This window comes from Actinophytocola sp. (assembly GCF_035634895.1).
Lineage (GTDB): Bacteria > Actinomycetota > Actinomycetes > Mycobacteriales > Pseudonocardiaceae > Actinophytocola.
On the sequence record NZ_DASQCC010000018.1, the window covers coordinates 1 to 41,639 of the forward strand.

Consider the following 41,639-nt stretch of genomic DNA (forward strand, 5'->3'; position numbering starts at 1 on the left):
GGCCCAGCTTCCTGCTGGCGGCGTTGCCGGTTCGCCCAAGTACGACCCAGTACGACCCAGTACGAGGGCGAACCGGCGCCTTGCCAGCAGAAACCCGGATCCACCGACTTAATCACCGCATTCCCGGCGCGGGACACTAGCTCCACAGGGTCACGTACACCGGCGGCCGGAACTTGGACGGCGGGACCCCCGCGCCGGGCTCACGCATCACCCGCAACGCGGCGGCCGTCGACAGGTAGTGGCGGAAGGTCTCCGCGGCGATCGACCGGCGCTCGGGTGCCAGCGTCGTGAGATACCAGGTCACGTCGGCAGGCGTGCAGGCCGTGTTGACCACCCGCAGCTCGCCGCGGCGCAGGCGGGCCGTCACCAGGTGGGCCGGCGCGATCGCCACCCCGTCGCCGTCGGCCGCGGCCGCCCACGACGCCGTCTGGCTCCCGAACACCCGGATCCGCGACTCCGGCACCCGCAGCCGCGCCAGCAGGCGTCCACTGTCGCTCGCCGGGTCCGTCCCCGTCTGGTCCACCAGCCATGACCAGCCACGCGGGCTGCCTGGCAACCGTGCCGATCCCGCCACGACGACCAGGTGCGTCCGGAACACCGGCTCGCTGACCAGCTCGTCGTCGGGCCGGGGGGTGAGGTTCGGGCCGAGGGCGACGTCGGCGAAGCGGTTGGCCAGCAGCACGGGCATCTCGTCGGCCGCGGCCATGCCCACGGTCGTGTCGATGCGTTCCCCCTTGGCCTCGGCGAACGACGCGACCAGCGGCGTCGCCACGAACTCCATGACGGTGCCGGACGCGACGAGGCGCAGCTGGCTGGGCGCGCCCATGCCGGCGCGGACCGCGGCCTCGGCGTCCGCCCCCAGCGCCACCATCTGCGACGCGATCGGCAGCAGCCGCGTGCCGGCCGCGGTGAGCCGCATGCTCGCGCCGGTTCTGGTCACGAGCTGGTCGCCAAGCTGCTGGCGCAACGAGGCGAGCGCCTGCGAGACCGCGGGCTCGCTGACCCCGAGCGCGGTCGCCGCCGCCTTGACCGAGCCCAGCCGGGCTACCAGCACGAACGTGCTCAGCTGCGTGAGCGTCATGCAGCGGATTATTGTGGTCCCGGTCACGCTTAAGGGAATACTTATCCCCTGATTGCCCCCAAATGGTCTACGCCGCAGCATGGCGAAAGGGAGGGCTGATGCAGGTACCCGCCGCGTTCCAGTACCGCAGGGCGACGAGTGTCGAGCATGCGTTGTCGCTGCTCGCCGAGTACGGACCCGAGTCCAGGATCGTCGCGGGCGGGCACAGCCTGCTGCCCATGATGAAGCTCCGGCTCGCCCATCCCGAGGCGCTCGTCGACATCAACGACCTGACCGAGCTGGCCGGCGTGTACGTCGAGGACGGTGCACTCGTGATCGGCGCCATGGCCCGCCACGCCGACCTGCTGGCGTCGCGGGAGGCGGCGTGCTTCGCCATCCTGCACGACGCCGAGCGGGTCATCGCGGACCCGATCGTCCGCAACCGTGGCACGGTCGGCGGTTCGCTGTGCCAGGCCGACCCGTCCGAGGACCTGTCCGCGGTGTTCGCGGCGTTGCGGGCCGCGATGGTGATCCACGGGCCGGACGGGATCAGAACCGTTGCCGCGCGGGACTTCTTCGTCGGACCGTACGAGACGGTCGTGGCGCAGGACGAGCTGCTGGCGTCGATCCGGGTGCCGCTGCGGCCGTCGGCCAGTGCCTACGTGAAGGTCGACCGCCGGGCCGGGGACTGGGCGGTCGGGGCGGCGGGCGCGGTCCTCTCGGTCGAGGGGGACGTGATCACCGAGGCCGGGATCGGGTTGACCGCGCTGGGTGCGTCGCGGTTCGTCGCGGCGGAGGCGGAGGACTTTCTCACCGGCGGCCCGCCGACCGAGGAGCGGTTCGCCGATGCCGGGCGGATCGCCGCCCGGCACTGCCGGCCGGTCGCCGACCAACGCGGGCCCGTCGACTACAAACGCCACCTCGCCGGCGAGCTGGTGACCCGCGCGCTGCGCAGGGCCCTGGGGCGGTGCTCATGCGGATCATGTTGACGGTCAACGGAAAGGAGTACGTACGCGATGTCGAGCCACGTGTGTTGCTGGTGCACTTCCTCCGCGACGAGCTGGGGCTGACCGGCACGCACTGGGGGTGCGACACCTCCAACTGCGGGGTGTGCGTCGTGCGCCTGGACGGCGTGCCGGTCAAGTCCTGCACCGTGCTCGCGGTCATGGCCGACGGGCACGACGTCCACACGGTCGAGGGCCTGGCGAACGGTGCCGAGCTCGATCCCGTACAGGAGGGTTTCGTCGCGTGCCACGGGTTGCAGTGCGGCTTCTGCACGCCGGGCATGATGATGACCGCGCGCTGGCTGCTCGACGAGCACCCCGATCCGTCCGAAGAGGACATTCGAACCGCGCTGTCGGGCCAGCTGTGCCGGTGCACCGGCTACGAGAACATCGTCCGCGCCATCCAGTGGGCCGCCGCCAAGGAGTCGTCGTGACCGGGTTCGGCCGCATGCCCCGGAAGGAGGACGCTCGCTTCGTGCGTGGACGCGGGACCTTCGTGGACGATGTGCGTCTGCCGGGGATGCTGCACTCGGCCGTGCTGCGCAGTCCGTTCGCGCACGCCCGGATCCTCTCGGTCGACGTGTCTGCCGCCCAGGCGCATCCGAAGGTGCGGGCCGTGCTGACCTGCGCGGACCTGGCGGCACGCGGCCTCGCGTGGATGCCGACGCTGTCGCAGGACCGGCAGGCCGTGCTGGCCACCGACAAGGTTCGCTTCCAGGGCCAGGAGATCGCGTTCGTCATCGCCGAGGACCGGTACGCGGCCCGGGACGCGCTGGCGCTGATCGACGTCGAGTACGAGCCACTCGACCCGGTGGTGGACGCGCGGACCGCGCTGGACGACGGTGTGCCGGTGATCCGCGATGACCTGGCAGGCAAGCGGGACAACCACATCTTCGACTGGGAGGCCGGTGACGCCGCCGCGACCGATGCGGTCTTCGTGGCCGCCGACGTGGTGGTCGCTCAGGACATGCTGTACCCGAGGGTGCACCCGGCGCCGCTGGAGACGTGCGGGATCGTGGCCGACCACGAGCCCGTGGCCGGCAGGCTGACCGTGTGGGTGACGAGTCAGGCGCCGCACGCGCACCGAACGCTGCTCGCTCTGGTCACCGGTGTGGCGGAGCACAGGATCCGGGTCATCTCCCCGGATGTGGGCGGCGGGTTCGGCAACAAGGTGCCGATCTACCCGGCGTACGTGTGCGCGGTGGTCGGCTCGATGGTGACGGGCGCGCCGGTGAAGTGGACCGAGGACCGCTCCGAGAACCTGATGACGTCCGCGTTCGCGCGGGACTACCACATGCGTGGCGAGCTGGCGTCCACTTCGGACGGTCGACTGCTGGCACTGCGGGTTCGCGTCCTCGCCGACCACGGCGCGTTCAACTCGACCGCGCAGCCGTCGAAGTACCCGGCCGGGTTCTTCCACATCGTCACGGGTTCCTACGACCTGCGGGCGGCGCACTGCGCGGTGACCGGCGTGTACACGAACAAGGCGCCGGGCGGGGTGGCGTACGCGTGCTCGTTCCGCATCGCCGAGGCGTCGTTCCTGGTCGAGCGTCTCGTGGACCTGCTGGCACTGGAGCTGTCCGCCGACCCGGCCGAGCTGCGGATGCGGAACCTGTTGCGGCCGGAGCAGTTCCCGTACGTGTGCGCCACGGGTTGGGAGTACGACTCGGGGAACTACCCGAAGGCACTCCAGCTGGCGCTGGACACGTTGGGGTACCAGGACTTCCGGGCCGAGCAGTCCCGTCGCCGGGAGCTGGGCGAGTACCTGGGCGTCGGGATCAGCTTCTTCACCGAGGCGGTCGGCGCCGGGCCTCGCAAGCACATGGACATCGCGGGCTTCGGCATGGCCGACGGCGCGGAGCTGCGGGTGCACCCGACGGGCAAGGCGGTGCTGCGGATCTCCGTGCAGACGCAGGGACAGGGCCACGAGACGACGTTCGCGCAGATCATCGCGCACGAGCTGGGTATCGCGCCGGACGACGTGGAGGTCGTGCACGGCGACACGGACCAGACGCCCTTCGGCCTCGGCACCTACGGCTCCCGGTCGACGCCGGTGTCCGGAGCGGCCGCTTCCGTTGCCGCGCAACGTGTCCGGGACAAGGCGAGGCTGATCGCGTCGGCGATGCTGGAGGTCGACCCCGGTGACCTGGAGTGGACGCCCGGCCGGTGGGCGGTCCGGGGCGCCGCCGGGGCGGGGGTGTCGCTGGGGGAGATCGCGCTGGCCGCGCACGGGAGCGTCGACCTGCCGGACGGGCTGGACGGCCAGCTGGACGGGTCCTGTGTGTACAACCCGCCGAATCTGACCTTTCCCTACGGCGCCTACATCTGCGTGGTTGAGGTGGACCCGGGCACCGGTCAGGTGTTCGTCCGGCGGTTCGTCGCGGTGGACGACTGCGGGGTGCGGATCAACCCGACCATCGTGGAGGGGCAGATCCACGGCGGGCTGGCCGACGGCGTCGGCATGGCGCTGATGGAGCTGGTGGCGTTCGACACCGACGGGAACTGTCTCGGCGGGTCGTTCATGGACTACCTGGTGCCGACGGCGGTGGACTGCCCGTCGTGGGAGCTGGCGGAGCTGGTGACCCCGTCACCGCATCATCCGTTGGGGGCCAAGGGAGTTGGCGAGTGCGCGACGGTCGGCTCGCCGGCGGCGGTGGTCAACGCGGTGATGGACGCGTTGCGGCCCTTCGGGGTGCGGCACGCGGACATGCCGCTGACCCCCGCGGCGGTATGGCGGGCGATCCAGGGCCGGCCCCTGCGCGCCGACCTGGCAATCGAGTAGGAGGCTGGGCCCATGTCTGTCCTTACCCGGGTGGATACGCTGCGATCAGGGCGGACGCCGTTCGTGCTGGCCACGGTCGTGCGTGCGGAACGGCCGACCAGCGCCAAGCCGGGCGACCGCGCGCTGGTGCTCCCGGACGGCACGATGGAGGGTTTCGTCGGCGGCGAGTGCGCGGAGTCCACGGTCCGGTCGCACGGGTTGCGGCTGCTGGCATCCGGCGAGTCCACGCTCCTGCGGATCACGCCGGCCGAGCCGTCGGAGACGGTGACCGAGGGCCTGGTGACGGTGGGCAACCCGTGCCTGTCCGGCGGCACGCTGGAGATCTTCCTGGAGGCCATGGTCCCGCCGAAGCTCGTCCACGTGCACGGCGACGGCCCGATCGCCCACGCGCTGGTGGAGGTCGGCCAGGCAAGCGGCCACGACGTACGCGCGGCGTCGGACCCGTTCCCGGACGACCTCGTGGCCCTGGTAATCGCGTCACACGGCCACGACGAGGAACCGTTGCTGGAGAAGGCATTGCGCGCCGGCGTCCCCTACGTGGGCCTCGTCGCGAGCCGACGCCGCGGCACGGCGGTCCTGGCGTCACTGGACCTGACGGAAGAACAGCGCGCCCGAGTACACACACCGGCCGGCATGAACATCGGCGCCCGAACCCCCGCCGAGATCGCCCTGTCGATCTACGCGGAACTGGTAGCCGAACACCCCACCCCACCCCTCCCCCCACCAGACCCCCCCGACCACTGCCACTAACCCGCGAGTCCCGCGTTCAGACATAGCGAGTCCCGCGTTCGCACACACTGAGTCCCGCGTTCGCACACATCGCGAGTCCCGCGTCTGGACATAGCGAGTCCCGCGTTCGCACACACCGAACTGCGGTCTCGTGCGGGTGTGTGCACCAAACGCAGTTCGGTATGTCTGAACGCGGGACTCGCGGTGTTTGAACGCGGGACTCGCGGTGTTTGAACGCGGGACTCGCGAACGGGTGGGTCAGGTTAGGTTGGTTAGGAGGGTGCGGCCAAGTTCGGCGTTGCGGGGCTTGCAGAGGACGTCGTAGCGGCGGGCTACCAACTGGCTGTGGGAGATGAAGTCCCGTTGGCCGCGGGTGGCGCCGTACTGGACGGCGGACCAGGCCAGGCCGAACACGACACCGGACGCCACGCCGATGAGGATCGGTGCGAAGCCGGCTGCCGAGAACATGCTGAGCAACAGTCCGACGAACAGACCGAACCACGCACCGGACGCCGCGCCGGTCGTGAGGACCCGGCCCCAGGTCAACCGGCCCGAGACCCGCTCGACGACCATCGGTTCGACACCGACGATCGTGACGTCCTGGACAGGGAACTCGTTGTCCGCCAAGTGGTCAACTGCCCGCTGGGCTTCCTTGTAGTTGTCGTAGGACCCGATCGGCCAGCCTTCCGGCAAGGTCGGCATGTTGTTGGCGGGCGCGAATGCTGCTGTCATCTGAGGTCACCTCCAATGTGCCATCTACCCCGTCCAACGCGGCGCGAATCCGGTATGTGCCCAGGTGGGCGGGTTTCACAGGAGGTTCACAGCCGGTTCTCAGGTGGCTCACGGCCGGGGGCCGATCTCCCTGCCGTTCTCGGTCACCAGGATCGCCTGGGTCGGACACTGGTCCGCCGCGTCCAGGGCCAGCTCGTCCGGCTCGATCTCGGCGTCGACCGGCTCCGCGTACGCCTCGTCCAGCCGGAACAGGTCAGGCGCCAGCGCCGCGCACATGCCCGTCGCACCGCACACCGTCTTGTCCACATGTAGTCGCCACGTCATGGTCACCATCCAACCGGCATCGTCACCAGGCCGCGTACGAGCATCTCCTTCTTCCACACGACGTCGCCCGCCAGGCGCAGCCCGGGCAGCTCCAGCAGCAGCGCCCGCAGCGCCTCCTGCAACTCCATCCTCGCCAGCGCCGCCCCCAGGCAGTGGTGCACGCCGTGCCCGAAACCGAGGTGCTGCTCCGGCGGCGCGTCGACCTTCAGCGTGTCCGGGTCCGCGAACCGCAGCCCGTCCCGGTTCGCGGCGCCCACGGCCACCAGCACCGGCTCGCCCGCACGCACCAGCGTGTCACCCACCTGTACGTCCGTCATCGCGTACCGCGGGAAGCTCGAGCTCGCGCCCAGCGGCACGAAACGCAGCAGCTCCTCCACCGCGCCCGGGATCAGCGCGGGATCCGACCGCAGCCGCGCCATGGCCGCCGGGTGGTCCAGCAGTGTCAGCAGGAAGTTCGGGATCTGGCTGGCCGTCGTCTCGTGCCCCGCCACGAGAATCCCCGAGCACAGGTCGACCAGCTCCAGCTCCGACAGCCGGTCCCGCTCGTCGCGGGCCTCGATCAGCGCCGTCATCAGGTCGTCCCGCGGGTTCGCGCGGTGGTCGGCGATCAGGCCGCGCATGTACTCCCGCATCTCCTCGCGGCTCGCCATGAACTGCTCGGCGGTCAGGCGCGACGTCGACAGCGCGTTGTCGCTCCACACCCGGAACCTCGGTCGGTCCGCCACGGGCACGCCCAGCAGCTCGCAGATCACCGCCACCGGCAGCGACAGCGCGAACATGTCCACCAGGTCCAACGGCGGGCCGGCGGCGATCATGTCCTTGATCAGCCCGGTGGTGATCTCGCGGGCCCTCGGCCGCAGCTCCTCCACCCGCCGGACGGTGAACGCCTTCGCCACCAGCGTGCGCAGCCGGGTGTGGTCCGGCGGGTCCATGGTCAGGATCCCGCCGTCCACCATGGCCGGCCGCATCCGCGGCGCGTCGTGTTTCACCGACTCCGCCCTGCTGAACCGCTTGTCACCGAGCACGAGGCGCGCGTCGTCGTACCTGGTCGCCAGCCACGCCGGTTCGCCGTACGGCAACCGCACGCGGAGCAGGCCGGGCTTTGCGAGGGCTTCGTAGTACGCCTCGTGCAGGTCCAGGGTCCCGGCCTCGTTGAACGGGTAGGCGACGGTCATGAGCCTTCTCTCCCCACGGTTGTAAGCACCTGCTTACATGTTACGCACGGTGTCAAGACGGTTACGCGCCACTACGGCTAGGCTGTCCGCTTTGGAGGTTCCGGTGACCGAAGGACCACGTCGCCGCGACGCGGCGGCGACGAGACAGGCGCTGCTCGACGCCGCGACCGCGCTGTTCGCCGAGCGCGGCTACGACCGGACCACGGTCCGTGACATCGCCACTCGGGCGGGTGTCAACCAGGCATTGCTGTTCCGGTACTTCGGTTCCAAGGAGGCGTTGTTCGCCGAGGCGACCGCCGGGCACGGCCTGCGCGACACCGAGCCGGGCCTGCTGGTCGCCGAGATGCTCGAGCACCTGCTGGCGCCGGTCGGGTCCGAGCGCCGCGACCAGGTGCTGACCGCCCTGCTGCGCACGCTGGGTACCGACGACGAGGCCGCCAAGATCCGCCGCAGGCTGACCGCGGGCTACGTCGACACGCTCGCCACCCTCACCGACGAGCCGCACGCCGCGTTGCGGGCCGAGCTCGTGCTCGCGTGGGTGTTCGGCATCAGCTTCATGCGTGGCGTGGCCGCGACCCCGCCGCTCGCGGACGCCGATCCGGAGCTGGTGCGCGACCTCGTCCTGCCCGCGGCCCGGGTGCTGCTGGAGAAGATCGCGAGCCGATGAGCGGCCATCGCGGCATCGTCGCAACTCGACGGTCGTACCGCCGGGTGGTCGCGCGGTAACGTGGGGTGCATGCATCCACGGCCACAGCTGACCCGAGAGCAATGGCAGGATCTGTGCGGCGACTGGGAGTTCGCGCACGACGACGAGGACACGGGCCTGCTGGCCGGCTGGTGGCGTGGTGACGAGCCGTTCGACCGGGTCATCACGGTGCCGTTCCCGCCGGAGTCCTCGGCCAGCGGCGTGCACGACCCGGCCCCGCATCCGATCGTCTGGTACCGCAGGACGTTCACCGCGCCGGCGGGTGAGCGCCTGCTGCTGCACTTCGGCGCGGTCGACTACCGCGCGCGGGTGTGGGTCAACGGCACGGAGGTCGCCGCCCACGTCGGCGGGCACGCACCGTTCCAGGTGGACATCACGCACGCGCTGGCCGCCGGTGAGCAGATCCTGGTGGTACGGGCCGAGGACCGCGTCGACGACCTCACCCAGCCCAGGGGCAAGCAGTACTGGGAACCGACGCCGGACGTGATCTGGTACCACCGCACCACGGGCATCTGGCAGCCGGTGTGGCTGGAGCCGGTGCCGGCGACCCACCTCGCCGAGCTGACCTGGTTCCCTTCCGCCGCAACGAACTCGGTCACCGTGCGGGCGGGCATCGCCGGCCGGGCCGACGACCTGTCGCTCCGCGTGCGGCTCACCACCGGCGACCGGGTCCTCGCCGACGACCGCTACCGCGTCGACGGCCCCGAGCTGACCCGCACGATCACCCTGCCACGCGGGGACTTCCGCTGGAGCCCGGGTGACCCGCGGCTCATCGACGCCGAGCTCTCCCTGGTACGCGGCGGCGAGACCGTCGACGAGACCAGGAGCTACTTCGGCCTCCGCGACGTCGGCGTCAAGGACGGCCGGTTCATCCTCAATGGGGAACGCATGTTCCTGCGGCTGGTGCTGGCGCAGGGGTACTGGCCCTCCTCGCACCTCGCCGCGCCGTCCGAGGACGCGTTGCGGCGCGAGGTCGAGCTGATCAGAGAGCTGGGGTTCAACGGCGTCCGCGTGCACCAGAAGGTCGAGGACCCGCGGTTCCTGTACTGGTGCGACAGGCTGGGCCTGGTCATGTGGGGCGAGATGGCGAACGCCTACGAGTACTCGGTCAACGGGGTGGCCCGGTTCACCGCCGAGTGGCTGGAGGTGGTGCGCCGGGACGTCAGCCACCCGTGCGTGGTCACCTGGGTGCCGGTGAACGAGAGCTGGGGCACCCCGGCGCTGTGGGCCGACCCGCGGCAGCGGCACTTCCTCGAGTCGGTGTACCACCTGACCCACGCCGTCGACGGCACCCGGCCGGTGATCTCCAACGACGGCTGGGAGATGGCGACGAGCGACATCTGGACGGTCCACGACTACAGCCCGTCGGCCGAGGACCTGACCTCCCGGTACGGCACCGCGAAGGCGGTCGAGGCGGCGCTCGGCCGGGACTGGCCGGGCGTGCGCCGGGTCCACCTGGGCGACCCCGTCCGGGGCGACCAGCCGCTGATGGTCACCGAGTTCGGCGGGCTGAGCTACACGCCGGAGGCCGGCGAGCGTTGGTTCGGCTACCGCACGGTCGCGAACGCCGAGGACCTGCTCGCCGCGTACGAGCGACTGGTGACCGCGCTCGTGGGCAGCGACCAGGTGGCCGGCTACTGCTACACGCAGCTGACCGACACCGAGCAGGAGGTCAACGGCCTGCTCACCGAGTCCCGCGAGCCCAAGGTCGACCCGGCGGAGATCCGCCGGATCAACACGCTCCCGGCGGCGAGCGTGCCCACCGAGCGGCTGGCACAGCTGGTCGAGCAGGCCCGGCAGCGCTCCCGGGGCGAGTGAACCGCGGTTCCCGGCGGCTGGTTCTCGCCCGACGAACAGGAACTGCCGGCGAAGCTGGCCTAGGCTCGGGGTATGGCTGAGACCAAAGTGGTGCACAACCGCGAGCAGCTCCGGTACGAGGTGTACGCCGACGGCAAGCTGGCCGGGTTCTCCCAGTACCACCGGACCGGCGACCGGGTGGTGTTCACGCACACCCAGATCGACCAGGCGTTCTCCGGCCAGGGCCTCGGCAAGGTGCTGGCGGGCGAGGCACTGGACGACGTCGTCGCGAACGGCAAGGTCATCGTGCCGGCGTGCCCGTTCATCGCCGGGTACCTGGAGAAGACCGACAAGTACGCGGGCCACGTGGAGGCACCCAGCAGGTGAGCAACCTGGACGCCCTTCCCGGCATGACGGACGTGACCCGATCCCACGCGGTGCCCGAGGTCTTCGAGCCGCGTGAGGTGCCGCTGGGCGGCCTCCGCGCGATGCGGGTCGAGCGTGTGCTGCCCCAGCGCGGGTTGCCGACGGTCGGCGCGTGGTGCTTCCTGGACGCGTTCGGCCCGCACGACGTCCGGATGCGGGTGCTGCCGCATCCGCACACGGGGCTGCAGACGGTGACGTGGCCGCTGGCGGGGGAGATCCACCACCGCGACAGCCTCGGTAGCGACGTCCTGGTGCGGCCCGGCCAGCTCAACCTCATGACGGCCGGCCGCGGGGTGTCGCACTCGGAGTTCTCGGTGTCGGACGGCATGCTCCACGGGCTCCAGCTGTGGGTGGCACTGCCGGTCGAGCGCGCGACCATGGCGCCCGCGTTCGAGCAGCACGTCGACCTGCCGGTGTACGGCGGTGTCGCGACGGTCGTGCTGGGCACGCTCGGCGACGTCACGTCCCCGGCGACCACGCACACCCCGCTGGTCGGCGCCGATGTGACGGTCGACGGCCAGGTCGCGCTGCCGCTGCGGCCCGACCACGAGCACGCGGTGCTCGCCATGACCGAGCTGACCGTGGCGGGGATCGCCGTGCCGAGGGGACGCCTGCTGTACCTGGGCACCGGTCGTGCCGAGGTCGTGCTGGCGGGCTCCGGCCGGGCGTTCCTGCTCGGCGGCGAGCCGTTCCCGGACGACCTGGTCATGTGGTGGAACTTCGTGGGCCGCTCGCACGAGGAGATCGTCGCGGCCCGGGCGGCGTGGGCGGGCGCCGACGAGCTGTTCGGCACGGTGGCCGGACACGGCGGCGCGCGGATCCCGGCGCCGGACCTACCCGGCGTCCGCCTGGCGCCGCGCCGCCGACGTGCTGCGCAGCCACCAGAGGCCCAGTAGCGGCAGGACGGCCGGGATGTAGCCGTAGCCCTGGCCGTAGTCCGACCACACGGTGGCGTCGGGGAAGGCGGCCGGGTCGACCAGGCTCCAGGTGCCGACGCCCAGCACGCCGGCCAGCTCAACGAGGATGGAGATCGTCGCGATGCGGCGGGACGCCAGGTCGCCGCGGGCCAGGCACACGGTCGCGACGATGTAGACGACGGCCGCGAGGGCGGACAGCAGGTAGGCGAGCGGCGCGCGGCCGAGGTGGGTGGTCAGCTGCACGGCCGACCTGGCCGTGGCGGACACGGCGAAGATCGCGTAGACGGCGATCAGGAGGCGGCCGGGGCCGGAGCGGGTGCGGGTCGCGAGGTCGTCAGGCATGGCCGTCCCACAGCTGTCGGAGGCGGATGATCAGGACGGGGATCGTGAGGCAGCCCACGACCATGACGACCGGTCCCCAGCGAGTTCGTTCGAGCAGCGCCCAGAACCCGGCGACGGGCGGGACGAGCACCGTGGTGACGAGGTACCCGACGAAGGTGGCGGTCTCGATCGCACGGTCCTCGGTGGAGAGCTTGACGATGCCGGCGACGAGCTGGCCGAGCAGACCCAGCTCGAGCAGGATGACCAGGCCGTACAGCCACAGCCCGTGCCACTCCCGCAGCTCGATCGGCTTGTTCACGACCACCAGCACGGCCGACCAGACCGCCGCGGCCAGCGCGACGTAGGTCAACACCGCCGCGAGCACCTCGATCATGCCGCCGATCGTAGCCACCGTGACCTGCGCCTATCCGAGCAGGCGGCGCCGGCGCGCGCCGTCAGCGCAGCAAGCCGTGCAGGCGGGCCAGCTTGAGGCTCAGGTGCAGTGCCAGCCGGTCGTCGCCGGTGCGGAGGTTCGTGCCGGTCAGCTCGGCCACCCGCTGCAGCCGGTAGTAGAGCGACGTGCGGTGCAACCGCAGTGCCTTCGACGTCTCGACCGCGCTGCCCGCCAGGTCCAGGTACGTCTCCAGCGTCTCCACCAGCTCCCGCGACTCCAGCAGCCGGACAACGCCCGGGTGCACCGCGTCCGCCGGCACCGCCGCCAGCATCCTGTACACCCCAAGGGATGCCCAGGTGGCCACCGGCGCGAACCCCGGCACCCGCGACGCCACGAGCGACGCGTGCACGGCCTCCGCGTACGACTCCGAAGCCTCGGACAGCGGCCGCGGCGAACCGACGCCGACCACGACCGGTCCCGCGAACAACGCGTGCACCTCCTCCGCCCGCACCCGCCCCGCACACACCAGCACCCCGTGATCCGCGCGCGCGAGGTGCCGGGCCGTGAACCTCAGCCGCGCCGCCAACAGCCCGTCCGGCACGACGTCCTGCGGGCCACGCACCACCAGCACCGTCACGGGCACTGCCGGAAACCCACCCTCCTCCAGGAGAATCCGTGCCGCTTCGGCATCGTCGCCGGCCAGGACCCTTGCCACGGCGGCCTGTTCGCGGCGCACGCTCAGGCCGTCGGCGAGCACGTCGTGCAGCAACACCAGCGCCAGCTCGGCCGCCGACTTCTCCACCAGCGCGACATCCGTCTCGGGCATCGCGGGCGAGTCGATCAGCCACACGAACCCCAGCAGCCGCTCGCGGTGCCGCACCGGCACGCACAACCGCGGCAGCACCTCGGCGGAACCGGGCACCCGCAGCGGCCTGCGCGTCTCGAAGATGCCGGCGGCGCGGAACCGGGCGCGCACGTCGCGGGCGGTGTGCCGCCGCAGGATCGAGTCGCGGCGGACGTCGTCCATCGGGCCGCTCTGCTCGCTGTAGGCCAGGACGCTCTGCGCGTGGTCCTCCAGCAGCACCGGTCTTCCGATGCGTACAGCAAGATCGTCGACGGCAGGCTGTAGCCGCATCGCCCGACCTCCGCTTTTCGACAGATGTCCGAACCACTGGCATGTGTTCCCTACATCGGATCGATGATGTGGGTCAAGGCCCGGGGTTAGCGTCCTCCTGTGACCCGCCCTGCACTGCTGGTGACGGCGCTGCTCTCCGCTGCCGCGCTCGCCACCGGACTCTCGGTCAACCCAGCCGTCGCCGCCCCGGACCAGCCGATCACCCCCGAACGGCCGTGGCAGTACCCGCACTGGCCGCAGCAGCAGCCGTGGCAGCAGAGCGGGGAGACCGCCCGGATCGCCGCCGCGCAGGCGGGCCTCCCCGGGCCCATCGACCCGCAGAACTGGGTCAACCCCGACCACATGACGTGGGACGACTACCGGAAGCCGCCCGGCACCAACTGGGCGGACCCGGCGGTCAAGGGCTCGGAGCGCCAGTTCAAGGGCGCGCTGGTCCTCCTGGACTACCCCAACCAGCCGTTCGTCGTGACGCAGCCGCAGGGGTCGACGGTCTTCAAGAACCCCAGCGCCGAGGCGCACGACATTCCGCGTGACCAGGTCGGCAAGTACTACCAGGACTTCCTGAACAAGCCGGAGCCGCTCAACAACGGCCACACCATCCACGAGTACTGGATGGAGGACTCGGGCGGCCGGCTCGGCGTCGACCTCACCGCGTTCGGGCCGTACACCATGCCGGGCAAGGACCACGAGTACGGCATGGAGTTCCAGGCCGGCACCGCCTGTCCCGCGGGCGACAACTGCAACCGCAACATCCGCACCGACGGGCGGGCCGCGTGGGTCAACGCGGTCGGCCCGCAGGTGCCGGCGGGGTACGACTTCATCTTCTTCCTCTCCGCGGGCCAGGACGAGTCCTCGACCTGGCAGGAGTTCGGCTCGATGAAGTTCCCCCACAAGGAGGACGTGACCGACGACTTCGGCCCGCCGGACCCGGCGCTGCCGAACTGGTCGCGCACCCGTTACGTGGACTGGACCTCCTGGGCCGCGGGCTCGTCCATCTGGCCCAACGCGGGCGGCGGCTCGTCGACGCAGGCCGAGAGCTCCGGCCAGTCGACCTACGCCCACGAGTTCAGCCACATCCTCGGTATCGGGGACAACTACAACAACCCGTTCAGCATCCCGGCGCGGCGCGACTACAGCGGCCCGTGGGAGATGCTGTCCCGCGGCACGTTCAACGGGCCGGGCGGCCCGCACAGCCGGTGGATGATCCCGGCGACCGGCGGCGCGTCCATGGGCGCGCAACACATGCTGCGCAACAAGATGAAGCTCGGCATCGTCGACGACCAGAACGTGCTGCAGCTGTCGAGGGAGGCGCTCGGCGACTCCGGCATGGTGATCGCGAAGGTCACCGCGCGGTCCGTCCAACCGGGGCCGGACGGGTTGGCCGGGGTCAACGTCGCGCTCGGCACGGGTGACCTGTCGCCCGCGTGCGACCCGGACGCCGACCCGTTCTGTGACGGCGGCGGCTACGACAACTACACGGTCGAGGTCGTCGACCGGATGGGTTCCGACTCGTTCACGCCGGACGCGGGTGTGCTGCTGGCCAAGACCAAGAACGAGGACGACGCGCCGTTCGAGTGGGTCATCGACGCGAACCCGCAGAACATCGGGATGACCGACTACGTGCTGCCGGACGGCACCGCGGTGCCGATCACCATCGGCGACTACCGGCAGCTGTCCGACGCGTTGTTCCACGCCGGCACGAACTCCGGCAGCGAGTACGAGTACGTCGACGAGGCGAACCGGCTGCACTTCTACGTGCTGGACGTCAAGCGGGACAAGAAGGGCGTGCTGTCCTACACGGTCGCCGTCAGGTCCCTCGACGGCGCGGGCCCGCAGCGGCGCGGCGTCAAGGTGCTGCCGACCTTCAGCCTGCCGACCCGCGACAACCTCAACACCTGCGACTTCTCCGTGTTCAACACCGGCAGGGGCGCGCAGGACAGGTACCTGAACGGTGACGTCTACCGGATCAAGGCCACTGTGGACGGTCGGGGCTGGGCGGTGGACGTGCCGAACGCGCTCGCCACGGCCCAGTTCGGCGGCCACGTCCAGGTTCCGGTCCACGCCACGAGGTCCGGGCGCGGGCCGCATGTCGCGACCGTCCGGCTCACGGCCACGTCCGAGAGCGACCCGTCGAAGAAGGCGACCGCGACCTGCACGGTGGTGGGCCGGTGATGCGCGGGCTGTCGGCGGTAGCGGCGTTCGCGATGGTGGTCGCGGTGGTCGCGGCGCCGCCGGCGTCCGCGGCACCCGGTGACGCGACGGTGGTGCCGGTCCAGGTGACCGGCGACCCGGCGAAGCGGTTCAACCTCGTCGTGCTCGGCGACGGCTACACCGCCGACGAGCAGGGAAAGTTCCGCGAGAACGTGGACAAGCACCTGAACGTGCTGTGGACCATCGAGCCGTTCAAGTCCTACCGCAGCTACATCAACGTGTACGCGGTGTCGATCGTGTCCGCGGAGTCCGGTGTGGACTGTGACCCCGGCCTCGACTCGCCGCGGGTGGACACCGCACTGGACATGGGTCTGTGGGGCGGCTGCGACCCGAACAGCGTGCAGCGCCTGCTGACCGTGAACAACACGAAGGCCAACTCCTACGCCGACCGGGTGTCCGGCACGACCCGCGCGAACCGCCAGCTGCTCGCGATCGGCAACAGCGACACCTACGGCGGCGCGGGTGGCACGTACGCCACCGCGACCGGCGGCAACGCGCTGTCCGCGCTGATCACCCCGCACGAGCTGGGCCACTCGCTCGGCGGCCTGCAGGACGAGTACGACTACTACGCGCGTGGCGTGCGCGGCGACCCGTACGAGGGTGGCGAGCCGGACTCGGTGCACCACACGCTGCTCACCGAGCCGCAGATGCGGGCACAGCAGAAGAAGTGGTGGCGCTGGCTCGGCGAGCGGAGCGAGTCCGGCGGCCAGGTCGGTCGCCGCGAGGGCGGCATGTACTCGAGCAGCGGTGTGTGGCGGCCGTCCGCGCACTCGATGATGAAGACGCTCGGCTACTACTTCGACCAGGTCGAACGCGAGCGGATGACGCAGCGGATCTCCGCGAAGACGAGCATCCTGGCCGACGGCCTGCCGGCGACCGCGCCGGTCGGCGCGGACCGCGTGCTGTGGGTCGAGACCATGTACCCGGTGAGCCACCAGCTCGACGTGACGTGGACGGTCGACGGCACCCGCGTGGTGGCCCGCGGCACCCGCAACCTCCGACTGTCCACTGTGAACCTGACGCCGGGGGTGCACACGGTCGCCGCGACCGTCGTCGACCCGACGGAGTTCGTGCGTGACCCCGCGGTCCGTTCCTCGGCCGCGCTGACGCAGAGTCGCACGTGGACGGTCGACACCTCGCTGAGCACACCGGTCGTGCCGGTCGACGCGGCGTTCACCAACAGCACACCGACCACCGCGCCGGTCGGCGCCACGGACGTCGTCCACGTCGAGACGACGCATCCGACCGACCGCGTGCTGCCGGTCGTGTGGCGCCTCGACGGCCGCGCCGTCGATCCCGGCGGCCCAGGCGGGAACGACCGGGCCTTCGACCTCGAACCGCTCGGCCTGACCGGCACCCACACGCTGACCGCGACGGTCGGGGCCAGGACCCTGACCTGGACCGTCGACGCCAGCAGGCCCACGGCCGGCTACACGCTGTCCGCGCCGCTGGTGTCCGGCCACCGCTCGTACGTCTACAACGGACCGTTCACCATGGCCCTGGCCGGAACCGACGACACGCCGGGCTACGTGGTCCGTGAGTTCCGCACGGACGGCGACGGCTGGTTCAACTACTTCGGCTGGCCGACCGACCCCGACTCGCCGTGGCACTTCACACCGCAGGGCACCGAGATCGACAGCCTCGTGTACGGAAAGCTCGGTGTGCCAAGGCTTTCCCCGTGGGACAACGTGCCGACCAGCTACGGCACGCACACCATCGAGTACCGGTCGATCGACGCCGTCGGCAACGTCGGCCCGGCCGCCTCCTTCGACGTGACGCTGCTCCCGCCGCCACCGGCGTGCACCCGGACGATCACCGGCCGCCACCCCGGCGCGCTGGTCGTCCGCGACGGCGTGACCTGTCTCGACAACGCGACCGTGACCGGCCCGGTGACCGTCGCGCCCGGGGCGGGGCTCGTCGCGTCCGGTGCCACCATCGGCGGTCCCCTCGCGGCCGCCCGTGCCGGCACGGTCGAGCTGTTCCACTCGACGGTCTCCGGTCCGGTGATGGTCGAGGGAGTGCCGGGCGGTGTCCAGATTCTGGGCGGGGCGATCCGCGGCGCCGTGACACTGGCGCGAAACGCGGCGCCGGTGTTCGCGGGTGTGACGGTGCACGGACCGCTGAGCTGCACCGGAAACACCGTGGCCCCCGACGACCTGGGTGTCACGAATTCCGTTCGCGGGCCCACAGTGGATCAGTGCCGCTGATTCCACAGCGCGATCAGGCGAACGCTCACCGCACGCTTTTCCTTTGATTGCAATACGGAGCGCCATACAAACGACCAATGATTTGCCGTGTCCTCTGTGATCACCGGTACGGTCTGTCCGGCACGTGGTTCAGTGAGCGTGGAGGTCAGGCAGTGGTGGCAGTGCGCAACCCTTCGGCGTTGCGGTGGCTCGTGGGTGTGGAGCTGGCGAACTACCGGAAGAGAACCGGTCTCAAACAGGCCGATGCGGCCAACCGGGCGGGCGTCAGTGTGGGAAAGTTGTCCCATCTGGAAACCGGCGAGCGGCAGCAGCAGCCGTCGGACATAGCGAAGGTGCTTTCCGCGTACGGTGCCGCACAGCACGACGTCAACCGGCTGACCTCGCTCGCCGAGGTTCCGGACGAGTCCAACTGGTGGGGCGCTTGGCGGGACGTGGTGCCGGACTGGTTCGGTACTTTCGTCGGCCTGGAGCGGCTGGCCACCAAGGAGTTCGTGTTCGAGCCGATCGTGATCCCCGGTCTGATGCAGACCGAGGAGTACGCCAGGGAGCTGAGCCGCTCCAGCCAGCGCGTCCGGCTCGACCACAGCGAGCGGGTGGTCGAGGTCAGGATGGAGCGCGCGCACCGGCTGTCCGCCGAGGAGCCGATGCATCTCCACGCGACGGTGAACGAGCAGGCGTTGCGGTTACGTGTCGGAAGTACCGAGACCATGCGTGAGCAGTACGAGCACCTGATCGACCTCGCCGGCCGCCCGAACATCCTGTTCCAGGTGGTGGTGCCGGAACGGGGCCGGCACGAGGCGTCGAACGGGCAGTTCGTCGTGTTGGAATTCGACAAGGCGCGGCCGATCGTCTATGCGGAACTTCAGGACGGCGCGATGTATGTGCAGCACCCTGGGGAGGTGAATACTTATCGTGTGTCCGCACGGAGTCTGGAAAGGGTCGCGCTTCCGCCGGACGAGTCCGTTCGCTTCGTGGCCGACCTGATCAAGAGGCTTTGAGGAGCAACACCGTGAACTTCGGCAGCGCAGTGTGGCACAAGAGCAGCTTCAGCGACCACAACGGTTCGTGTGTCGAGGTCGCGCTCACGGCGATGGCTGTCGGCATCCGAGACTCGAAGGACATTGGTGTCGGCCCACTGGTCGTCGCGCCGGACGGGTGGGCCGCGCTCGTCGCCGTGCTGAAGCGCGGCCGGTAGTCCGCTAGGCCGGTCGGAGGAACCGGCCAGCCGGATGCTGTCGGGAAAACTGTCGTGCGTTCACGGCCCAATCGTGCGGTAACGTGCGGCAACCCCCGGGCAACCTGCCGATCCGACCGGACGTCTTAGGGGAAAGATCGTAAGTTGGGTTTGGGGGCTCGTCTTGAAACCGCGGCATGTCGTTGTAGTGCTGTCCGTACTCGCGTTCGCGACCGCGTGCTCGACCGGTGAGGCGGACGAACCGCTGCCTCGGCTCGCCGACCGCGGCACGGTGATGACCACGGCGACGCCGACCCGGCAGGACCTGACGAACTCGGTCAGCCTGGCCGGGACCGTCACCATGGACCCGATCTTCGGGCTGGTCGCGCCGGTGGCGGGGCAGATGCGCTACCTCGACGTCAAGCCGCCCACCGCCACGCCGGCCAAACCGACGCGCATCGGCGCCGTGTGGGCCGGCGGCCGGCCGACCCAGGTCGAGGTGCCGGCCGGCGCCACGTTCGCCGGCAGGCTGGTCGACGACCGGTCGAACGTCGTGCCAGGGATGCCGGTGGCCTCGGCGAAGCTCGCCGGGTACGGGATCGTCGCGGAGATCAGCAGCGACAAGGCCTACCAGATCGCCGACGGGCTGACCGCCATCACGGCACAGATCAAGAAGGGCCCCGGGCCGTTCCCCTGCACGGTGCTGGGCACGATCGCCGCACTGCCGGCCGGCACGGTTCCCGTGCCGCCGCCCGCGGACCCGCCGGCCGGCGGGCAGCAGCCCCCGGGGGCCACCGCGGGCGCACCGGTGACCCAGGACGAGAAGCAGCCTCAGGACGAGCAGCCGGAGGGGTCGGCCGCCTCCGGCCTGCGGTTGGTCTGTACCGCACCGCCGGAGGTCAAGATGATCAACGGCGCGTCGGTCACGCTGAAGATCGTGACGCAGACCGCGACCGGCGTGCTGGTCGTGCCCGTCGAGGCCGTCGCGGGCGGTCAGGGCAAGGGCACGGTCGAGGTGGTCAAGGCCGACGGGTCGACCGAGCTGGTGCAGGTCGAGCTGGGCCTGACCGACGGCAAGGTCATCGAGGTCAGGTCGGGGCTCACCGGGAACGAGAAGCTGTCCGTGCCGGGCCCGAACCTGCCGCCCGTCCCGGATTCCGGCCAGTCGAGCGGTGGCAAGTGACCGCCGTCCAGGTGCTGCCGGAGCGGCAGGGCACGGCGACGCCGTTGCTGCGGCTCGTCGGCGTTACCAAGACCTTGCGTGGCCAGCAGGAGCCGCGCACGATCCTGAGCGGCGTCGACCTGACACTCCACAGTGGAGAGAGCATCGCGGTGCTCGGGCGGTCCGGGTCGGGCAAGAGCACGCTGCTGAGCCTGATCGGGTTGTTCGACCGGGCCGACGGCGGCCAGTACATGTTGGGCGAGCGGGACATCACCCGCCTGCCGGAGCGCAGGGCGGCCGCGCTGCGCAGCTCCGAGTTCGGTTTCGTGTTCCAGCGGTTCTTCCTGCTCAAGCACCTGACCGCCGCGCAGAACGTGGCGATGGCGATGGTGAACGGGCAGGGCTGGCTGCCGCGGCGCAAGCGTCGTGCCCGGGCGTTGGCCGCGCTGGACCAGATGGGCATCGCGCACCTGGCGAAGCACAAGCCGCCCCGGCTGTCCGGCGGTGAGCAGCAACGTGTGGCGATCGCCCGTGCGCTGGTGCGGGACCCGAAGATCCTGCTGGCCGACGAGCCGACCGGCGCGCTCGACACGGACACCGGAAACCTTGTGGTGGAAGCACTTCGCGCGGCGACCGACCGCGGCTGCGGACTGGTCCTGGTGACCCACGACCACGACCACGCGGCGAAGATGCAGCGGGTGTTCCAGCTCGACCACGGCGTGCTGTCGGAGGTGGCGCGGTGATGCGGCTGTCCGGGCGTCTCCGGTCGGCGCTCATCATTGGCGGGCAAGGGATCCGGGCACGGAAGCTGCGCACGTTCCTGTCCATGATCAGTTTGTTCCTCGGTGTGCTCGGCGTGGTGGCCGCGCAGGCCGGGCAGGTGATCGCGTACCGGGCGCTGGTGGCGAACAGCGAGCTGACCAGGGGAGTCGACGGCACCCGGTCGGTGTACCTGCCGCCCGTCGACGGTTCTTCGGAGATCGTGATGGACACGATCAGGGGCCGCGACGACGCGGTGGCGTTGCTGTCGGCCAGCGCGGTCATCGGCGAACCGAACGTGCGGCCGGTCAACGAGGGCGCGAGCCCGATCGGCGGCGGCGGTGGGTACGGCTCGTCGATGGTCTGCGACTCGTCGGGCGACTGCGTGGATCCCAACGAGGGCAAGCCGAGCGGCCAGGCGATCGAGGTGCGCGTCACGGCGCTGACAGGCGACCTCCGGCGGTTCCGGCCACTGCATGTCCAGAGTGGACGGTGGCTGGACTTCGCTGGTGCGCCGTCGCTCTCGCCCCGCCTGGTGCTGAACAAGGCGGCGGCGAAGGCCTTCACGATGTTCCAGGTGCCGGCGGAGATGCGTGTCCAGGGCGGGATCGCGAACTCGACGCCACGGTTCCTCGGCGTCGTCGATGACGGGAACTCGCAGCCGCAGGTGTACGTCCGTTCGGACGAACTGCTGAACTGGCTGCCGGTGGACGTGCTGTCCGACCCGCAGTTCGGGTCGGCGCTGGTCCTGGCGGCGCCGGACGCGACGGAGCTCATCGAGATCCTGAAACGGAAGTACGCGTCGATCGCGGATCCGCGGATGGGTGACCTGTACGTGGAGACGATCAGTGCCGAGGATCTGATGCCCGGGGAGATCCAGATGATGCGCTGGGTGTTCCTCGGGGTGTCGATCCTGGTGCTGCTGATCGGCTCGGCGGGGATCCTGAACGTGGGGTTGGCGACGGTCGGGGAGCGGATCGAGGAGTTCGCGCTACGGCGGGCCGTGGGTACGCCGCGGTTGTTGCTGGCGGGGATCGTGCTGGCGGAGACGCTGCTGACTGGTTTGCTGACGGCGCTGGCGGCGATCGGCGCGGGGATCGCCGGGTTGGCGGTGGCGAGCAGGATGTTCGGCGACCGGCATCCGCTGCTGGCGAACGTGGCGTTCCCGTGGGAGGCCGGGGTGGCCGGGGTGGCGGCGGGCCTGGTCGCGGGTGTGCTGGGGGGCCTGGTGCCGGCGGCGAGAGCGGCGAGAATCCCCATCGCGACCGTGATGCGGGCCTAGACGTCCCGCGCCGGCCCACGCCGGCTCAACCACCGCGTTTCCGGTCGTACTCCCGGACGACGGTCTTCGGGGCACACATGCGCCATGCGTCGGTGACGAGCTCCCTGAGCTCGTCCTTGTCGATCCTGTCCAGGTCGACGTGGATCCAGTGGTAGCGCTGGTCACCCGTGCTCGGCATGGCGAACTTGTCGGGCTGGGCGTCGATCATGGCGGCCCGCTCCTCCTTGGGGAAGCCACAGCCCATGGTGCGCTCGTCCCGTGAGAGGGCGACGTAGACGATCCGCCCCACGTTGAACTTGACCCGGTCACGCACGAGCCGCTCGACGGTGCGCGGCAGGCCGCTCGCGATCTCCCTGACGTCTTCCGCGGTGACCATTCGCCGGGTCCTCACTGCTCGTCGATCCCCCGATGCCACGCTAGTGTCCCGCGCCGGAGATCAGGCAACTTAGTTCGGCGGCCCAGCTTCCTGCTGGCGGCGTTGCCGGTTCGCCCAAGTACGACCCAGTACGAGGACGAACCGGCGTCTTGCCAGCAGAAACCTGGATCCACCGACTTAATCACCGCATTCCCGGCGCGGGACACTAGCAACGACCACCGACAGAAACGCGGCCCGCGCAGGCGCTCGCCGCCGGTGACTCCCGCGAGGCGGCGAACCGGCCTAACCTCGAACCGTTGGCTCGTTCGATGAACCTCTGGTGCGCTCGCAGCCGTGATGGTTCTGGAGCCGGTGAAAGGCGGGGATCAATGAAGATCGTGCGTTTGGCCGTTGCCGTCGTGGTGTTCCTTGCGTGTCTCATCGCGGGTGGGGCGCCCTCGGCGTGGGCCGGGGTGGCGGCCGACTATCCGGAGTTTCCCTATCCGCCCACCAACTACGACGAGCCGCTTCGTGGGCAGTACCACTTCAGTCCGCGTGCCGGGTGGATGAACGACCCCAACGGGTCGGTCTACTACCGGGGGCAGTACCACCTCTTCTTCCAGCACAACCCGCACGGTCTGGGTTGGGAGACCATGCACTGGGGGCACGCGGTCAGCCCCGACCTCGTGCACTGGAACCAGAAGCCCATCGCCCTGGAGCCGGGGGTCCATCCCGGGGATCTCTGGTCCGGCAACGGGGTCGTGGACACCCGCAACGTGACCGGGCTCAAGTCCGGCGGCGATGACCCGATCCTGTTCTTCTCCGGTACCGGCGGGGTCGTCGTGCACTACAGCCTCGACGGCGCGCGGACCTTCCAGACCTACAACCGCGGCACCGAGGTGATCGACACCGGCGGGAACGAGAGCCGGGATCCCAAGGTCTTCTGGCACGCGCCCTCCCAGCGCTGGGTGATGGTCCTCTACGTCAAGGAGGGCAACTTCGGCGCCAACTTCTACACCTCCACCGATCTGCTGCACTGGAACTTCGCCAGCCGGTTCACCGCCGACTGGATGTTCGAGTGTCCGGACATGTACCAGCTGCCCGTCGACGGCAACCCCGCCAACACGCGATGGGTGCTCTCCGCCGCCAAGGACAACAGCTACGTCCTCGGGGACTTCGACGGGACCACCTTCACGCCCACCTCTCCCGTGCGTCGCGAGGACTTCGGTGGCGGGGGAGCCGGGTCGCCCTTCTACGCCTCGCAGACCTTCACCGGGGACCCCGCGGGGAGGGTCGTGCAGACCGCCTGGCAGGGCGGCAACCACGGCGCAACCTGGACCGGTGACCTCACCTTCCCCGCGCAGCTGGGGTTGCGGACCTCTTCCGACGGCATTCGCCTGACGCGTAACCCCGTCGCGGAGCTGGCATCGCTCCGGCGAGACCCCGTCGAGCTCGGGGCGCAGACTCTTCAGCCGGGAACCAACCCGCTCGCCCAGCTCCGTGGTGACGCCTACGAGCTGACCGCCGAGTTCGACCTCACCGGCGCCACCGCCCGCAAGTTCGGGTTTCGGTTGCACACGCGGTCCGACGGCGGGTTCGATCGGGAGGTCAGCTACGACCGGGGTGCGCAGACCCTCTACGGCGCGCCGCTTTCCCCCGTCAACGGGCGGGTTTCCATGCACGTTCTCGTCGACCGGGGACAGCTGGGGATCTTCGCCGCCGGCGGTGCGTTCTCCTACACCGACAACGTCGACTTCAACCCCGCCAACCAGGGGCTCTCACTGTTCGCCGACGGCGGGTCCGTGCGTCTTAACTCCCTGCGGTTCAACCGGATCGCGAGTGCCTGGGGCACCGGACAGTCCACTCTGGACAGTAACCTCGGCGACGCATGGACCGCCGTCAACGGCACCTGGACCGACACCGCCGCGGGCAAGCAGGGCACGGCCTCCGGGGACGCCTTCTACCTCAGCCCCACTTCCGCCGGCGACCTCACCTACGAGGGCGACGTCCGGGTCGACAGCGGCACCGCCGCCGCGCTCACCTTCCGCGCCAGTGACGACGCCGCTCGCCACTACACGGTGAACGTCGACACCGCCGGGATGGTGAAGCTCTGGCGGCCGGGGCGGGACATCGCCACCTACCCGACGGCCATCACCGTCGGTCGCACCTACCACCTCAAGGTCGTCGCCGCGGGGTCGCGGATCCGGGTCTACCTCGACCGGTCGGCACAACCGGTCATCGACGCCACCGACACCGCCTACGCCGCCGGACGGCTCGGCGTCAACGTCTTCAGCGGCCAGGCGACCGTCAACAACCTCCAGCTCAACGCCGCCGGGTTCGACACCAACCTCGCCGGGCCCTGGCGCCCCGTCAGCGGGACGTGGACCGCGCCCGGTGACGCGGTGCAGGCCCGTGGTGGCGGCGACACCTTCTACCTCAGCTCGTCCACCGGCGCCGACTTCACCTACTCCGGCGACCTCACCCCGGTCAACGGGGTCGCCGCCGGGCTCGTGTTCCGCGCCAGTGCCGACGGCACCCGCCACTACACCGCCAACGTCGACGTCAACGGCATCGTCAAGCTCTGGCGGCCCGGCGCCGACATCGCCACCCATGCGGCCAACATCGTGCCGGGCCGGACGTACCCCCTCGCCGTCACCGCGCGTGGCACCAACATTCGGGTCTCACTCGACGGGGTCGAGGTCATCAACGCGACCGACGCCACCTACTCGACCGGCCTCTTCGGACTCAACGGGTTCGCCGGCACCGCCCGGTTCCGCAACGTCCGCCTCACCGCGTGAGGACGGCCACCGCGTCCTTGTCCAACTGCCCCAACGTGTTGTCCGAGCGTTGGAAACGGAGACACCCGTCCAGCTCCACCGTCGCCGTGCCGCCCATCGACGGGAGGACCACGGCGAACCTCGTGTGCGGCCGGTCGCACCCGGCGGCCGGGCCGGCGGTGTCCAGCGCGGACCGCAGCGCGGACACCGCCGGTCCTTTCAGCGAGAAACCGTTGGCCAGGCGGCCGGTGTCGCCGTCCACCAGGTAGGTGCACACCCGCGGCGTGCCGGCCGGGTCCGGCCACATGGCACCGCCGGGAGCGGCTTTCGGGGACTCGAGAACGATCGTGTCCTTCCAGGTGTCCGGGCAGCCGGTCTCGTTCGACCGCACGGACCCCACCAGCCCCGTCCGCGTCTCCGACACCGTCCGGTACGGCAGCTTGTCGAGGAACCGCGTCACCTCGTCGTGGGGCTTGCCGCACGTGCTCGTCGGCACGTCGGGCAGCAACGCCCTGCCCTCCGCGTCGACCAGCACGAAGTACGGCTTCGCGTACCCGATCGCGGGGCATATCGAGTTCGCCGGCGGCGGTCCGGACGGCTTGCGCAGCATGTCGAGCAGCTCTGGCACGGGGCCGTCCGCACGCTCGATGATCTGCACCGTCCACGTGCCCTCGCCGGGGACCTCCCGGGGCTCGCTTCGGCAGCGCACCACCGAGTTCGCCACGAAGTCCGCGGGCACGCCACCCCGCTCCACCGAGGGGTCGAGGGGGTCCTTCACCGAGCACCCGACCTCGACCCACACCGGCGGTGTGTCCGCGACCTTCGGCGCCGCAACCGGATTGCCGCACGCCACCGCCGCGCCGATGACCAACGCCGCTGTCCCCAGCCGTCGCAACCCAACCAACATGCCCAACGGACGGAGGCGGCCGGGTCGCCGGTTGCACGGAGCGTGGGATCGTCGCGAAACGGCTCACCGGTCGCGACGGCGACCCCGTGCCCCGCACGCCATGGCGCGGCGCCACCGTCACGCCACCGTCCTTCCCTTGCGGTACACGGCTTCGACGTCGTGCACCGCGGCGGGATCCGTCAGCGGGTCGCCGGCCACGACCACCAGGTCCGCGTCGAAGCCCGGCGCCAGGCGGCCCTTGCGGCCGGCCAACCCGCACACCTCGGCCGCCACCGACGTCACCGCACGCAGGGCGTCCAGTGGCGTCATGCCCAGCCCGACCAGCTGCGGCACCGCGTTGGGCAGCGACGGGTGTTGCTTCGCCGGCCCGATTCCCGCGTCCGTGCCGGCCACCACGACGGCGCCGGCCTCGATGAGCCGGCGGTACACCGCCATGATCTTCGGCACCCTGGCGAACACCTCGGCGCGGTCCGGCTCGGCCAGCAGCACCGCCGCGCGGTCGGCGTCGGACAGGGGCGCGGCGCCGATCGACGCGCCGACCGCCACCTGCCGCCGCGCGATCTCGTCGATCAGGTCGGGGCGGTCGTCGATCCCGTCGGCCGTCCAGAACGAGACGTGCTCCAGCCCGTCCACGCCGGCCGCCAGCGCGGCCTCGATGCCCGCGGTGGCGTGGGCGTGTGCCACGACCGGCAGCCCGTGCCGGTGCGCCTCGTCGACCGCGGCCCGCAGCTCGGCCACCTCGAACTGCGGCAGGTGCTGAGCCGTCCCCTTCGTCATCGTCCCGCCGCTCGCCATGATCTTGACGACGTCGCAGCCGCGTTCCGCCCGCTCGCGCACCGCCGCCCGCACGGCCGCCGGACCCGGCGCTACCGCGCCACCCAGGAAGTGGCAGTGGCCGTCGAGCGTCGTCACCGGCGGGCCGGCCGCCACGATCGTCGGCAGGTCGGGGTCACCACGCAACGAGAGGGACAGGTAGTCCGGGTCGCCGAGGTCCCGGACCGTCGTGACACCGGCCCGAAGGTGCCGGCGCGCCGCGTCGGCCATCGCCGCGCGCACCTCGTCCGGTGTGCGGGCGGCCAGCGCGCCGACCGGGTCCGTGCCGGCGTCGAACGCCAGGTGGACGTGCACGTCGATCATGCCGGGCAGCACCGTCACGTCGCCGAGGTCGACGGCACCCGGCACGTCGACACCCGTCGCCACCACGTGTCCGCGGTCGAGCACCACGGTCGGGTGGTCGACCAGCCTCGTGCCGTCGAACACGCGGGCGGCGCGCAGCGCGGTCACTCTCATCTGGTCGTCCCGGACCGTGAGAACGCGACGGTCCTCAGCCCTGCTGCCCGTAGTCCCTGGCCACGTTCAGCAGCTCGACCAGCCCGTCGGCGTACTCCTGGGACTCGGAGTGCGCCTCCGGGTACGGCGGCTGGAAGCCGACGCCCTCCCACTCGCCGGTCGACGGGTTCCACAGGTCGTTGCCGATCTCGAAGTCCCACGCGAAGATGCCCTGGTCGTAGTACAGCTGGTCGGCGGAGTTGCCGGCCGCCGAGTACAGGACGTCCGCGACCGGACCGGTCTGGGACGGCCAGGTCACCGTGCCGCGCGACGACGAGATCGCGCCCACGATCCGCTTCGCGGACGCCTGGAAGAACGCCGCCTCCTCGATGGACGGCCGCGGCAGCGTGACCCGGCCCGGCATCGCGTACGCGCCGGGCGGCCACATGAAGTAACCGCCGTAGCTGTGCACGTTCATCACGAACCTGATGTTCGAGTGCGCCTTCGCGAAGTCGATGACGTTGCCGCTCTCCGCCTCGGACAGTTCACCCGTGCCCGCGTACGTGCCGGACAGGCAGTTCGACGACGCGCCGACGTACCCGTCGAACAGCGAGCCCACGGCGTAGTTCCGGTTGACGTCGACGCCCCACGAGTCGGCGTTCCGCGGATCCCGCTGTGTGCCCGTGCAGTGGTTGACCATGTTCTTGCGCTGGAAGTTCGCGTCGTGGAACGAGTAGTTCGCGCCGTCCGGGTTGACCGTCGGGATCACGAACACCTCGACGTTCTCCAGGAGCTGTCGGGTCGCCGGGTCCGTCGCGTAGTTGGCCAGCAGCCGCTCCGCGAACTCGAGCGTGACCAGGGGCGTCGCCCACTCCCGCGCGTGCTCCTGGGAGTACGTGAGCACGCCGATCCGCGAACCGTCGCGGTGCACGCCGATCCGCAGTCCCTGCACGGTCCACGGCTTCTGCGGGATCGACCCGTCCAGGCCGTTGTCCATGGTGACCGGACCGGCGACCGGCATGACCTTGCCGGCCGACCCGTCCTCGACGAACGCGTTGAACCGCTGGGGGAACCGTGCGGTGATCAGCGCGGCTACCTGGTCGGTGGTGCTGATGACCGCGCCGGCGGCGTCCGTGGCGAGGGAGACCGTCAGCACGCGGTCGCGCCAGGTCGCCTGCGCGGGCCGGTTGGGTTTGCCGGGGTCGACGGTCTTGACCTGCCAGCCGTTCGGGCCCTGGTCGCCGAACTGGACCGACTCGACGACGACCGCGGCGCTCGCCGGGTCGCCGAGGTAGGCGGTCGCCGTGCGCCGGTAGCCCTGGGTGCGGTGCGGCAGGTCGACCAGGTCGACCAGGCTCGGGTACTGCCGGGCGAGCCGCGCCAGCCGGGCCTTGATGTCGGTCGGCGCCATGTACGCGTCGATGAAGTCCCGCTGGTAGCCGGCCGGCGTCTGCGGCGGGGTCGCACCCGGCCACCTGGTCGGCGTGACGGCCCGGGTGGACCCGCCGAGGCTGGACGCGGCGGTGACCTTCACCGGCTGCGCGGGCAGGGGCTGGGGCAGGGCCACGTGGTACTGGTACTCGCCGGCGTCCTCGAAACGCTGCAGCGGGTACGAGCCGGTGGTGCCGTCCGCCGTCGTCCAGGTGACGGTGATCTCGACGTCCGGGTCGGCGATCGCGGTCGTCGCGACCTGGGTCTGCAGGAAGGTCTGGCCGCCACTGGTCCACCAGTACGCGGACAGGAAGTGCAGGGTGTCCGCGGCGGCCTGCCGGGTCCTGGCCCGCGACTGCGCGTACCGCCCGGCCGCGTCGCCCGCGCGCTCGATCACCTGGACGGTCTCGGCGCCGCGTGCGTTGAGGTCGGCCAGCTGGCTTCCGGTGAGCACGAGGTCGACCAGCAGCTCGCCGTCTCCGGTGCGGGGCCGCGCCGCGATGTCCGCCCCGCTCGTCAGCAGCTCGTCGAACATGGCCCGGTCGGGCAGCCGCACCCGCACGAGGGACAGCTCCTCGGGCTGGGCGGGTGCCGCGCTCGCGGTGGGCGAGGGAACGATGACGGACAGTGACAGCGCAAGCGCGAGCAAGAAGCCACGCTTCCTCATGAGACCTCCCAGACCGGCCGAAAGCAGGATCGCAAACCGGCTGAACGCATCATTCCTCAAGATCGCGCCCAGACATAGGGTGATCGCCATGAGCGTTTTCGCCGGGCAGTACACGGCAGTCGACGACACCGAGGACGCATCCTGGTTCATCTCGTTCTCGGACAGCGTGAACGCGATCCCCGAGTACCACGGGGTCCGGCAGTCGCTCATCGAGCAGCTGGGTTCGCTGGCGGGACGGCACGTGCTCGACGTCGGCTGCGGCCCAGGCGACGACACCCGTGAGCTGGCCTCCCTCGCGGGACCGGCGGGCCGGGTCGTGGGCGTGGACCTGAGCGAGACGATGCTGGCCGAGGCCCGCAGAAGGGGCGGCCCGGTCGAGTTCATCCAGGACGACGTCTACGGGCTCTCCTTCCCGAACGCGACGTTCGACCGGGTGCGGGCCAAGCTCGTCCGCATGCACCTGCTGGACATCGACGCCGCGGACGACGAGCTGGTCCGGGTGCTGCGGCCGGGCGGCCGGCTGGCCGTGTTCGACCTTGACTTCGAGACCCTCGCCCTCGATCACCCGGACCGGGCGGCGACACGCGCGTTCCAGCCGTACTGGGCGGACCACCACAAGCAGGGCTGGTGCGGCCGGCAGATGCGCAGGCGGTTCATGGGGCGCGGCATGACCGACGTGACGATCACGCCGCACACCATGCAGATGTCCTACGGGCTGTTCCGCCGGGCCGCGGAGGGCGCGGTCGCCGAGGCGGTGGCCGCGGGCGTCCTCGACTCGGTGGAGGGGTTCCTGCGCCCGCTGGCCGAGGCCGACGAGGCCGGCGTCTTCTTCGCCAGCCTCACCGGCTACGTGTTGGGCGCGACGCGCTCACCTGCGGCGTAGCGACGGGTCGCGCAGGGCCGGCGGCGTGAAGTAGCTGTCGGCCTTGTTGAGGTCCGTGCCCGGCGGCACGATCTCGTCGATCCGGTCGAGGACGTCCGAGGACAGGACCGTGCCCGTGCCGCTGAGCAGGGACTCCAGCTGGTCCATCGTCCGCGGGCCGATGATCACCGACGTGACCGCCGGGTGGGACAGGACGAAGCCGACCGCCAGGTGGGGCAGGGTCAGGCCGGCGTCCGCGGCCAGCTTGCCCAGCTCGGTGACCGCCGCCAGCTTCGCGGCGTTCTCCGGCAGTGACGTGTCGAACCGGTGTGCTTCCCCCTTCACCCGGCCCTCGCCACGCGACGACACGTCCGCGGCGCTCGAGTACCGGCCGGACAGCCAACCGGTGGCGAGCGGGCCCCAGGTCAGCACGCCCATCCCGTACTTGTGCGCCGTCGGCAGGACCGCCGCCTCGATGCCCCGCGCCAGGATCGAGTACGGCGGCTGCTCGCTGCGGAACCGCACGTGCCCCCGCCGCTCGGACACCCACTGCGCCTCGACGATCTGCTCCGCCGGGAACGTCGAGCTGCCCACCGCACGCACCTTGCCGGCCCGCACGAGGTCGGTCAGCGCGCCCAGCGTCTCGTCGATGTCGGTCGAAGCGTCCGGGCGGTGGATCTGGTACAGGTCGATCCAGTCCGTCCGCAGCCGCCGCAGGCTGCTCTCCACCTCGCGCACGATCCAGCGCCGTGAGTTGCCCCGGTGGTTGGGGTCGTCGCTCATCGGGAAGTGCACCTTGGTGGCCAGCACGACGTCGTCGCGCCGCCCCTCCAGGGCCTTGCCCACGATCTCCTCGGACTCGCCGTCGGAGTAGCCGTCGGCGGTGTCCACGAAGTTGATGCCCGCGTCGAGCGCGTGGTGGATGATTCGTACACCATCGGAGTGATCCGGGTTGCCGATCTTCCCGAACATCATCGCGCCCAGCGCGTACTCGCTCACCGAGATTCCGGTGCCGCCCAGAATTCTTTGCCTCATGAGGCAACTGTGCGGCGGTCGCCGCGATCCCGCCAGGCAAGGCCCAACCTGGGTCGGCCAGTACCACCTTGCGGGACAATGGCGGCATGGGACACGTCGAGGACGAGATCACGCCGTTCCTGAAGGCCCGCCGCGCCGCGCTCGACCCGGCGGAGCTCGGCCTGCCCAACGGCGTCACCAGGCGGCGCGTCAACGGCCTGCGCCGTGAGGAGGTCGCCCAGCTCGCGGGCATCAGTGTCGACTACTACACCCGCATCGAGCAGGGCCGCGCCGCGGCGATCTCCGATGCCGTGCTCGACGCCGTCGCCCGCGCGCTGCGGCTCACCGAGCACGAGCACACCTACCTGCGCAACATCACCGCCCCCGGCCGCCGCACCGCCGCCGGCGCGTGCGCGCCGGCCGAGCGCCCCCTGGTCAGGCCGCAGATCCGGGAGCTGCTCGACGCGATGGGCGAGTCCGTGCCCGCCATGGTCTACGGGCCGGGCACCGACCTCCTCGCGTGGAACCGCCTCGCGAAGTCCGTGTACTCGACGGACTTCGACGCGCTGCCGGCCGAGGACCTGAACGGCGCGCGCATCGTGTTCCTCGACCCGTTCGCCCGCGAGCTGTACCTGGACTGGGAACACGTCGCCGAGGACAGCGTGTCCAGCCTGCGGGCCGACATCGGCAAGTTCCCCGGGCACGGCCGCGCCTACCGGGTGATGTGCGAGCTGCGGGACGCGAGCCCGGAGTTCAGCCGGTTCTGGGAGAACCAGGACGTGAGCGACCGCCAGCACGGTGTCAAGCGGATTCACCACCCCGAGCTGGGCGAACTGGTGCTGACGTACGAGGCGTTGGAGCTGCCGACAGACCCTGGTCAGCGGCTGTGCACCTACACGGCACCCATCGGTTCCGAAACGGAGCGAAAGCTCCGGGAGCTCGCGACGAGGATCACCGTGTCCGTCTGAGCAGGAACAAACCCCCGTGGCCGGCTGTTACAACGAACCATGGAACAGGCAACTCTGCACAGTCCCTCCACTGTGGACCGTTCGGAGCAGTTGGCAGAGTCGCCGACCGGAGCAGCCAGGATTCGCATCATCCTCGTCCTCGGCGCGCTCATCGCTCTCGGTCCCCTGACCATCGACATGTACCTGCCCGCGTTGCCGGCGCTCGGGGCGGACCTGAACGCGTCCGAGTCGGCCGTGCAGCTGACCCTCACCGGCACGCTCATCGGCCTCGGCCTCGGGCAGCTCATCATCGGCCCGCTGTCGGACTCCCTTGGCCGGCGCCGGCCGCTGATCGCCGGCACGATCGTGCACATCGCCGCGTCGCTGCTGTGCCTGATCGCACCGAACGTGGCCGTCCTCGGCGTGCTGCGCACGCTGCAGGGCGTTGGCGCGGCCGCGACGATGGTCGTCGCGATGGCCGTCGTGCGTGACCTGTTCACCGGCAAGGCCGCGGCCACCATCCTGTCCCGGCTGATGCTCGTGATGGGCACCGCGCCGATCCTCGCGCCGACGATCGGCGCGGCGGTGCTGTCGGTCGGGTCGTGGCGCGGCGTGTTCGCCGTGCTGGCGGTACTCGGTGCGGCACTGCTACTGGTGGCGATCTTCCTGCTGAAGGAGACGCTGCCGGTCGAGCGGCGCAGGACCGGCTCCTTCCGGCCGGTGCTGCGGACCTACCGGTCGCTGCTGACCGACCCGCAGTTCGTGGTGCTGACACTGGTCGCCGCGCTCGGCATGTCGGCGCTGTTCTCCTACGTCTCGGGCTCGTCGTTCGTGCTCCAGGACCAGTTCGACCTGACGCAGCAGCAGTTCGCGCTGGTGTTCGCACTCGGTGCGGTGGCCCTGATCGGGGCGTCGCAGGTGAACGTGATGCTGCTGAACCGCTTCACGGCGCAGCAGATCGTGTTCGGCGCGCTGGCCGCCGGGCTGGTGTTCGGCGCGGTGCTGATCGTGTTCGCGGAGTCCGGCGCCGGCGGGCTGGTGGGCTTCCTGGTGCCGCTGCTGTTCCTGCTGGCCGCGGTGGGTTTCGTCCTGCCGAACGCGCCCGCGCTGGCCCTGTCCCGGCATGGTGAGGCGGCGGGGACCGCGGCCGCGCTGCTGGGTGCCGCACAGTTCGGGCTCGGCGCGCTGATCGCGCCGGTGGTCGGCCTGCTGGGCAACGACGGGCCCGCGATGGCCCTGACCATGACGGCCGGCATGCTCGTCGCCTGCGCCGCACTGGCCGCGACGATGGTCCGGCAACGGGCGGTCGCGACCGCCTGACCTGGGTGTCTACGAGCGGGTGACACCGTCCAAGCTGGGCGGTGTCACCCGCTTTTCGGGCCCGGCCCCGGCTGGCAGCGGGGGCAGTAGTAGGTGATGCGCTCGCGCAGCTCAGTGCCCTGATCGGCCTTCAGCACCGGCCCACCGCAACGCAGGCAGCCGTGGCGCTGCCGCCCGTACACCCAGGTCTCACGGCCTCGTCGTGGGTCACCCGTCGTGTTGCGGACCGGCCGCAACGCGTTCCGCACCAGCAGCTCCCGCGCAAGGCTCACCGTTTTGTGCGCATCCACCGCCGCCACCGGGGTCCACGGCGAGACCCGGAGCAGGAAGCACGTCTCGACCTTGTACACGTTGCCCAGCCCTGCCATGAGGCGCTGGTCGAGGAGCGCGTCACCCAGCTCGCGACCGGGGTCGGCGGTCAGCCTGCGAACGGCCTCGGCGTGATGTTCGTCCGACCAGCCGGGGTCCAGCAGGTCCGGCCCCAGGTGGTCGACGAGCCGGTGCTCGTCCGGCGTCCGCACGAGGGCCATCTCCATGAGCAGGTTGCCGAGCGCGACCTTGTCCGCCGTCGCGAGAACCGCCCGCGTGCGGTAGCTGATCGGCGGCCGGTTCGTGTAGACGCGCCACGATCCGTCCATGCCGAGGTGGCAGTGCAGGCTGAGCGCACCGCCGAACCGCAGGAACAGGTGCTTGCCGACCGAACGCGCGCCCTCGAACACCCGTCCCGTGAGGTCCGCGGTCGCGAGGCGGGGATGCCGCAGCTCCGCCCGCGTCAGGACCGTGCCGCCCAGCGCGCTGGTCAGCCTGCGCGCGGTCGCATGGACGGTGTCTCCCTCGGGCACGCCGCCAGCCTAGGTGGGGTCGGCCCTACGCGTCGGTCGCGCGAGCGCTTCGTCCGCTCCCGCTCGATACATCGCCCATCGTCGCGCGGCGCGGGTCGGGCCGTCGCGGAATGGTCGTGATCCCGGTGTCGTAGGTACTCCCACACGCCGTAGATCTGGGCGGCCACCGCGGAGACGGATGCGGGTGGTGCGTCGCGCCAGGTCGCGCTGCGGTTCGCCTGGTCCTCCGCCTGTTCCGGGGTGTGTCACGCCGCGACGAGACGGATCACCAGGTGGCTCATGTCCACCCACGGTGCGGCGAGCTTCGCTTCGCCCAGGCCCAGTCGAGAACGCGTGCCTCGCGGCGCGGTCGATGAGGATGTTCGACTCGTGGATGTCGGTATGCGCGAGGGTGCACCCCGACGCGAGCTCGGCCGCGGCATGCTCCTGGCCGGCGAACCGTGTGAGATTGGCGTGGGTCCAGGGGTCGAACGCGGGCGGATCGTCACGCAGCCTTCGCCATGGTTCGACACGGGTGAACAACTCACCCAACGAGGGCAGCGACCGCGCCGGGCTGGGCGTCAGCACCGCCGCGCACTCCGTGAGCGCGTCGACGACCAGCGGGATGTCCGCGGAGCCTGGCGAGAAGTCCAGGCGGCGCCCCTCGACGTGATCGAAGCCCAGCACCAGCCACCCCGCGGTCTCGATCTCCCACCGCAACCGAGGCACCCGCACCGGTAGGTACGGGCCGACTCGCGCCTCCACCCGGCACATCGCCGCGGCATTGCCGTCGACCCGCACCCCCTTGCAGAACACGCGCTCCCCGAAGGAAAGAACCAGCGTCGCGGCGAAGTCCGAGTTGCGTCCGTCCGTGCTGGTCCGCACGTCGACGACGTCGCCGCACCGGTCGTGCACCGCCGCGCGAACCTGCTCAGGTAGCTCGTCCCACTGCTGACGGTGCACCGGTCACCCGACCCGAGCCGGCCTACAGCCTCTTGAGGCCCGCCGCCACGCGGGAGAGGAGGTCCAGGGACGGGCCGTCCTCCTCGGCGACCTCGTGGACGTACAGCAGCTCGGCCGGGACGAGGTCCGAGATCAGCACCCGCGCGGCGCCCAGCGGCAGCCCGAGCCGGGCCGCGATCTCGGCGACCGACTGGGGCGCCCGGCAGACCTCGCAGATCACCCGGTAGTCGTCGCGGAGGGTGGTGATGTCCCGGTCGCGGCCGAGCTGGGTCGACAGCAGGGTCTCCAGCTCCAGGCGGTACCCGGAGTGCGTGCGCCCACCCGTCCGCGTGTACGGGCGGACGAGCCGTCTCGGGTCGCTCGACTCCGCCGACAGTGGCGGCGGCTCCTTCGGGTCGGCCCACGGGCCCGCGTCGGCCAGCGGGGAGATGAGCGGGGTCTCCCGGGTGCGGCGGACCTTCTTCTTGGGCTTCTTCTCCCGGCGGGCCAGGTTCCTGCGTCCGCCGGCCGGCACCACGGACCGCGGCCCGATCGGCAGGGACGTCGGCGTGGGAGGGGGTTCCAGCTGGTCGGGGGCATCCTCGAGGACGGGGAGCACACCGCTCACGGGGCCGTGGTCGTACTCCTGAGCGGCCCGGCGCGGGGCGCCGATGGAGCCGTTGTCGGACAACGCCCGCTCACCCCACTGGTTTGGCTGAAGGTGGGCGGATATTACGCGGATATCACGCCCCGCAGCAAGCATACCTGTCGGGGGGTACTGGTGCGGCTACCTAGAGTGCTACGCGAACAGAGTGTTGACTTCACGTGGCTAAACCAGGTAAACACAACGATACACAGATGAAACGGTGGTAAATCCACATGTATGCAGAAGAGCGGCAGCAGCACATCGTGGACCGTGCGCGCCGGGAGGGCCGGGTCGATGTCGCCGAGCTGGCGGCCGAGTTGGCCGTGACCGGCGAGACCATCCGCCGCGACCTCTCCGTGCTCGAACGCCACGGGCTGCTCCGCCGCGTGCATGGTGGCGCCATCCCCGTCGAACGCCTCGGCTTCGAACCCGCGCTCGCGACCAGGGACGCGGTGCTCGGGGCGGAGAAGGACCGTATCGCGAAGGCCGCGCTCGCGGAGGTCCCCGAGGAGGGCTCGATCCTGCTCGACGCGGGCACCACCACCGCCCGGCTGGCGGAGATCCTGCCGGTCGACCGGCAGCTCACGATCCTCACCAACGCGCTGCCGACCGCCCTCTCGCTGGCCACCCGCGCCAACTTCACTGTCCTGTTCATCGGCGGCCGGGTCCGGTCGCGCACGCTCGCCTGCGTGGACCCGTGGGCGCTGGAGATCCTCGCCCAGTCCTATGTGGACGTCGCGTTCCTCGCGACCAACGGGTTGTCCGTGCAGCGCGGGCTGACCACGCCGGACCAGGCGGAGGCCGCGGTCAAGAAGGCCATGGTCGCCGCGGCCCGCCGCCGGGTGCTGCTCGCCGACCACACCAAGCTGTCCTCCGACCACCTGGCGCGCTTCGCCGAGCTGTCGGACCTCGACCTGTTCATCAGTGACACCGGGCTGGATCCCCAGGTGGCGGCCGAGATCGAGACGCAGGGGCCAAGGGTGGTCCGCGCATGAACAAACCGCTGGAACGCGATCGTGGTGGGGAAGTGACCAGGACATGATCTTGACGCTCACGTTGAACCCCAGCCTGGACCGGACCATCGAGATCCCCGAGCTGATCCGGGGCGAGATGGTCCGGGCCGGCGCCACCCGGCTCGACCCCGGTGGCAAGGGTGTCAACGTCGCCAGGGCACTGGCCGCGCACAAGCTGCCGACCTGTGCCGTGGTGCCGCGAGGTGGCCCCGAGGGCCGGCAGCTGACCGAGCTGCTGGAGGAGGAGGGCATCGACGTGTGCGCGGTGCCCGTCACGGGGCACACCAGGTCCAACGTGAGCCTGGTCGAGCCGGACGGCTCGGTCACCAAGATCAACGAGCCGGGCGGCGAGCTGGTGCCCGACGACCTGGAGCGCATCGTCAAGGCGGTGCTGGACACCGTGGTCGCCGGCGACTGGGTGGTGGCGAGCGGCAGCCTGCCGCCGGGGGTGCCGGACACGTTCTACCGCGACCTCGGCCGCAGGCTGACCGAGCGGGGCGTCCGGTTCGCGGTGGACACGTCCGGGCCCGCGCTCACCGCCGCCCTGGAGGCCAGGCCTGCGCTGGTGAAGCCGAACCGCGACGAGCTGACGGAGTTCGCCTGCTTCCCGATCGACTCGATCGGGGACGCGGTTCGGGCAGCGACCGCGATGCGGGACGCGGGCGCCGGTACGGTCCTCGCCAGCCTTGGCGCGGACGGTGCGGTGCTGGTCGGCGAGAGGGAGACGCGCTACGGCGAGTCGCGGGTCGATCGGGAGCGAAGCACGGTCGGGGCGGGGGACGCGATGCTCGCCGGGTATCTGGCCGGTGGGGTGGCCGGCCGGGATGCCCTCATCGAGGCCCTGGCGTGGGGTGCGGCGGCCGTCCGGCTGCCGGGTAGCCGCATGCCGGGACCGGGCGACGTGGACCGCCCGTCGGTTGGCGTCCACGCCTCGTTCGACCTAAGCCGTGCCCTTTGAACACGAGATGGAGCACTCAATGACGACCGACATCTCCCACCTGAAGAACCTGCAGGGCGACAGTTTCCGCGCCAGGGTGCAGCGCCTGGGCGCCCACCTGGCCGGCATGATCATGCCCAACATCGGCGCCTTCATCGCGTGGGGCCTGATCACCGCCCTGTTCATCCCGAAGGGCTGGTTGCCGAACGAGACCCTCGCCGGTCTCGTCGACCCGACCATCAAGTACTTACTCCCGATCCTCATCGGCTACACCGGCGGCCGGATGGTGCACGGCCAGCGCGGCGCGGTGGTCGGCGCCATCGCGACCATGGGCGTGGTCGTCGGCTCGGAAGTGCCGATGTTCCTCGGCGCCATGATCATGGGCCCGCTCGCCGCGTACCTGCTGAAGCTGTGGGACGACCGCATACAGCACCGGGTCAGGGCCGGCTTCGAGATGCTGGTCGACAACTTCTCGCTCGGCATCCTCGGCGGTGCGCTGGCGCTCGTCGGCGTGTGGCGCATCGGGTGGCTCGTCAACAGCCTCACCACGGCCGCCGGCAACGCGGTGCAGTTCCTGGTGGACCACAGCCTCCTGCCACTGGTGTCCGTCATCGTCGAGCCGGCGAAGGCGTTGTTCCTGAACAACGCCATCAACCACGGCATCTTCGACGTGCTCGGCGCCCAGCAGGCCAAGGACGCCGGCCAGTCGATCCTGTTCATGATCGAGACCAACCCCGGCCCCGGACTCGGCATCCTGCTGGCGTACTGGTTCTTCGGGCCGCGCCGGATGCGGCCGAGCGCACCGGGCGCGATCATCATCCAGTTCTTCGGCGGCATCCACGAGATCTACTTCCCGTACCTGCTGATGAAGCCGCGCCTGATCCTCGCCGCGATCGTCGGTGGCATGTCCGGTGTCGGCACCGCGCTGATCACCAACTCCGGGCTGGTCGCGCCGCCCGCGCCGGGCAGCATCTTCGCCTACCTCGCGGTCACCCCGCGCGGTGGCTACGTGAGCGTGCTGCTGTGTGTCGCGGTGGCCGCCGTCGTGACCTTCTTCGCGGCCGCCGCGCTGCTGAAGTTCGGCCGCGGCGCGGACGCGGAGGAAGCCGCGGTCGCGGTCGAGGGCGCCCCGGACCTGTCGGACGCCGCCGTCCCGGTCGCCGGCACCGAGACCGCCACCAACGGCGCCCACCCGGCCATCGCGGGCAAGGAGGTCGACAAGGTGGTCGTCGCCTGCGACGCCGGCATGGGGTCGAGCGTGATGCTGGCGAGCCAGCTCCGCACCCGCCTCAAGCCCTACGGCGTCGCGGTGGAGCACGTCGCCATCGCCGACATCCCGCCCGGGACGCGGTTGGTGCTCACGCATGCCGACCTCGCCGAGCGCGCGAGGATGACGGTGCCGGAAGCGGTGGTCGTCGAGTTCCAGATGTTCCTCGGGGATCCCGCCTTCGACCGCCTGGAGAAGGCCATCAAGGAAGGCGAGGAGATCCGTGGCTGACGTACTGCCCACCGAGGGCATCCGGCTCGGCCTGACCGCGACCGACAAGTGGGACGCGATCCGCCAGTGCGGCGCGGTCCTGCTCGAGCTGGACGCGGTCGAGGCCGGCTACCCGGAGACCATGCTGGAGCGGGAGAAGTCCGTCTCGACGTTCATCGGCGAGGGTGTGGCGATCCCGCACGGCACCGACGAAAGCCGCGCGCTCGTCAAGAACACGACGCTCGGGGTGCTGCAGTTCCCGTCCGGTGTGGACTGGGACGGGCAGCAGGTCACGATCTGCGTCGCCATCGCGGCGAAGGGGGACGAGCACGTGACCGTGCTGTCCGCCCTGGCGCAGATCCTGATGGAACCCGCGAAGGCGGAGCAGCTGCGTACGTCCGCCGATCCCCAGGCGGTGCGCTCGCTCCTCGAATCAATTGGGAAGGGCATCGAAGCATGAGGGTGGCGCGTTTCTACGCACCAGGTGACATCCGGCTGGAAGACGCACCAGAGCCGTCGCCGGGCCAGGACGAGGTGAAGATCCGCGTCCACAACTGCTCGACCTGCGGCACGGACGTCAAGATCTTCAACCACGGTCACCACCACCTGGTCCCGCCGCGGGTGATCGGGCACGAGATCGCCGGGGAGGTCGTCGAGTCCACTGTGGACTCATGGGTGCCCGGCGACCGCGTGCAGGTCATCGCGGCGGTGCCGTGCGGGACGTGTCCGGACTGCCTGCGTGGCCGGATGCCGGTGTGCCCCAACCAGACCTCGGTCGGCTACCACTACGACGGCGGCTTCGCCGAGTACCTGGTCGTGCCGCGCCAGGTGCTTGCGGTCGACGGCCTGAACCGGATCCCGGACGGCGTGAGCTACGCCGAGGCGTCGGTCGCCGAGCCGCTGGCCTGCGTGCTGAACGGGCAGGAGCTGGCCGGCGTCGGCGAGGGCGATGACGTGGTCGTGGTGGGCGCCGGCCCGATCGGTTGCCTGCACGTGCGGCTGGCCAGGGCACGGGGCGCACGCCGCGTGTTCCTGGTGGAGCTGAACCGGTCCCGTCTGGACATGTCGGCGGAGAAGGTCCACCCGGACGCGGCCATCTGCGGGTCCGAGGTGAACGCGGTGGACGAGGTCCTCAAGCTCACCGACGGGCGCGGCGTGGACGTGGTGATCACCGCCGCCGCGTCGGGCGCCGCCCAGGAGGAGGCCCTGCAGATGGCCGCCCGTAGCGGGCGGATCAGCTTCTTCGGCGGCCTGCCGAAGGACCGGCCGACGATCACCCTGGACTCGAACCTGGTGCACTACCGCGAGCTGACCATCGTGGGCGCCAACGGATCCAGCCCCGACCACAACAAGAAGGCGCTGGAGCTGATCGCCACCGGCCAGGTCCCGGTCGCCGACCTGATCACGCACCGGTTGCCTCTCGCCGAGCTGCACGACGCCATCAAGCTGGTGTCGAGCGGTGCGGCCATCAAAGTGACCATCGAGCCGTAGTTTTCGCGGAAGGGGCAACGATGCCTGCGAGGGAAGTCGTGGTGGGATCCCGGATCGGCCTGCACGGCCGGCCGGCGGCGATCGTCGTGAAGACCGCTCAGGCGCAGGAGGTCACGGTGAAGATCTCCGTGCCGGACAAGTCGCCCGTCGACGCGCGAAGCATCATCGCGGTGCTGTCGCTCGGCGCGCACGGGGGTGACACGGTGACGATCGAGGCCGACGGTGAGGGCGCCGACGCGGCGCTCGACGCGATGGCCGAGGTGCTGGCGAAGGATCTGGACGCGGATGCCTGATGACATGAACGGGCTGGGTGTCAGTCCCGGCCGAACCGCCGGGCCCGTCTACTCGATGGGCAGCCCGCCGGTGCTGCCCGCCGAGACCCCGCAGGCGGGTCCCGACGAGGCCCGGCGGGCGGCGGACGCGCTCGCCTTCGTCTCGTCCTCACTGGACAAGCTCGCCGGCTCGC

General features: G+C 70.7%; 40 protein-coding genes and 1 pseudogene. 27 read left to right on the forward strand and 14 right to left on the reverse strand.

The genetic code is table 11. The features are described from left to right. Window positions 1–136: 136 nt before the first annotated feature. A complete protein-coding gene (locus tag VET29_RS03060; RefSeq protein ID WP_324914266.1) occupies window positions 137–1,081 on the reverse strand; it encodes a LysR family transcriptional regulator in 945 nt (314 codons plus the stop codon). Between the two features lie 98 nt (window positions 1,082–1,179). On the opposite strand from VET29_RS03060, the gene VET29_RS03065 reads away from it, so the two are divergent. Genes VET29_RS03065 through VET29_RS03080 form a run of 4 tightly spaced genes read left to right on the forward strand, consistent with a single transcriptional unit; the run spans window position 1,180 to window position 5,596 of the window. After that, complete coding sequence (locus VET29_RS03065) at window positions 1,180–2,049, forward strand: xanthine dehydrogenase family protein subunit M (protein ID WP_324914270.1); 870 nt, start codon at window positions 1,180–1,182, stop codon at window positions 2,047–2,049. After that, window positions 2,034–2,498 (forward strand): (2Fe-2S)-binding protein, encoded by a 465-nt coding sequence (locus VET29_RS03070; protein WP_324914274.1) that lies wholly within the window; start codon window positions 2,034–2,036, stop codon window positions 2,496–2,498. The genes VET29_RS03065 and VET29_RS03070 overlap by 16 nt, the downstream gene beginning before the upstream one ends. Window positions 2,499–2,512: 14 nt before the next feature. Next, the gene (locus VET29_RS03075; protein ID WP_324914390.1) at window positions 2,513–4,846 is read left to right on the forward strand and encodes an aerobic carbon-monoxide dehydrogenase large subunit; all 2,334 of its coding nucleotides are present in this window, start codon (window positions 2,513–2,515) and stop codon (window positions 4,844–4,846) included. Between the two features lie 12 nt (window positions 4,847–4,858). Beyond that, window positions 4,859–5,596, forward strand: coding sequence for an XdhC family protein (locus tag VET29_RS03080; protein ID WP_324914276.1), 738 nt, complete (start codon window positions 4,859–4,861; stop codon window positions 5,594–5,596). A gap of 237 nt (window positions 5,597–5,833) precedes the next feature. Here VET29_RS03080 and VET29_RS03085 read toward each other — a convergent pair whose 3' ends face one another. The 3 genes from VET29_RS03085 to VET29_RS03095 form a co-directional block, all read right to left on the reverse strand. After that, on the reverse strand, window positions 5,834–6,307 hold the full coding sequence (locus tag VET29_RS03085) for a general stress protein (RefSeq protein ID WP_324914280.1): 474 nt from the start codon (window positions 6,305–6,307) through the stop codon (window positions 5,834–5,836). Window positions 6,308–6,415: 108 nt separating this feature from the next. Further along, entirely contained in the window at window positions 6,416–6,631 is a 216-nt protein-coding gene (locus VET29_RS03090) for a ferredoxin (protein ID WP_324914284.1), read from the reverse strand. A 2-nt stretch (window positions 6,632–6,633) separates the two neighbouring features. Beyond that, entirely contained in the window at window positions 6,634–7,806 is a 1,173-nt protein-coding gene (locus VET29_RS03095; RefSeq protein ID WP_324914287.1) for a cytochrome P450, read from the reverse strand. 103 nt (window positions 7,807–7,909) lie between these two features. Between VET29_RS03095 and VET29_RS03100 the strand changes: the two genes are divergently transcribed. The 4 genes from VET29_RS03100 to VET29_RS03115 all read left to right on the forward strand — a co-directional run bounded on the left by VET29_RS03100 (window position 7,910) and on the right by VET29_RS03115 (window position 11,631). Further along, window positions 7,910–8,473: a TetR/AcrR family transcriptional regulator gene (locus tag VET29_RS03100; protein WP_324914291.1), complete on the forward strand. Its 564-nt coding sequence runs from the start codon at window positions 7,910–7,912 to the stop codon at window positions 8,471–8,473. 69 nt (window positions 8,474–8,542) lie between these two features. Next, window positions 8,543–10,330 (forward strand): glycoside hydrolase family 2 protein, encoded by a 1,788-nt coding sequence (locus tag VET29_RS03105; protein ID WP_324914295.1) that lies wholly within the window; start codon window positions 8,543–8,545, stop codon window positions 10,328–10,330. A gap of 72 nt (window positions 10,331–10,402) precedes the next feature. Beyond that, window positions 10,403–10,696, forward strand: a complete 294-nt coding sequence (locus VET29_RS03110; RefSeq protein ID WP_324914299.1) for a GNAT family N-acetyltransferase — start codon at window positions 10,403–10,405, stop codon at window positions 10,694–10,696. Continuing rightward, window positions 10,693–11,631, forward strand: a complete 939-nt coding sequence (locus VET29_RS03115) for a pirin family protein (RefSeq protein WP_324914303.1) — start codon at window positions 10,693–10,695, stop codon at window positions 11,629–11,631. Before VET29_RS03110 ends, VET29_RS03115 begins: the two co-directional genes overlap by 4 nt. Here the strand turns inward: VET29_RS03115 and VET29_RS03120 are convergent. The 3 genes from VET29_RS03120 to VET29_RS03130 form a co-directional block, all read right to left on the reverse strand. After that, window positions 11,569–11,994 carry a hypothetical protein gene (locus VET29_RS03120; protein WP_324914307.1) on the reverse strand — a complete coding sequence of 142 codons (426 nt, stop codon included), beginning with the start codon at window positions 11,992–11,994 and terminating at the stop codon, window positions 11,569–11,571. The two genes, VET29_RS03115 and VET29_RS03120, sit on opposite strands and share 63 nt — an antisense overlap. Continuing rightward, window positions 11,987–12,367: a hypothetical protein gene (locus VET29_RS03125; protein WP_324914309.1), complete on the reverse strand. Its 381-nt coding sequence runs from the start codon at window positions 12,365–12,367 to the stop codon at window positions 11,987–11,989. The genes VET29_RS03120 and VET29_RS03125 overlap by 8 nt, the downstream gene beginning before the upstream one ends. A 61-nt stretch (window positions 12,368–12,428) precedes the next feature. Next, complete coding sequence (locus tag VET29_RS03130) at window positions 12,429–13,502, reverse strand: helix-turn-helix domain-containing protein (protein WP_324914313.1); 1,074 nt, start codon at window positions 13,500–13,502, stop codon at window positions 12,429–12,431. 342 nt (window positions 13,503–13,844) lie between these two features. On the opposite strand from VET29_RS03130, the gene VET29_RS03135 reads away from it, so the two are divergent. From VET29_RS03135 to VET29_RS03165, 7 genes are all read left to right on the forward strand, one after another. Then, window positions 13,845–15,674 carry a M6 family metalloprotease domain-containing protein gene (locus tag VET29_RS03135; protein WP_324914394.1) on the forward strand — a complete coding sequence of 610 codons (1,830 nt, stop codon included), beginning with the start codon at window positions 13,845–13,847 and terminating at the stop codon, window positions 15,672–15,674. Further along, window positions 15,674–17,920, forward strand: a complete 2,247-nt coding sequence (locus VET29_RS03140) for a M64 family metallopeptidase (RefSeq protein ID WP_324914317.1) — start codon at window positions 15,674–15,676, stop codon at window positions 17,918–17,920. The genes VET29_RS03135 and VET29_RS03140 overlap by 1 nt, the downstream gene beginning before the upstream one ends. Before the next feature lie 197 nt (window positions 17,921–18,117). Further along, window positions 18,118–18,918 (forward strand): helix-turn-helix transcriptional regulator, encoded by an 801-nt coding sequence (locus tag VET29_RS03145; RefSeq protein ID WP_324914397.1) that lies wholly within the window; start codon window positions 18,118–18,120, stop codon window positions 18,916–18,918. 11 nt (window positions 18,919–18,929) lie between these two features. Continuing rightward, on the forward strand, window positions 18,930–19,115 hold the full coding sequence (locus VET29_RS03150; protein WP_324914321.1) for a DUF397 domain-containing protein: 186 nt from the start codon (window positions 18,930–18,932) through the stop codon (window positions 19,113–19,115). Between the two features lie 187 nt (window positions 19,116–19,302). Continuing rightward, a complete protein-coding gene (locus VET29_RS03155; RefSeq protein ID WP_324914325.1) occupies window positions 19,303–20,277 on the forward strand; it encodes an efflux RND transporter periplasmic adaptor subunit in 975 nt (324 codons plus the stop codon). Continuing rightward, complete coding sequence (locus VET29_RS03160) at window positions 20,274–20,999, forward strand: ABC transporter ATP-binding protein (protein ID WP_324914327.1); 726 nt, start codon at window positions 20,274–20,276, stop codon at window positions 20,997–20,999. The genes VET29_RS03155 and VET29_RS03160 overlap by 4 nt, the downstream gene beginning before the upstream one ends. Window positions 21,000–21,082: 83 nt before the next feature. After that, window positions 21,083–22,297 carry an ABC transporter permease gene (locus VET29_RS03165; protein WP_324914330.1) on the forward strand — a complete coding sequence of 405 codons (1,215 nt, stop codon included), beginning with the start codon at window positions 21,083–21,085 and terminating at the stop codon, window positions 22,295–22,297. 25 nt (window positions 22,298–22,322) lie between these two features. Here VET29_RS03165 and VET29_RS03170 read toward each other — a convergent pair whose 3' ends face one another. Then, window positions 22,323–22,673, reverse strand: a complete 351-nt coding sequence (locus tag VET29_RS03170; RefSeq protein ID WP_324914334.1) for an MmcQ/YjbR family DNA-binding protein — start codon at window positions 22,671–22,673, stop codon at window positions 22,323–22,325. A 368-nt stretch (window positions 22,674–23,041) separates the two neighbouring features. Here VET29_RS03170 and VET29_RS03175 point away from each other — a divergent pair, with 368 nt between their 5' ends. Then, window positions 23,042–25,450, forward strand: coding sequence for a glycoside hydrolase family 32 protein (locus VET29_RS03175; RefSeq protein WP_324914338.1), 2,409 nt, complete (start codon window positions 23,042–23,044; stop codon window positions 25,448–25,450). On the opposite strand, the gene VET29_RS03180 is transcribed toward VET29_RS03175, so the two are convergent. From VET29_RS03180 to VET29_RS03190, 3 genes are all read right to left on the reverse strand, one after another. Beyond that, window positions 25,440–26,324: a hypothetical protein gene (locus VET29_RS03180; RefSeq protein WP_324914341.1), complete on the reverse strand. Its 885-nt coding sequence runs from the start codon at window positions 26,322–26,324 to the stop codon at window positions 25,440–25,442. The genes VET29_RS03175 and VET29_RS03180 overlap by 11 nt on opposite strands. A 129-nt stretch (window positions 26,325–26,453) precedes the next feature. Further along, entirely contained in the window at window positions 26,454–27,626 is a 1,173-nt protein-coding gene (locus tag VET29_RS03185) for an amidohydrolase family protein (protein WP_324914345.1), read from the reverse strand. 34 nt (window positions 27,627–27,660) lie between these two features. Then, window positions 27,661–29,703, reverse strand: a complete 2,043-nt coding sequence (locus VET29_RS03190) for a M14 family zinc carboxypeptidase (RefSeq protein ID WP_324914349.1) — start codon at window positions 29,701–29,703, stop codon at window positions 27,661–27,663. An 88-nt stretch (window positions 29,704–29,791) separates the two neighbouring features. On the opposite strand from VET29_RS03190, the gene VET29_RS03195 reads away from it, so the two are divergent. After that, window positions 29,792–30,586, forward strand: a complete 795-nt coding sequence (locus VET29_RS03195; protein ID WP_324914353.1) for a methyltransferase domain-containing protein — start codon at window positions 29,792–29,794, stop codon at window positions 30,584–30,586. Here VET29_RS03195 and VET29_RS03200 read toward each other — a convergent pair. After that, on the reverse strand, window positions 30,572–31,600 hold the full coding sequence (locus VET29_RS03200) for an aldo/keto reductase (protein WP_324914357.1): 1,029 nt from the start codon (window positions 31,598–31,600) through the stop codon (window positions 30,572–30,574). The genes VET29_RS03195 and VET29_RS03200 overlap by 15 nt on opposite strands. An 86-nt stretch (window positions 31,601–31,686) precedes the next feature. On the opposite strand from VET29_RS03200, the gene VET29_RS03205 reads away from it, so the two are divergent. Together VET29_RS03205 and VET29_RS03210 are read left to right on the forward strand one after the other, a co-directional pair. Then, window positions 31,687–32,547, forward strand: a complete 861-nt coding sequence (locus VET29_RS03205) for a helix-turn-helix transcriptional regulator (protein WP_324914361.1) — start codon at window positions 31,687–31,689, stop codon at window positions 32,545–32,547. Window positions 32,548–32,586: 39 nt separating this feature from the next. Next, window positions 32,587–33,846 carry a multidrug effflux MFS transporter gene (locus tag VET29_RS03210; RefSeq protein ID WP_324914364.1) on the forward strand — a complete coding sequence of 420 codons (1,260 nt, stop codon included), beginning with the start codon at window positions 32,587–32,589 and terminating at the stop codon, window positions 33,844–33,846. A 44-nt stretch (window positions 33,847–33,890) separates the two neighbouring features. Here VET29_RS03210 and VET29_RS03215 read toward each other — a convergent pair whose 3' ends face one another. Continuing rightward, the gene (locus VET29_RS03215; protein ID WP_324914366.1) at window positions 33,891–34,688 is read right to left on the reverse strand and encodes an Fpg/Nei family DNA glycosylase; all 798 of its coding nucleotides are present in this window, start codon (window positions 34,686–34,688) and stop codon (window positions 33,891–33,893) included. Window positions 34,689–35,202: 514 nt separating this feature from the next. Between VET29_RS03215 and VET29_RS03220 the strand changes: the two genes are divergently transcribed. Continuing rightward, the gene (locus VET29_RS03220; RefSeq protein WP_324914368.1) at window positions 35,203–35,340 is read left to right on the forward strand and encodes a hypothetical protein; all 138 of its coding nucleotides are present in this window, start codon (window positions 35,203–35,205) and stop codon (window positions 35,338–35,340) included. 312 nt (window positions 35,341–35,652) lie between these two features. Here the strand turns inward: VET29_RS03220 and VET29_RS03225 are convergent, their stop codons facing one another. Continuing rightward, window positions 35,653–36,300, reverse strand: a complete 648-nt coding sequence (locus tag VET29_RS03225) for a DUF742 domain-containing protein (protein WP_324914370.1) — start codon at window positions 36,298–36,300, stop codon at window positions 35,653–35,655. A 188-nt stretch (window positions 36,301–36,488) separates the two neighbouring features. On the opposite strand from VET29_RS03225, the gene VET29_RS03230 reads away from it, so the two are divergent. The 7 genes and pseudogenes from VET29_RS03230 to VET29_RS03260 all read left to right on the forward strand — a co-directional run. Then, complete coding sequence (locus VET29_RS03230) at window positions 36,489–37,250, forward strand: DeoR/GlpR family DNA-binding transcription regulator (RefSeq protein ID WP_324914372.1); 762 nt, start codon at window positions 36,489–36,491, stop codon at window positions 37,248–37,250. Window positions 37,251–37,293: 43 nt separating this feature from the next. Then, window positions 37,294–38,226 (forward strand): 1-phosphofructokinase, encoded by a 933-nt coding sequence (pfkB, locus tag VET29_RS03235; protein WP_324914374.1) that lies wholly within the window; start codon window positions 37,294–37,296, stop codon window positions 38,224–38,226. A 19-nt stretch (window positions 38,227–38,245) separates the two neighbouring features. Next, window positions 38,246–39,703 (forward strand): PTS mannitol transporter subunit IICB, encoded by a 1,458-nt coding sequence (locus tag VET29_RS03240; RefSeq protein ID WP_324914377.1) that lies wholly within the window; start codon window positions 38,246–38,248, stop codon window positions 39,701–39,703. Next, window positions 39,696–40,142 carry a PTS sugar transporter subunit IIA gene (locus VET29_RS03245; RefSeq protein ID WP_324914380.1) on the forward strand — a complete coding sequence of 149 codons (447 nt, stop codon included), beginning with the start codon at window positions 39,696–39,698 and terminating at the stop codon, window positions 40,140–40,142. Before VET29_RS03240 ends, VET29_RS03245 begins: the two co-directional genes overlap by 8 nt. Continuing rightward, a complete protein-coding gene (locus VET29_RS03250) occupies window positions 40,139–41,173 on the forward strand; it encodes a zinc-dependent dehydrogenase (RefSeq protein ID WP_324914384.1) in 1,035 nt (344 codons plus the stop codon). Before VET29_RS03245 ends, VET29_RS03250 begins: the two co-directional genes overlap by 4 nt. Before the next feature lie 20 nt (window positions 41,174–41,193). Next, window positions 41,194–41,466, forward strand: coding sequence for an HPr family phosphocarrier protein (locus VET29_RS03255; RefSeq protein WP_324914387.1), 273 nt, complete (start codon window positions 41,194–41,196; stop codon window positions 41,464–41,466). Then, window positions 41,459–41,639 (forward strand): annotated as a pseudogene (locus tag VET29_RS03260) (phosphoenolpyruvate--protein phosphotransferase); the annotation flags it as partial. The gene VET29_RS03255 and the pseudogene VET29_RS03260, both read left to right, overlap by 8 nt.

Bases quoted from the DNA above. Each gene is read 5' to 3' on its own strand.
- VET29_RS03255 (WP_324914387.1), top strand. From the start codon at position 41,194: ATGCCTGCGAGGGAAGTCGTGGTGGGATCCCGGATCGGCCTGCACGGC.
- VET29_RS03110 (WP_324914299.1), top strand. From the start codon at position 10,403: ATGGCTGAGACCAAAGTGGTGCACAACCGCGAGCAGCTCCGGTACGAG.
- VET29_RS03120 (WP_324914307.1), bottom strand. From the start codon at position 11,994: ATGCCTGACGACCTCGCGACCCGCACCCGCTCCGGCCCCGGCCGCCTC.
- VET29_RS03075 (WP_324914390.1), top strand. From the start codon at position 2,513: ATGCCCCGGAAGGAGGACGCTCGCTTCGTGCGTGGACGCGGGACCTTC.
- VET29_RS03125 (WP_324914309.1), bottom strand. From the start codon at position 12,367: ATGATCGAGGTGCTCGCGGCGGTGTTGACCTACGTCGCGCTGGCCGCG.
- VET29_RS03140 (WP_324914317.1), top strand. From the start codon at position 15,674: ATGCGCGGGCTGTCGGCGGTAGCGGCGTTCGCGATGGTGGTCGCGGTG.
- VET29_RS03080 (WP_324914276.1), top strand. From the start codon at position 4,859: ATGTCTGTCCTTACCCGGGTGGATACGCTGCGATCAGGGCGGACGCCG.
- VET29_RS03065 (WP_324914270.1), top strand. From the start codon at position 1,180: ATGCAGGTACCCGCCGCGTTCCAGTACCGCAGGGCGACGAGTGTCGAG.
- VET29_RS03060 (WP_324914266.1), bottom strand. From the start codon at position 1,081: ATGACGCTCACGCAGCTGAGCACGTTCGTGCTGGTAGCCCGGCTGGGC.
- VET29_RS03205 (WP_324914361.1), top strand. From the start codon at position 31,687: ATGGGACACGTCGAGGACGAGATCACGCCGTTCCTGAAGGCCCGCCGC.
- VET29_RS03170 (WP_324914334.1), bottom strand. From the start codon at position 22,673: ATGGTCACCGCGGAAGACGTCAGGGAGATCGCGAGCGGCCTGCCGCGC.
- VET29_RS03135 (WP_324914394.1), top strand. From the start codon at position 13,845: ATGACGTGGGACGACTACCGGAAGCCGCCCGGCACCAACTGGGCGGAC.
- VET29_RS03130 (WP_324914313.1), bottom strand. From the start codon at position 13,502: ATGCGGCTACAGCCTGCCGTCGACGATCTTGCTGTACGCATCGGAAGA.
- VET29_RS03210 (WP_324914364.1), top strand. From the start codon at position 32,587: ATGGAACAGGCAACTCTGCACAGTCCCTCCACTGTGGACCGTTCGGAG.
- VET29_RS03070 (WP_324914274.1), top strand. From the start codon at position 2,034: ATGCGGATCATGTTGACGGTCAACGGAAAGGAGTACGTACGCGATGTC.
- VET29_RS03085 (WP_324914280.1), bottom strand. From the start codon at position 6,307: ATGACAGCAGCATTCGCGCCCGCCAACAACATGCCGACCTTGCCGGAA.
- VET29_RS03090 (WP_324914284.1), bottom strand. From the start codon at position 6,631: ATGACGTGGCGACTACATGTGGACAAGACGGTGTGCGGTGCGACGGGC.
- VET29_RS03165 (WP_324914330.1), top strand. From the start codon at position 21,083: ATGATCAGTTTGTTCCTCGGTGTGCTCGGCGTGGTGGCCGCGCAGGCC.
- VET29_RS03185 (WP_324914345.1), bottom strand. From the start codon at position 27,626: ATGAGAGTGACCGCGCTGCGCGCCGCCCGCGTGTTCGACGGCACGAGG.
- VET29_RS03095 (WP_324914287.1), bottom strand. From the start codon at position 7,806: ATGACCGTCGCCTACCCGTTCAACGAGGCCGGGACCCTGGACCTGCAC.
- pfkB (WP_324914374.1), top strand. From the start codon at position 37,294: ATGATCTTGACGCTCACGTTGAACCCCAGCCTGGACCGGACCATCGAG.
- VET29_RS03250 (WP_324914384.1), top strand. From the start codon at position 40,139: ATGAGGGTGGCGCGTTTCTACGCACCAGGTGACATCCGGCTGGAAGAC.
- VET29_RS03105 (WP_324914295.1), top strand. From the start codon at position 8,543: ATGCATCCACGGCCACAGCTGACCCGAGAGCAATGGCAGGATCTGTGC.
- VET29_RS03240 (WP_324914377.1), top strand. From the start codon at position 38,246: ATGACGACCGACATCTCCCACCTGAAGAACCTGCAGGGCGACAGTTTC.
- VET29_RS03195 (WP_324914353.1), top strand. From the start codon at position 29,792: ATGAGCGTTTTCGCCGGGCAGTACACGGCAGTCGACGACACCGAGGAC.
- VET29_RS03200 (WP_324914357.1), bottom strand. From the start codon at position 31,600: ATGAGGCAAAGAATTCTGGGCGGCACCGGAATCTCGGTGAGCGAGTAC.
- VET29_RS03190 (WP_324914349.1), bottom strand. From the start codon at position 29,703: ATGAGGAAGCGTGGCTTCTTGCTCGCGCTTGCGCTGTCACTGTCCGTC.
- VET29_RS03230 (WP_324914372.1), top strand. From the start codon at position 36,489: ATGTATGCAGAAGAGCGGCAGCAGCACATCGTGGACCGTGCGCGCCGG.
- VET29_RS03175 (WP_324914338.1), top strand. From the start codon at position 23,042: ATGAAGATCGTGCGTTTGGCCGTTGCCGTCGTGGTGTTCCTTGCGTGT.